Raw genomic sequence first — 57,671 nt, 5'->3', positions numbered from 1 at the left:
CCGGAACGTGGTGCGGGCCGGGTCGGCGTCTCACTCAACAAGAAGTACCCCTCGAAAGGCCCTTCAGTGACCAATAGTACCCGCCCCCGGCAGCTGCAGGAATCGCGAAAATCAAAGCAGCGGAACGCGACCCGAAGAGCTGCGCGTGCATGGCGTGCACTCGGTGCGTCTCCCATCCCAGTGAAGGCCGACGGCAGTAAAGCGCCCGCTGTGGGTTCGTGGAAGGAATATCAGGACACACCGGCTAGTGACGAGCAGATCGGCGAATGGTTCCGCTCGCAGCGTCGTGGCCTCGGAATTGTGACGGGTGTTGGCGGCATTGAGCTGCTGGAGTTTGAGGACGACGTCAGCTTCACGCGGTGGTGCCGAGACATGGTCCGTGCGGGGCTTGCCGACGAACTGCGTGCCACCTGCGGCGGCTATCTCGCCCGCACGCCTGGAAGGGGCTACCACCTCATCTATCGCACGGACCAGCCGCAAGGGAACCTTAAGCTCGCCAGAACTGAACCGGGCAAGGGTATTTCGCGCTACATGGAATGGACCGGCGAAAACGACTTCGTGGTCAAGACGTCCGAGGTGTTGATCGAGACCCGAGGCGTGGGCGGGTTCGTAGTGGTTGCGGGAGGGGCTGCGGCGGTTCATCCCGCTGGGCGACCGTACCGACGCATTCGACTGCCGGAGAGTTTTTTGGTTGAACGTATGCAAGTGACGGTGGTCGAAGATGACGGTACCGACGACACGTATGTATCGACGCGGCGCGACCTGTCGCCGGCTCCCGACCACCTCCACTTCGTCTCTGTGGAGGTGCGCGACGAGATGTTTGCGCTCGCGCGACAGCAGGACCGCCGTACCCTGACGGCCAAGAGCGAACGTCGCGTAGAGCTTGGCGGTTCGGTCGGGCAGGGGATGCTCGGTGTGCGCCCTGGCGATGCGTGGGCCGCGGTGACCACCTGGGACGAGATTCTTGAACCGCACGGTTGGCGACGTGACCACAGCACGGACCAGAGCGACCGGTGGACGCGACCCGGTAAGGCGTCGGGGACCAGCGCCACCACGAACTACGCCGGAAGCGGCCTGCTGTATGTGTTCTCGTCGTCCACGGAGTTCGAGACTGGCGACGACGAGACATACACCAAGTTCGGTGCGTACGCGGTCTTGAACCACGACGGCGATCACGAAGCTGCCGCTCGGCACCTGGTGGCGAGGGGTTTTGCAGACCCCATGCGCGCCGAGGCCGATGCACGTGAGCAACTCGTGGTGCAGAGGGCCATCGAACGCGAGATTTACCTGGACGCCGATGAGATGGCGCGCCGCAACCGCGCCTCTCGCGACATGCGCATCCCCATCACGCGGACGATGATCGAGGCCCTTGAATCGCCGCTACCCGACCCTGCGCAGTTAATTGAGGGCTTGGTCATCGGCGAAGGCGTGACGCTGTTGAGCGCGCAGAACAAGACCGGCAAGTCCACCGTTGGGCTGAACGTCGTGCGGGCGGTGCTACACGGCGAGCGCTTGTTTGGTGCCTACCCGACCCACCTACCCGACGACGGAGGCGTAGGAATCTGGAATGCCGAGGTGTCGGCCAGTACCTACGAACGTTGGCTACGCGAGCACGGAATTGACCCGGAACCCGCGAAGCGGCTCGCGATGCTGCACATGACCGGGTACACCGTCGACGTTCTTGCTCCGGCCTGGCACGAGCTCGCCGTGCGATGGCTCCGCGAGCACAACGTCAAGCTGTGGGTTCTTGACCCGCTGTCGAAAATCTTCCGTGGTGACGAGAACTCCGCAACCGAGGTCAACGCGTGGTGGATGGGCATCCGCGCGATCATGGCAGAAGCCGACGTACCTGCGGCGTTCGTCATCCACCACGCGGGGCACACCGACGACGACCGGCGAGCCAGAGCGCGCGGGTCCAGCGCGATTGAAGGCGACCCCGAAGTGGTGCTGTCGTACCGGCATGGCGGCAAGCCGGGAAACTTCCCGCCCGACAACAAGCGATACCTCAGCGGAGTCGGTCGTATAGACGGCATCCCGTCGGTCACGCTCGACTACGACCCGTCAACCCGTCGACTGTTCGTGGACGGTGACAGTCAAGGGTTCGCCGCCGACCGCCAAGTCCACGAGGACGAGGCAATCGCGTCGGCTGCATGGGCGCTACTTGACGGTGCCGAAGCCCACCACGACGACAGCGGGTTGTGGATCTCCAAGCAGCAGATTAAAGACGCCGACACCGGGCTTGGTGACCGAAAGGCGCTTGCGGCGATTGAGCGGTGCGTGGCACGTGGCTACCTGGCTGTGGAGCAGACCCCGAACGGCAAACCCGACAAGGTTCGGCGAGGTCCATGTACACGACTGGGACGCGTCGAGGTGTCGGTCGAGTCGGAGGAATGACCTGATGCGGCGGCACCAACAGGACCCATGCCCACCCATGCCGGACCTATGCCGCATGGGTGCTGCCACCCACCCATGCCGCCCCCCGTAGGGGGCGGCGGGGTGGTGGTGCCGGGGCCAGCACGGGCAGGTAGCCAGGCCCAGCATGGGCATGGGTTTGGCCAACACAAACAGAACGATGGAGAAAGAAATGAACGAGAACGATTCACACACTGAGGTTTCGGTGGAGTCAACGAACGCCACCGAGAGCGAGCGAGTGGAGAGCGAGCCGATCGTCGCGACGAGAGGGTTCGACGCCAACCGGAAACCCAAGGAAGTGGTGTGGGGCGACGGACGCCGACCCAACCCCGACCGAGTGTGCACCGCAAGGAAGACCAACGGCCAGCCGTGTACGCGCATCGCTATTGCGGGCGGCAACGTCTGCCCCGCGCACGGCGGTCTCGCGCCACACATCCAGGCCAAAGCGAGAGCTCGTCTTCAGTCCGCCGCCGATCGGATGGCCAAGGAACTGCTCGGCATCGCTACCGACGACGACGCCCCCGCAGCGGTGAAGCTCGCGGCCATCCGCGATGCGCTGGACCGTGCGGGCCTCAGCGCCAAGACGGCGATAGAGGTGGACGTAACCCCCAAGGGGTTCGAGCAGGTGTTAGACGTGGTGCTTGCGGGAGGCTCTCGCGCTGAGAGTCGTTCGCGACGAGGCGAACCCGACGACGCCGAGCACGACTGGATCAACGACGAACTCGGGGTGATTGACGTTGACGTCGTGGCCGACGACGACATCCCACCGGCACGCCCCACTACGCCCCGGCCACAGGTTGCTCCGTCGCCGGCCGAAACCACACGCCCCGGCTCCACCGGTTCGGGCCTCCTCCCGTTCGAGGAGGCATTGGAGCGGTTGCACACCACCGCGCCGCCACCACAGGCCCCAGCCCCGCGCCGCAATGGGTGCTCCTAGGTACCTGGAGTACGCACACGCAGCCAAACACCACGCGGTGTGCCCACGGGCACCCTGCGCCGTGCGTCAACGGGTCGCGGGGCTTCAAATATCAAGCGAGACAACGCTAGTCGAGTAGTGACCTGCATCACTGTGCCGTACTATGGGGTGCAGGGGGCGCGGTCAGGGCCGCACCCCTCGGACCACCTAGCAAGGGGGACAGGACAAGTGAGAGTCATCGGGTATGTGCGAGTCAGCACGAGGGACCAGGAGGACAGTGGCCTCGGCCTAGAGGCACAGCGCGAGAGCCTGGAGCAGTGGTGCGCCGCGCACGATCACGAACTGCTCACCGTCACGACCGACGTAGTCAGCGGAGCCAAGAGCGACGCGATGTTCGGGCGTCAGGTCGCCGTGGCCGCTGTGGAATCGGGCGTGGCTCAGGGTCTGCTGGTGCGTGCGCTGGATCGCGTCACCCGCGACCAGTTGGATGCGGCTCAAATCATGAAGCGCGCGAACGACTATGGATGGCGACTGCTGGACACCGAAGGTGCCGACAGCGGCGACCCGAGCCAGCGACTCGTCGCGGACGTGCGTCTGGCCGTTGCAGCCGAGGAGCGCCGCAAGATCGGCACCCGCACCCGCGAAGCCCTAGACGCCAAACGCCGTAAGGGCGAACCGGGACTAATCCCAACCAGCACGCAGCGGCGCATCCAGGTGCTGGCGCATCAGGGCCTTGGAGCTAAGGCCATAGCCACCCGGCTCACAACTGAGGGCGTGCCGACGGCCACAGGTGGCGACACCTGGAGCTACAGCACCGTGCGGCGCGTGCTCGCCCGACTCTCACAGGAGGTGGCCTGAACATGGCCTGGATCAAGACGTACGAGACCAAGGACCGCAAACGCGGCAAGGCCGTGAAGACCTACCGGGTGATCTGGAAGGAGACGCGGCGAGACGAGCGGGGACTGCCCATCCCGGCGAGCGAGGCCAACCCCACCGGACGCAAGCGCAGCACCAACCGACAGCGCACGTTCGGGGATCGCGAAGCGGCCGAACAGTTCCGCGACGAGCTGAACGCAGCCAAGCATCAACCGGGCGGGGTGGTCGTTCCGAGGGACCAGCTGTTCGCGCACGCAGCCGACGCGTGGCTCGCCAGCCGCACCGACTTGAAGCCACGAACGCGGGGCGAGTACGAGAACCTGCTCAGCCCGAAGAAGCGCGCCCGAAAGGACGCCAACGGCAACAGCACCGCGCACCTGTCCATCATCGCTACGTTCGGCGGTAAGGCGGTCGGCAGCATCACGCGCCAGCAGATCGCCGAGTGGGTGCAGGCCCTAACCGACGCCGGGAAGAAGCCGAGCACCGTGCGGCACGCGTACTTCGTCGTGAAGATGGTGTTGGAGCAGGCGGTGGTGGACGGCCTGCTGCGCGACAACCCCGCCGACCACGTGAAGCTGCCGAGCGAGCGCACCGCCGACAGTGGGACGCCTGGCGTGGTGGACGACCCCGACATGTTCCTCACGGCAGACCAGGTGTCGGCGCTCGTGGCGGCTACGCCCTGGCCGTACAACGTGCTGGTGCATGCGGCCGCATGGAGTGGACTACGCGCTGCCGAACTGGGCGGGTTGCAGGTAGGCGATGTGGAGCTGCCTACGCGGCAGGTCAACCCCAACGCGAGGCCCAAACCCGGGACGCTGCGAGTGGACCGCACGCTCAGCCCGCGCCCGACGGGCGGGTACGACACCCCCAAGACGCGGGGGAGCCGGCGACGAGTACCCCTGACGCCCGCGACCGTGGAGGTGTTGCGCGACTACCTGGCCCTGCACCCCCGCGCTGACGAACCCACCGCGCCGTTGTTCCCGGCGTTCCGACTGACCCCACCGAAGCAGACAGGGGTACGCGCCGCCGACGAACCCGAGACCGCGCAGGCCAAGGCCGCCCGCCAGGCAGACGCCCTGGCTGCGCTCACCGTGGAGGACGCCGAGCAGCGCCTAGACCTGGACTGGAGCAACCCGGTGCGGCACCAGAACTTCTACAAGGCGGTCTTCCGTCCAGCGGTTCTCCGCGTGGGCACGGTGCCGATCGGCCTGAAGTTCCACGCGCTGCGGCACACCTACGCCAGCCTGTGCGTGGCGGCGGGCATCCCTCCGTTGGAGATCGCCCGATTCATGGGGCACGCCAAGGTCACCACCACGCTCAGCGTGTACGCGCACCTCTTCGAGGACGACCACACCGACGCCATGTACGCCCTGGCCGCGATGGGGGCGCAGACGACCGGCGACAACGTGGTGCGGCTGCGCGGTTAGTCGCGTGGTGGTCCGCCCAGTGTCCAGGCGACCACGTGCGACAACTGAACTCGCATGAATCCGACATCGTGTCGCGTTGGTCCGTGGAAGATCACTGCGTCCTGAAGATGGATGAAACTGGTCAGTTGCTCCTGGTTGATGATCGCCGCGTCATCGCTCTCATCATCGTTCTCGCGAGCTTCGCGCATACGTTCAGCGGGGAACTCGAAGTTGGTGCGGGTCATGCTCTCCGCCACTTTGCGGAGGCCCTCATCCTCGATGTCCTGGGTGCCCTCTCGTTGGAGTTCCGCGAGAGCGAAGAAGAAGTCCTCGGCCGCGATCACTGTCCCGGCGATCGTTCCGGCCGCAGTGAACAGGGTGATTCCAAATCCCGCGCGAGCCCGGTTGGCGAGGGCCGCGAAGCCTTGAAGATGGATGTCGGGCGCGGCGAACCAATCCGCAGTGAGCTGTAGGTCGGTGTATAGGGGCTGCTTGCCGTACAGCGGTTCTTCGGGAGTGCTGTCATTGTCGCTCATGCGGTGATCATGTCAGAGCGGTCCGACACTACGCAGTAACCGCAATATCCCGGGTTCTACGAAGGGGCGCGGTGACCGTCCCAGCGCCAGTGTCCGCATCCAGGCTGGCAGTAGCCTCGGACGTGGGAGACGGTGCGACCAGGTGACAGCCCTGGGCTATGCAACCCGTTCGGCGTGGCAGTTGGCGCCGACGCCCGAGGTTGCCTAGACTAGTAGCCAGTGCATCCCGATGTGGCCGGTGAAACATTACGGCTTCAGTACCAGCATCGGGAAAGGCTCCCACGGGGCCTGTGCTCTAGTCGAACGGTCCCGGCCTCGCTGAAATCAGCTTGAGGCCGGGACCTACCGATTTACGGGGTTGCGAAGGCATCCCAATCGGTCGATTTTGTAAGCTCGAATGCGCCGTCCCTGTTGATGATGAGGCCGTTTGCCGCTGCGGAGCCCCGAGGCCACTCGAAAGCATCTTCAACTGTTTGCAGTTTCAGATCGCTGCCAAAGCTCGACACCAGAATGGCGGGTTTATGGTCTCGCTCTTTCCAGCAACGAGCTAGAAGGTCATTGACACAGTCATCTCGGAAGGAATATCCGACGATCAGCCAATGATCAGCGTTGATCAGATCGATTTCGGCGACGTCATAGGCAACGCTGAAAGGCGGGCGAAGAATGTGCTGGGCCTTGTCGTGCTGATTGGCCAAGACCACAAGTGGTTCGCCGTTGAAGGTATCTTCATCTCGGTACGCTTGCCAGATAGGGTTGTAGCGGACCGTATCGACGTTAAGTTTGACGGCCTGATCGTCGAATCGCCAGAAGGTTAGTGATCCGTGTAGATGGAGCAGACGTAGCCTGCGCTCATCGAGCGACATGAACTGTTCGGGCGAGGTACGAAGCACCCAGGTCGGGTACTTCTGGGTGCCGCCGCTGAAAGAGACTTTCAGCGCGTTTCGTCGTCCATCTGCCATGTCGTTAAGAATCCGCGGATACTTCTCGGTCACGGTCATGATCGCAGAGAGCATCAAAGTGTCGTAGTTGAGATTCGCAATTGTGACATGCTTGTCAAAGCGACTGAGGACGGTATCAAGAAGGTTTATGAGGGGCTCTCGTCGGCCCCAATCGGAGTACGTCCGTTCCATTATTATTTCAAGGGTATGTCCGATACCGCGTCGTTGAACTTCACTTACGAAGCTGCGGACCTTCAAGATCGCGTTTGCCATATCGGCATCGCCGTTCTTAGTTAGATCAGCGAAGGTAGCCAGATCGTCCAAAATGTCGCTCTGGCCACCGAATGCGCCGATCAGTATCTCGAAATCGCTAGCCGGATCGCCGGTAAGCTGGTGCTTTGCGACACTCTGCATGGCCTGAGCAACAGCGTCGCTGCCGGGGTACTGCGAGGTGAAGCGATCGATCATTTCTTCGCTGATGCTCCCCAGGGCAAGTTGATCGCTGAAAGCCACGCTGAGGCCATTGCCTACAAGCATGGCCAGATTGTGGCCGCCGGACATCTGTGGATGACCCACTTTCTCGCGTAACAGTGCTTGCGGCGATTCTACGGCGAGTGTGGGCTCGGGAGGCGAAGCTCGACACGCACGGGGTGGCATGGGGGTTGCATGCGGCCCCGAGGGGCTTCGTGCAAGACCCGCGAAATGCTGGTCTAACTGCGGTGATGGTGGAGCCGATGACGGGAATCGAACCCGCGTATTCAGCTTGGGAAGCTGATGTTCTGCCATTGAACTACATCGGCGTGCGAGTGCTGGACTCGCGAACGACAGCCTAGCAAACCCGTGGCCGGGCCGGTCGCCGGCACGCGCAGATGTCGCGGATCGTGGCGTCAGACGCAACGAGGTGCTACATCTGGGCGGGGCGGGGCTTGTTGGTGTGATCCGATTCGGTTGCGACGCAAGACCAACTCGCCGGAAGGGGTTGCGCATCGGACGACCGGCCGGTAGTCTCGAACGTAGTTTCGAGTAAAGCCATGATGACGGGGGATGAAATCATGGCTTCTACCGGGCCATCTGCACCACCACTTCTTCTCGACCAGTACAAGCGCCTGCATGCACTTATGGACGAGATCGCCGAGACGCAGTCCACGGATTGCTCCGACACCGACCTACTACAGGTCGCGATCGAGCACGAGCGTGCCGAACGACGGATGCTGTCGCTGTTCACCGATCACATCGTCGACATCGACGAGCGGTCGGCGTACCGGAAGATGGGGTGCCAGACCGTCTCCAACTTCCTGTGCCACGCGCTGAACCGGCGCGGCGAGGCGACCCGCCTGATGAACCGGGTCTGGGCCTTGGGCAGGTTCCCGGACATGCAGGGGGTGCCGCTCGAACCGCGCTTTCCCGAGACCGCCAAAGGTGTTGCCGACGGCGAGATCTCGGGACGCCACGTCGACGTCGTCATCGAGGTGATGCGCAAGATCCCCGCCGACGTGGACCCTGCCGACCGGGAAGCCGCCGAGGCAACGCTCGCGCACTACGCACGCGAGTACGACCCGTCGTCACTCCGTGACCTCGGCGCCCGCATCCTGGCCCACCTCGACCCCGACGGAACCATCACCGACGATCGCGACCGCGCCCGCAACCGTGGCCTCAAACTCGGGCCGCAAGACGCCCAACTGATGTCCCGGCTGACCGCAACGCTCGACCCCGTGACGCGCGCCATGTTCGACGTCGTCCTGTCGGTGTGGGCCGCTCCCGGGATGAACAATCCCGCCGATCCCGAGTCGCCCACCGGGAACCCCGCCGCCGCGGACCCCGACGCGCTGGCCGCCGCTGCCGGACGCGACGAGCGCTCAGCCGAGAAGCGGAACCACGACGCGTTGCGCGCCATGCTGCGCTTCGTGCTCGACGCCGGCGCGCTCGGGGGTTCGCACCACGGGCTGCCGCCACACCTTGTCGTGTCCATCACCGAATCGGCGCTACGCGACGCGGCCGGCGACCCGGCGCGGACCGCGACGGGGACCCTCCTACCCGTCAAGGACGCCGTCGACCTCGCCGCGGACGCGCAGCATCATCTCGCGGTGTTCCGGGACCACTCCAGCGAGGTGCTCTACCTCGGGCGGTCCAGGCGATTGGCCTCGCGCGCACAACGAATCGCGGCGGTCGCCCGCGACGGCGGCTGCACCTTCCCGGGATGCACGCGGCCGTCGTTCGACTGCGAGATCCACCATGTCGTCGAGTGGGACGCCCACCACGGCTCCACCGACCTCGACACCCTCGCGACCGCCTGCCCACCACACAACCGAGTGGTCGGCACCGGGGTGGATCAGTGGGCCACCACCATCGCCACCGATGGGGTCGACGCGGGCCGCGCCGTCTGGCACCCGCCCCGGTCGCACCCGTCGTCGACGCCGCGGATCAACCACGCCCATCGCACCGACGCCATCTTCGACCGGATGCGCGCTGATGTCCGGCGGCGGCGCAGTACAGCGGCACCGGAGAGCGGAGGGTCGGCGCCAACCGACACCGGCGCAGATCCTCCCTGACCATTCGATAACCTCGACACCGTGCTGCTCTCCGACCGCGACATCCGCGCCGAGATCGCTGACGGGCGCCTCGCCATCGATCCGTTCGATCCCGCCCTCGTCCAGCCCTCCAGCGTCGACGTCCGGCTCGACGGCCTGTTCCGGGTGTTCAACAACACCCGCTACACCCACATCGACCCCGCACAACGCCAAGACGAACTCACCTCGCTGGTCGAACCCGCCGACGGCGAGCCCTTTGTGCTGCACCCGGGCGAGTTCGTGCTGGGGTCCACCCTCGAGGTGTGCTCACTGCCCGACGACCTCGCCGGCCGACTCGAGGGCAAGTCGTCACTCGGTCGACTCGGCCTCCTCACGCATTCGACGGCGGGCTTCATCGACCCCGGTTTCTCCGGCCACATCACCCTCGAGTTGTCGAACGTCGCGAACCTGCCGATCACCCTCTGGCCCGGCATGAAGATCGGGCAGCTGTGCCTCATCCGCCTCAGCAGCCCGGCCGAGGAGCCGTACGGCAGCGCGTCGGTCGGATCGAAATACCAGGGACAACGCGGCCCCACCCCGTCGAAGGCGTACCTGAACTTCCAGAAGCACGACTGAGGGGTTTCGACTCTGCTCAACCGGCGGGTGGACGGACCGGGTGGGCGCGGCTCCGGAAGTTCACCCAGCCGATGACAACCCGCCACGACGAGGATGGTTACCGGTGGTTCCGCCTGGGTAACCGTTGCCCTCATGAAGCTCACGGTGATCGGATGCGGCTACCTCGGTGCCACTCACGCGGCCTGCATGGCCGAACTCGGGCACGACGTCGTCGGCATCGACGTCGATCCGTACAAGATCGAACGCCTCCAGGCCGGCGAGGTCCCGTTCTTCGAGCCGGGGCTCGCCGACATTCTGCGCCGCAACATCGACGCCGGACGACTCCGCTTCACGACCGACCACCTCGCGGCCGCCGACCACGCCTCGGTGCACTTCCTCGGCGTCGGGACCCCGCAGGAACCCCGCGGGCACCGGGCCGACCTCTCGCATGTGTACTCGGCGATCGACGCGCTCGTGCCGACGCTGCGGGGCGCCCACCTCATCATCGGCAAGTCGACCGTACCGGTCGGCACCTGCGCCGAACTCGCACAACGGATCTCGGTACTGTCGCACGCCGGGGCGGATGTCGAACTGTCGTGGAGTCCGGAGTTCCTGCGCGAGGGATTCGCCGTCGAAGACACGCTCCGGCCGGATCGGCTCGTCCTCGGTACCGGTTCGCTCGACCCGAGCGGCCTCAACACGGCCGCCGACGACCCCGACGCCGGGTCGTCGGCCGGGGAGGTCACCCGCGAGATCTACCGCGAGATCCTCGAGACCGGCGTGCCGTTGATCGAGACCGACTGGGCCACCGCCGAACTCGTGAAGGTCTCGGCGAACGCCTTTCTGGCCACCAAGATCTCGTTCATCAACGCGATCAGCGAACTGTGCGAGATCGCCGGCGCCGACATCAACACCCTCGCCGACGCGATCGGGCACGACCCGCGGATCGGACGCCGATTCCTCAACGCCGGTCTCGGTTTCGGCGGCGGTTGCCTGCCCAAGGACATCCGCGCCCTGACCGCGCGCGCCGACGACATGGGCGCCCCGCGGGCCGTCGGCTTCCTGCGGGAGGTCGACGCCATCAACATGCGTCGCCGGGGTGCGGCGGTGGAACTGGTCTTCGAGGCGCTCGGCGGCGAGGTCCTCGGGCGCAACGTCGCCGTCCTGGGCGCCGCCTTCAAACCGGAGAGCGACGACGTCCGTGACTCACCCGCGCTGACGGTGGCCAGCAGGCTGGCGCTCGAAGGGGCGTCGGTGACCGTCTTCGACCCGAAGGCGATGGACAACTCACGACGCGTCCACCCGAGCCTCGGCTACGCCACCTCGGCGCGCGACGCGTGCGACCGGGCCGACGTCGTCGTCATCGCCACCGAGTGGGCCGAGTTCGTGCACATGGCGCCCGAAGAACTCGAGGGCGTCGTCCGCGCCAAGCGCATCGTCGACGGTCGGCGCTGCCTCGACCCGCAGATGTGGCGCGACGCGGGTTGGGACTACCGCGCCCTGGGCGGCCCCGCTCCCACCCGCCCGGCGCCGCGAAACCACCCGTCCGAGCAGGTGAACGGATATGCGCCGGGGGCCACCGTCCGCTGAGTCGTGCTAGGTTGAGCTCGCGACTGTCCAGGAGGCACCTTCTCGCCGGTGGGGGACATGAGGCGAGGTGCACGTGAGGTGCAGGAATCAACCAGATGACCGACACGGTGGCCGATCCGGCCGTGACACCGACGTCTGCGCAGGCAGAGGTCACGGTCAGTGCTGCCGTCGTCGACGCCGTGCGCGCCGAACTCGCTGAGCGGGGGATCGCGCAGAACGCCGAGGTCGTGCTGTTCGATCTCGATCCGCGGGCGGGCGTCTCGGTGGGACGCCTGGACCCGACTCGAGGGACCGTCGCGGACTCCTACTCCGATTCCGGTCTCACCCTCGCCGTCCTGGATGAGGTGATTGCCGACCATCTCGTTCGGGTCGGGCGGGTGGCGGCACCGACCTCGCGCGAATGGCACGAGGAGGTCCTCGACCTCGTCACCCGCGGCCGCGAGCGGCTCCGCGAGTCCGACGGCACCTTCCTGATGGGCCGCGACCACATCCGGCTGTTCCGCATGGCGCGCCGCGACGTCGCCGAAGCCGGAGCCCCGCTGACCGCACGCGCCGAAGACCTCGCTCGCGCGGCGGTGTCCGGAGCCTCCGCCCCCGCGGTCGTGGTCGCCGATCGCGTGAGCGCATGGCCCGGCCTCCGGGACGCGATTGCGCGAGCCGTACCCGTGCCGGTCGTCGACGTCGATCCGTCGGGAAGCATCACTCGGCCCCCGGCGCACGGCGGACACGCGGCGGAACCGGAGGTACCGCACGCGATCGCAGTGTCCGGCGATGTGATCGAACCAGACGTGGGGGTGGCGACCCCGCCCGCCGAACAGGATGCGGTCCCGACCCGGTCGGATGACGGTTTCTCGGCTCCCGCCGAGATGGCTCCGCGTGGCGACGACCATACGCACGACACGCACGACACCCCCATCTTCGAGTCCGTCACTCAGTCGCCACCGGTGGTGGCCACGGCGTTCGGGGCGCTCGCCCCGTATGTTGCGGCCCCGGAAGTCCCTCGCGCCCAGCCGCTTCGGGACGACCAGCAGTTCGAGGAGCGCTCTCCAGCCGGTCACGATCTGCGCACGCCGACGAATCCGGTTGCCGAGCCGCCGCCGTCGGCCGAGTCTGCGCCACGGTGGACGTCGGCGCATACGCCCACGCCGCCCGTCCGGTCCGGCGATGGGGACGTGAACGTCGATCCGATGGCCGGGTATTCGGCGGACACAGGGTCGGCCATCGGGGCTCCACCGCACTCCGACGTGTCAGTAGCAGGGCCGCATTCGGCCGGCGCGAGCCGACGGCGGCGCGGAGGCAAGCGCGTTCTCGCCGCGGTGGCGCTGCTGTGCGCGGTGGCCGTGGTCGCGGTGGCCACGGCGTTGGCCGTCGGACACGATGAGGCGTCGCCGACCGTCGCCGCGCCGCTTCCCCAACGCACCACCGCCACTCCGGAACCCGAGTTCGCCGATCCCGCAATCTATGCCGAGGCCCGGCAACCGGCGCGCCGGTACACGACTCCTCCTCCGCCGGAGACGACGACGCCCTCCGCGGAGGAGCCTGCGCCCCGGCCTCGTCCCCGGTCGCGGACTCCGCGTCCGCCAGGCGGCGTGACGATCCCGCTTCCCGGTCTGCCGCCGATCGTCCTGCCCTGATGCACGAACCCGATGACCGTCCCCGAGCCGGGTCTCAGTCGCCGGGCCGGGGCGCCAGTGCGCGCGCCACGAAGTCGAGGACGTTCTCGTAGTTCGCCGATGCATCGACGTCGGGGTGATAGGCATGGGCGAGTTCGAGACTCACGGCGCCGTGAACGGCGGACCAGGTCTGCATGGCTTGTTCGACGGGGTCGGCGGACAAGATGACCCCGGCCACCTGGCCGTACCGGATGGTGTCGACGAGGACCTCGAATGCGTTTGCGGCCACGTCGATCTCGGGCGTGCACTGCGCTGAGAACATCAGCCCGTAGAGCACCGGATTGGCGAGTGCGAACTTCCGGTACGCCACACCGGCGTTGCGCAGACGAGTCGCCGGATCGTCATCCCTCGTCGCAATCGCCCGTCCGAATTCGGCGTAACCGTCGGTGACCAGGGCGTCCAGCAGGCCGTCCCGGCCGTCGAAGTGGTTGTAGACGCCCATCGGGGCGACCTTCGCCTCACCGGCCACGGCCCGAACCGTCAGACCGGCCGTGCCATCGCGCTCGAGGATCGTGCGACCTGCCCGGAGCAGCGCGGATCGGACGTCGGCGCCTGCTGTACGCGTGCGCGGCTTCGCGGGAGACATGTTGACAACCTACTGGAACGGTGTTCTTCTTGAATAGAACGGTGTTCTACAACTCTGGAACGTTGTTCTAACGAATCGCCGAAACCGCTTGCGCCACCCGACCAGGAGAAGATCGATGCCAGCCGAACGCACGCATGCTCGCTGGTGGGCGCTGGGCGCCCTCAGCTTCGCCGAACTACTCGTGATGATCGACAACACGATCGTCAACGTGGCCCTCCCGACGCTCGCCCGCGACCTCGGCGCCGGGATCTCGGGCCTGCAATGGATCGTCGACGCCTACACGCTCGTCTTCGCCGGCCTGCTGTTGACCGGCGGCTACCTCGGTGACCGGTTCGGGCACCGTCGGGTGCTCCTCACCGGCATCGGAGGTTTCATGCTGGTGTCGGTGCTGGCGGCGTCATCACAGAACCTCGGGCAGCTCATCGCCGGTCGCGCGGGGCTCGGAATCTTCGCGGCGCTGGTCTTCCCCGCCACGCTCGCGATCATCACGACCATCTTCGTCGATGCCAAGGAACGCGCGATGGCTGTCGGGATCTGGGCGGCGGTCTCCGGGGTGGCGGTGGCCATCGGACCGGTTCTCGGAGGCTGGCTCCTCGAACACTTCTCGTGGACATCGGTGTTCTGGGTCAACGTCCCGTTCGGAGTGGTGGCCCTCGCGATGATCCTGGCGGTCGTACCCGGCACGCGACCGGTGTCGGTGCCCCGGTTCGACGCGCTCGGGGTCGTGCTCTCGATCGCCGGCCTGGGCCTGCTCACCTTCACCCTGATCGAGGCTCCCCACGTCGGTTGGGCCACGGTGCGCACGGTGCTGGGTGTCGTTGTCGCGGTGGCCGTGCTGACGGTGTTCGTGGTCACGCAGCTGCGGATCGCGCACCCCATCCTCGACGTCCGGCTCTTCGCCAACCGGCGCTTCGCGACCGCGGCCGGGATGATCAGCGTGGCGTTCTTCGCGCTCTTCGGCTTCATCTTCCTGATCACCCAGTTCTTCCAGGCGGTGAAGGGATACGGGCCGCTGGCCGCGGGTGTCCGTACCCTTCCGTTCGCGATCGTGATGGCGGCGCTGTCGCCGGTCGCGATGGCACTGTCGCATCGTTTCGGGCCGAGGGTCGTCTCGGTGATCGGGGCCTTCCTGATGTCAAGCGGATTCGCACTCGTCGAGCTCTCCGCGCGGGACTCCGGGTATTGGGAACTCATCATCTGGGCGATGTCGCTGATGGCGGCGGGTCTCGCCTTCATCTCCGGTCCGTGCACCCAGCTCATCATGGACGCGCTGCGTCCGGAACAGGCCGGCGCGGGCAGTGCGGTCAACGACACGACACGCGAGATCGGCGGGACGCTCGGTGTCGCGGTCCTCGGGTCGATCCTGACATCGGCGTATGTCGCCGGGGTCGGGGACCGGCTGTCGGGCAGCGGGTTGCCGGCCGAGGCGGTCGACGCGGCGAAGCAATCGGTGATGGCCGGGGTCGGGGTGGCCGACCAGGCGCCGGGCGCGATCGGTGATGCGGTCCGGATCGCGGTGCAGGACGCCTTCATGGTCGGGTTGCACGACGCGGTCTGGGCCGCGGTCGCCGTCACGGCGGTCGCGGGCGTCGCGGCGGCATTCTTGTTGCGGGGGAGCGGGAACCCTTCGTGGCTCGTCGCTAACGCTCCTCGCACCTCAGGGAGCGGAGGGGTTGTCGCCAGCGCTCCTCACACCTCAGCTCAAGGGGCGGAAGCCTCAGAGGTCGAGGGTGAGGTTCCCGCCGGGACTGCGTGAGACGCAGGTCAGCATGGTCCCGGCCTCGCGCTCGGGTTCGGTCAGGATGTTGTCGCGGTGGTCGACCTCGCCGGACAGCGTCCTGACCTTGCAGGTGCCGCAGAATCCCTGCCGGCACGAGTACGGCACCGACGGCACCACCCGGCGGATCGCGGCGAGCGCCGATTCGTCTGCGGCGACCGGGATCTCCTGACCGGTCGAAGCCAGCGTCACCGTGAACTCGGAGCCGTTCTCCACCGGTGGCGGGCTGAACCGCTCGTAGTGCAGCTCGATGTCGGCGCGTGTCGCGAGATGACGGCGAAGCCCCTCCAGCATGGGAACCGGGCCGCAACAGTAGACGGCGAGGTCGGCGGGGGCGTCGACGGGACCGACCAGATCGGCCATGCTCGGCAGTCCGTGGACGTCGTCGGTCCGGATGGTGACGCGGTCGCCGAACGCGGCCACCTCGTTGAGGAACGGGATCGACTCGGCGGTGCGGCCGGTGTAGATCATCGACCAGTCCAGCCCGAAGCGCTCGGCCGTGGCGAGCATCGGCAGGATCGGGGTGATGCCGATTCCGGCCGCGACGAAGCGGATTCGGCGCGCAGGTGATCCGTGGCCGGGGACCGCGAATGGAAAGGCGTTGCGGGGACCCTTGATCGAGAAGACGTCGCCGATACGCAACGAGTCGTGGACCTCGACCGAACCGCCACCGCCGTCGGGAATCCGGCGCACCGCGATCCGGTAGTGCTCGCGATCTGCGGTGTCGCCGCACAGCGAGTACTCCCGCATGCGTCCCGACGGCAACAGCAGATCGATGTGCGCCCCGGCGTGCCAGTTCGGCAGCGCACCACCGTCCGCGGCGGCGAGGGTGAGCGCGATGACGTTCTCGTCGCGCGCGACCACCTCGCGTCCGACGATCCGGACCCGGGTGGTCCCGTCGCGCACCGCACCTCGGCGCAGCGGTGACAGCGGCCGCCAGACCGGCCACCACGCCCGGAACATCATGGTGCCGACGGTGAGCAGCGGGTCGTGCCGCCATCGGCCGTGCAGGTGGGGCGGTGGTTGCGTGAGCGTTGTCGAATGCGGATGCGCGCGTTGGTTCATGACCCTGCTCTCCCGTCCGCACTCACGCCGCGTTGCGCGCGGCCGGCGAGCTCGCGAGATACGCGACCGCCTGTGCGGTGCTGCCGATGTCCTCCGGCCGGAACCCGGGCCGGAAGTAGCTGAAGGTGGCGAAGACGATCGTCCGCATCTTCGGGAGCACGCCGGCCCGCACCCCACGGTGGTAATGCCAGGTCTTCTGGAAGTAGTTGTACGACAACGACCTGTCCTGGCCCATGATGAATCGGTAACCCCGCTGGATGAGGATCAACAGGATCGGCAGCACCACGAACATCGCCCGGCCGCGACGCAGATATCCGTCGCCGAAGTACGCGGCGACATCGTGTGCGACGGCCCGGTGCTCCACCTCCTCGGCGCCATGCCACATGAACAGGTCGGTCATCGTGGGGTGCGCCCCGACCCGGGTCCAGGTGTTGTTCAACGCGAAGTCGCCGAGGATGGCGGTGTAGTGCTCCAAAGCCGCGATGAGCCAGAGGCGTTCGACGAGGTGTTTGTCGCGGGCCGCCTGGGTGCCACCCTCCAGCGGGCCGAGCACCTTGCGGAAGATCCACTCCATCTGGAGCTGGTAGGGCCGCGGGTCGATGCCGTGGTGATCGAGGAACTCCCACAGGACGTGATCGTGGGCCTCGGCGTGCATCGCCTCCTGGCCGATGAATCCTCGCATGCGAGAGGCGAGTTCCTCGTCGTCGACCAGCGGCAGGGCCTCGTTGTAGGTCTGCACGAACCACCGCTCGCCCTCCGGGAGCAGGAGATTGAGCACGCTGATGAAGTTCGACGCGACCGGGTGGCCGGGTATCCAATGGAGCGGGACATCGTCCCAGTCGAATGCCACGTTGCGGGCGTGCAGTTCGACGGGGCCGGGATCGGCCGAAGCGTCGTCGTGTGCGTGATCCTCGGTGTGCGTCATGTGGTTCACCCCGTGACGTTCTGACGGGCGCCGATGCGCGACAGCCACGGCGCGAAGCGGTAGATCCGGTATCCCACCTTCGCCTCCACGGTCACCGGCACCACCGCCTTGTTGTGCTCGATGGCCGCGACGATCTCACTTGCGACCCGGTCCGGCGTGAACCCCCGGCGCTGGTAGAACCGGTCGAGCCGATCGCGGCGTGCTTGTTCGGTCTCGGCGTCGAGGCCGGCGATCGGCGTCGAGGAGACGATGTTGGTGTCGACGAGTCCGGGACAGATCGCGCTGACGCCGATGCGGTGTTCGGCGAGCTCGGCGCGGAGCGACTCGGAGAAAAGGAGTACCCCCGCTTTCGACGCCGAGTACAGGCCGAGGCTGCGTGACGGCGTGAACGCCGCGGCCGACGCGATGTTGACGATGTGCCCGCCGACCCCGCGCTCGACCATCTGCCGGCCGAACTCCCGGCTGCCGGTGACGACGCCGCGCAGGTTGACGTCGAGGAGCCGGTCGACCTGCTCGTCGGTGGCCGCCAACACCCCACCGGCCAAACCGATTCCGGCGTTGTTGACCACGATGTCGGGGATGCCGTGGGCCTCTCGGACGCGAGCGGCGAAGGTGGCGAACTCGGCGGTGTCCGAGACGTCGAGGAGGTAGGCGTGCGCGGCCGACCCCGCGGCCTTGCAGGCGCGGGCGGTCTCGTCGGCGGACGCGAGGTCGAGGTCGGCCAGGACGAGCTCGCACCCGCGTTCGGCCAGTGCCAGGGCCGTCTCGCGTCCGATGCCGCTGCCCGCACCGGTGATCACGACGAGTTTGCCCGCCAGGGGTTTCGGTTCGGTGAAAAGCCGGGCCCGCTCGATGACCGGGGCCGGGGCCCCACTGTTGGTCTGCACCGCAAGGAAATCCAGGACGAGATCGGTCAGATAGTCGGGGTGGGTGTAGGGCAGCCAATGTCCGGTCGGGGTGTCGCGGCGCCAGAGTTTCGCGACGTACGTCGGCGTGATGTCGTAGATGGCCGGCCGCAGCGCGATGTCGCGTTCGTTGACCACCTGGAGCACCGGCACCGTGGTGGTCCGCGGATCGGGCCGCAGGAGTTTGGCGCGGATGTTCGCGCGGTACAGGGCGAGGCCGCTCACCATGTCGCGGCGCAACGAGTCGGCGACGTCGACGTTCTCCGGTGGCGTGCCCTCGACCGCGCGCAGGAACTGTTTCCACACCGCCGGATTGCCCATCGCGCGCAACAACACGTTGGGGAGCACCGGAAGCTGGAACAGCCCTGTGTAGGCCGACGACATCGACTGCGCGAGCACATTGCGCAGGTGTCGAGGGGTGGGGCTGGCGACCTGATCGCGGACGAACTGACCGAGGTGGTCGAGGTTGGGGCCGGACACCGAGACGAACGAGGCGATGCGGGCGTTGGCGCGCGGGCGGCTGACGGCCTCCCATGTCTGCACCGATCCCCAGTCGTGTGCCACCACGTGTACGGCGTCGTCGGGACTCACCGACTCCGCGACCGCGTACAGGTCGTCGGCGAGCTCGTCGAGGCGATAGGCGGCGACCCGCCGGGGGCGGTCGCTCTCGCCGAAGCCGCGGCAGTCATAGGCGACCACGTGATACTGCTCCGCCAGCCGCGGCGCGATGTGGGTCCACAGGTGGTGGGTGTCCGGCCAGCCGTGCACCAGCAGCACCGTCGGTTTCGACGGATCGCCCAGCTCGTAGGTGGCCAGCCGGATCCCGTTGTTGCTGACGGTCCCCGGACGCCACTCGGGTCGTCGAATCGCCTGTTGAGCCATCTGTCACCTCGTTGTGTGTGCCCCGCCGATGGAGGTACACGTTACCAACGGTTACACAAATGTCCAGACCCCGGAAGAGCAGTGAGGGCCCGGTCGGATGACCGGGCCCTCACCTGGGACTACTCGCGGGAGTCCGCGGGATCACTGCCGATACGACGACAGGAAGTTGCCGATACGCTCGACGGCTTCGGTCAGATCCCGGGACCACGGCAGGGTGACGATGCGGAAGTGGTTGTGGTCGTCGAGGTTGAACCCTGTCCCCTGGACGACGAGGATCTTCTCCTGCAGCAACAGGTCCTGGACGAACAGTTCGTCGTTGTGGATCTCGTAGATCTCGGGATCGAGGCGGGGGAAGGCGTACAGCGCGCCCTTGGGCTTGACGCAGCTGACCCCGGGGATCTCGTTCAGCTTCTCCCAGGTCACGTTCCGCTGCTCGTACAACCGGCCGCCAGGGGAGACCAGGGCCTCGATGGACTGGTAACCGCCGAGGGCCACCTGGATCGCGTGCTGGCCCGGCACGTTGGCACACAGGCGCGTCGACGCCAGGATGCCCATGCCCTCGATGAAGCCGCGCGCGTGGTCCTTCGGTCCGGTCATCACGACCCACCCGGCTCGGTAACCGCAGACGCGGTACGCCTTCGACAGGCCGTTGAAGGTGAGGCACAACAGATCCGGCGCCAGCGAGGCCACGTTCACGTGCTCGGCGTCGTCGTAGATGATCTTGTCGTAGATCTCGTCGGCGAGGATCAGGAGCGAATGCTCGCGGGCGAGTTCGACGAGTTGCTCGAGGACCTCGCGGGAGTAGACCGCGCCGGTCGGGTTGTTCGGGTTGATGATGACGATCGCCTTGGTGCGGTCGGTGATCTTCGCGGCGATGTCGGCGACGTCGGGGTTCCACCCGTTCTCCTCGTCGCAGCGGTAGTGCACGGGCTGCCCGCCGGACAGCGAGGTCATCGCGGTCCACAGCGGGTAGTCGGGCGCCGGGATCAAGACCTCGTCGCCGTCGTTCAGCAGCGCCTGCATCGTCATCGTGATGAGCTCGGAGACGCCGTTGCCCAGGATGACGTCGTCGACGTCGAAGTACGGGAAGTCGGGGATGAGCTCGTAGCGGGTCACCACGGCACGACGCGCGGAGAGCACACCAGCGGACTCGGAGTAGCCCTGCGCGTAGGGGAGGGCGTGGATCATGTCGCGCATGATCACGTCGGGGGCCTCGAAACCGAACAGCGCCGGGTTGCCGATGTTCAGCTTGAGGATTCGATGGCCCTCCGCCTCGAGCCGCTGCGCGTGCGCGTGGACGGGACCGCGGATCTCGTAGCACACGTTCTGCAGCTTGAGCGACTGCTCGAGCGGCTTGAGGTTCTGGTTGAGGTGCGAAACATGGGGCCTACTCACGGGTACATTGTCGCAGCCGGTGGCAAATGCGTTTCTGGCGCGTGCCGGGGTGCCTGTTTCCCGGCACGCTGGTCGTCGGCTAGTAGTCGACCGCGTCCCTGATGAGCGGACACGTCATGCAGTGCCCGCCGCCCCGGCCGCGCCCGAGTTCGGCCCCGACGATGGTGATGACCTCGACGCCGGCCTTGCGCAGCAGGGTGTTGGTGGTCGTGTTCCGGTCGTAGGTGATCACCACCCCGGGCTCGAGGGCGACGGCGTTGTTGCCGCTGTCCCACTGCTGTCGCTCGGACTGGTACACGTCGCCGCCGGTCTCGATCACGCGTAGCGAGTCCAGGTCGAGCGAGCGTGCGACGGTGTCCACGAACGAGCCGGTCCCGTGGTCGATGACGTCGACGCCCGGTGCCGCGTCCGACGGCAGCAGCGAGAAGGTGTGCACCGCGTCGATGATCCGGGGGTAGAGCGTGACGATGTCGCGGTCGGCGAAGGTGAACACCGTGTCGAGGTGCATGGCCGCCCGCAACTTCGGCATGCCCGCGACCACCACCCGATCGGCTGCGCCCTTCTCGAACAGGGTCTTGGCGACCTGGGTGATCGCCTGACGCGAGGTCCGCTCGCTCATGCCCATCAGGACGACGCCGTTGCCGACCGGCATGATGTCCCCGCCCTCGAAGGTGGCACGGCCCCAGTTCTGTTCGGGATCGCCCCACCAGACCGTGGAGTCGACGAAATCGGGGTGATACAGGTAGATCGCCTTGTAGATCAGGGTCTCCTCGCGCCGCGCCGGCCAGTACAGCGGGTTGAGCGTGACCCCGCCGTACAACCAGCAGGTGGTGTCGCGGGTGTAGAGGGTGTTCGGCAGCGGCGGGAGAAGATACTCACGTGCGCCGACCTGCTCGCTGGCGAGCTTGAGATAGCCGGAACGGAAATCGTCGGGCAGATCATCGGTGGCCAGCCCGCCGATCAGGACCTCGGCGAGTGCTCGCGGAGTGAGCGACTCGAGGTAGCTCCGCGTGCTGTCGACGAGGCCCAGGCCGACGCGGTTGGCGACGATCGTCCGGTCCAGCAGCCAGTCACGAGCTCCCGGTAGCTCGAGCGTCGCCGCCAGGACGGCGTGGAGTTCGAGCACCTCGACGCCCCGCTGGGTCATCTTGTTGACGAAGTCGGCGTGGTCGCGCTGGGCGTTCTCGACCCACATGACGTCGTCGAAGAGCAGGTCGTCGCTGTTGGTCCGGTCGCCAGCGCGCCGATTCCGAGCACGGCGCCGACGACGAGGATTCCGCAGAGCGCGGCCTCGGCCGGTCGGAAGATCCGCGCACCGTTCTCGCGGCGCGCCATCACGTACAGGATGGCCCCGGGCGCATAGATGATGCAGGACAGGATCAGGAACTCCGGACCGGCCGCGAAGACGAGGAACACCGTGTACACGGTCGCGAGGACGGCGATCGCGAGCGCGCGACGTGCCTGCGTCCCGGACCCTCGTTCGGGGAACGCCACCTTCACCGCGAAGGCCGCCGCGAGGAAATAGGGGATGAGCGACAGGCTCGTGCACAGGTCGAGGAGGAAGTCGAGCGAGTCCTCGGCGAACAGCACGACGATGATCAGCGTCTGAACCATCAACGAGGTCAGTGCGAGTGCCGCGATGGGGGCGCCGGCGCCGTTCTGTCGGGACAGGAAGCGCGGCATGTCCTTGTCCTGGGCCGGGATGAACAACACCTCGGCGGCCATCAGGGTCCACGCGAGGTAGGCGCCGAGGACCGAGATGACGACCCCGAAACTGATGAACGCCGTCCCCCAGCTGCCCACGATCTCGGCCAGCAGCGGAGCCATGGACGGTTGCCGGAGCGCCGCGATCTCGGCCTGCGGGAGTATCCCGTAGGAGAGCAGGGTGACCGAGGCGAACACGCACAGCACGCTGACGAAGCCGAGGATGGTCGCACGGCCGACGTCCTCGCGTCGTCGCGCGTAGCGGGAGTACACGCTCGCGCCCTCGATCCCCAGGAACACGAACACGGTGATGATCATCGTGTTGCGTACCTGGTCGAAGATGGCTCCCGCGGTGACGTCCTCGGTGCCCCAGAAGTTGTCCGTGAAGACGCCGACCTCGATGGCGACGGCCGCGACCGCGATAACACCAGGATCGGCACGATCTTGGCGACGGTGACGATCCGGTTGATCGCGGCGGCATCCTTGACGCCGCGGGCGATCAGGGCGGCGAAGACCCAGATCCCGACGGTCGAGAGCAGTGCGGCGATCACGGTGTCACCCTCACCGAGCGCGGGCCAGGCCTTGCCGATGGTGCTCATGATGAACACCCAGTAGAAGGCGTTGCCCGCACAGGCGCTCGCCCAGTATCCGAACGCCGAGTTGAAGCCGACGTAATCCCCGAAACCGGCCTTGGCATAGGCGAATACGCCCGAGTCGAGCTCTGGTCGGCGAATCGCCAACCGCTGGAAGACGAGTGCCAGGGTCAGCATCCCGACGCCGGCGATGGTCCAGGCGATGATGGCCGCGAAAACGCCTGCGGACGAGCCGAATCGGGCAGGCAGGGAGAACACCCCGGCACCGATCATCGAGCCGACCACCATCGCGGTCAGGGTCGGCACACTCATGCCGGGTGACTGTTTGACCGCGTTGTCCTCGACTGCCGAGTTCGCCTCCCGCCGGTCGGATTCAGTGAACTGTTGCCTTGGCTCACGATGTCACAGTCGACGGCTCCCGGCAGGATGTCGAGACACGACATGTCGATCGGGTGGTCGCGTCCGGACGGCCCGCCCGATGCAGAACGGGCCCCGACCGAATGGTCGGAGCCCGTTCTGCGGTACTGCGATCTACTTGTGGCCGGGCCGCTTCTTGCCGGCCGCGATGCCGAAGCCCTTGGCCTTCGACGCCCCGGTCTCGGCGACCGTGCGAGCGGCGGACGAACCGTTGCTCGACGCCGCAGGCGCCGCCTCTGTGTCGGCGTCGTCTGCGTCGCCCGCGGTCTCGACCTCGGCCGTCTCCGCGTCGTCGGCCTCTGTTACCGGAGCCTCGGCGGCCGGGGCCTCGTTCACAGGCGCTTCGGTCGCTGCGGCCTCGGCTGGTGCCTCCTCGGCCTGCGGGGCCTCGGGTTCTGGCTCAGCCGCTTCCGGAGTCGGAGCAGCTGCCGGTGCGGCCTTGCTCGCGCCGCCCGGTCGCTTCTTGCCCGCGGCCATGCCGAAGCCCTTGGCCTTGGCCGGCTTCTCCTCGGTCAGCACGGCGGCCGAGCCGCCCTGCGATGCCTCGGCGGCTGGCGTCTCAGCAGCCGGAGCCTCGGCAGCGGGTGCCTCGGCGGTCTCGGCCGGTGCGACGTCCGCCTCGGGAGCGGGGGCGTCCGCAGCCTCGGCAGGTGCCGCGGCCGGCTTGGCCGCGGCCTTGCCGATACCGCCGGGCCGCTTCTTGCCCGCGGACATCCCGAAGCCCTTGGCCTTGCCGGGCTTCTCTTCCGTTGCCGCAGCAACGGGTGATTCCGTCGCCGATCCCGCGGTCGCCGACTCCGCTGTCGTCGTTCCCGCTGTCGCCGAGGCCGATTCCGTGTCCACGGTGGGGGCGGCGTCCGGGGCCGATTCGCTTTCGTCGACCTTGCTCTCGGCGGGCGCGGTCACCCCGGCGGCGGGGGCCGCCGCGTTGGTGGTCTTCTGACCCGGGCGCTTGGCCTTGCCCATGCCGAAGCCCTTGGATGCGGGCTTCTTCTCGGCCTGCGGCGTCTCGGTGGTGGCCTCGGCGACCTCCTCCTTGACCGCCTCGGACGACTCGGTCTCGGCCGGCACCGGCTCGGCGGTACCACCGGCGGGCTTGCTCGCGGCACCGGGACGCTTGGCGCCGCCCTTCATGCCGAAGCCCTTGGCTGCGGGCTTCTTCTCGGCGGGTGCCTCGGCTGCGGTCTCGGCTGCGGTCTCGGCGGCTGCCGACTCCGGGGCGGCCGACGCCGCTGCGGCGCCGGGCTTTTTGCCGCCCTTCATGCCGAAGCCCTTCGATGCCGGCTTCTTCTCGGCGGGTGCCTTCTCGGCAGGTGCTTCTGGTGCCGCGGTCTTGGCCGCCGCGCCCGGCTTCTTGCCGCCCTTCATGCCCAGGCCGACCTTCGGCTTCGGCGCGGCCTCGGTGGCCGCGGCCGACGCAGTCGCCGCCGCGGGCACCTTCTCGGGCTCGGGTTCCGGCTCCGGTTCGGCGAGGGTGGGACGCGGTCCGAGGAACCGGCCGCCGAGTTTGACCTCGGTCCGGTCGCGCTTCACCGATTCGAGCAGCAACTGCGCGACGTCGACGACCTCGACCTTGCCCTCGGACTCGGTACCGCTCGTCCGGGCGGTCACGCCGTCGGTGAGCATGACGCGGCAGAACGGACAGCCGGTCGCGACCTTCTTGACCTGATCGCCGGTGGTGTCGCCGAGGGTGTCCAGCGCCTCGTCGACCCGGTCGATGTTGATCCGCTTGCCGATCTGCTCTTCCATCCACATCCGGGCGCCGCCGGCACCACAGCACATGGACCGTTCGCCGTGACGCGGCATCTCGGTCAGCGTCGAACCGGCCGCACCCATCAACTCACGCGGGGCGTCGTAGACCTTGTTGTGGCGGCCCAGGTAGCACGGGTCGTGGTAGGTGACGCCCTCGCCGAGCGGTGCGACGGGGACGAGCCGCTTCTCGCGCACGAGACGGTTCAGCAGCTGCGTGTGGTGGACGACCTCGTATTTCGCGCCCAGCTGCGGGTACTCGTTGCCCAGCGCATTGAAGCAGTGCGCACAGGTGACGACGACCTTCTTGCGCTGCTCGGGCGCGGTCGCGAAGACCTCGCCGAGCATCTCGATGTTCTGCTGCGCGAGCATCTGGAAGAGGAACTCGTTGCCGGCGCGTCGTGCGGAGTCACCGGTACAGGTCTCGCCCTCGCCGAGGACCATGAAGTTCACCGCGGCCATGTCGAGGAGCTCGGCGACGGCCTTGGTGGTCTTCTTCGCGCGGTCTTCGTAAGCACCGGCACAGCCGACCCAGAACAGGTACTCGAAGCCCTCGAACGACTCGACGTCCTTGCCGAAGACCGGGATCTCGATGTCCATCTCGTCGATCCAGGCGGTGCGCGCGGAGGCGTTCTGGCCCCACGGGTTGCCCTTGTTCTCGAGGTTCTTGAACATGCCGGCCAGCTCGGTCGGGAAGTCCGACTCGATCAGGACCTGGTAGCGGCGCATGTCGAGGATGTGGTCGACGTGCTCGATGTCAACGGGGCACTGCTCGACGCAGGCACCGCAGGTGGTGCAGCTCCACAGGGTCTCGGTGTCGATGACGGCACCGAGCGCCTCGGGATCGAACTCACCCTCCACGGCTTCGACGACCTGACCGCCGCCGAGATCGCCCTTGGACTCGCCGACGAGCTTGCGGGCCGCCTCGGCACGCGCCGATTCCGGGATCGCGTTGAGCTTGTCCTCGAGGACGTTGCCGTCGGCATCGACGAGGCCGACCTCGTCGCCGCCCATGTCCTTGCGGCCACCGGCGAGCAGGTACGGGGCCTTGGCGTTGCCGTGGTCGCGCAGCGACATGATGAGCAGCTTCGGGCTCAGCGGCTTGCCGGTGTTCCACGCCGGACACTGCGACTGGCAGCGGCCACACTCGGTACACGTGGTGAAGTCGAGCCAGCCCTTCCAGGAGAAGTCCTCGATCTTGCCGGCGCCGAACGCGTCGACATCGGGATCGGCGGTCTCCATGTCGAGGACCTTGCCCTGGCTCATCATCGGCTTCGCGGCACCGAGGGCGACGCCGCCGTCCTGCTCGCGCTTGAAGTAGATGTTGGGGAAAGCCGAGAAACGGTGCCAGGCAACGCCCCAGCTGATGTTCATGCCGACCATGGCCAGCCAGACCATGCCGCTCATGAGCTTGATGACGGCGAAGATCGACACCAGCGTCGGGGACGCCGGGAGGATCTTGGCGACCTGCATCGTGAAGAAATCGGAGTAGGCGTTCGCGTGGCCGTAGGTCGCGATCTTCGACGCCTTGACCAGGATCATCCCCAGGCCTTCGAGCAGCACGATGGCCTCGACGAAGTAGGCCGGTCCGAAGCGCGAACCACCGAAGCGCGACAGCCGCTCGGGGACGCGCGGGTGGTTGAGCTGGCGGATCACGATCAGCACGATGATGCCGACGACGGTGGCGATCCCGAGCAGCTCGTCCCAGAGGTGCCACGCGAAGGTGTCACCGAAGACGGGCCAGTGGAACTCCGGGTTGATGGACTGTCCGTAGGCCTCGAACCACAGCAGGAATCCGCCGAGGAAGCCGACCATCACGAGCCAGTGCGCCCAGCCGACGGTGCGGAACTTCACCATGCGCGTGTGGACGATGAATTCCTTCATCATCGTCAGGAAGCGCGGGAGGATGGGCCAGAAGCGGGAGCTGTCGACCTTGTGCCCGAGCTTGATGGTGCGGAAGATCCGCACCATGCCACCGAGGAACAGGTACCAGCAGAGGAGGCTGATCACCGCGGCTGTCGTGCCGATGGCAATCGTCGTGGTAGTCACGGGCGCGTACCGGCCTTTCGTCTAGGTCGTCCGCCCCCGGTCGCGGAACGCGAGGCTGGGTACCACGGGGCGGTGTACTACAGGTAACCGTAATTCGTTGCGCCACCGGCGCGCTGCCAAGGCTGGCCTAATTACGCTGGTCTACCTCATATCAGATGATACTCGCGAGTAACTTACTGTCGAGTCAGGGTGTCCGAAGCCACGTCCGGGCCACGGCCGCTCGGAGACGTCACCGCGTTCGCGCGACCTTCTCGAGTTCCTCGAGCGCCGTATCGAGGTGCGTGAGCAGGCGTTGCAGGCTCGGGAGCTGGGCCCGGGCGCCGATCAGCCCGAAGTTGATGTGCTCGGCGGTGCTGGTCACCGTGATGTTGAGCGCGAGACCCTGCGTCGGGATGGAGACCGGGTACACCCCGTCGAGGCGGGCGCCGTTCCAGTACAGGTGCTTCGACGGCCCGGGGACGTTGCTGATGATGATGTTGAACTGCGGGGGGACGTACTGGACGAAGCCGGGCACGGTCGCGAAGGCGAGCGGCGCGAAATTCGCCGCTCCCAGCGCGAGCGCCTGCAGCGGACGAAGGCCCCGGACCACCGACTTGCTGTGGCGCGCCGACTCGACGAGTTTGTCCAGGCGGCGTTCGGGATCCGGCTCATCGGTCGCGAGACTCACCAGGATGGCGGTCACCGCGTTGCCGTCGTCATCGCCGTCGGTGTGCATCGACACCGGCACCGCCGCGATGAGCGGGGCGTCGGGCAGGGCGTCCTGGTCGATGAGGTACGACCGCAGGGCTCCTGAACACATCGCGACGATCACGTCGTTGAGGGTGATGTTCCGGGCATCGGCCACTGCCCGAAGACGGTCGATCTCCCACTGCTGCGAGGCGAATCGGCGGGCGCTCCCGATCGCGACGTCGAGAATCGTGCGCGGGGCCCGTCCAAGTGGGGCGACGAACTCCGGGTCGCGGAGGCCGGCCACCGCGACCTTCGCGGCCGCGGGCCCGAGGCCGGCGACCTGGCCTGCCACGTTCGCCAGGCCGGACACCCGGCTGCGCAGACTCGGCGAGGGGCGCGGGGGTCGACGCTCGACCAGCGCCGGGTCCCAGGGTGCAGTACCCGACCGGTCGTCGGGGTCGTCGGACAAGGTCCGCTGGAGCAGGCGCAACGCGGAGACGCCGTCGACGACGGAGTGGTGGATCTTGCTGTAGAGCGCCACCCGGCCGTCGTCGAGACCCTCGATGACGTGGATCTCCCACATCGGTCGGAACCGGTCCATCAGGGCCCCATGGTTGAGGGAGACGTATCGCAGCAGCTCGCGGACGCGGCCGGGGCGGGGGAGCACAGTCCGGCGGACGTGGTAGTCGAAGTCGATCTCGTCGTCGAAGGACCACGCCACGTTGCCCAGCAGGGTCACCGGTACCGCCGGCCGCTTGCGGAAGGTCGGATGGACTTCGGTGCAGCCGCAGAACGCCTCGATGATCTCTTCGGCGAGTTCGCTCGACGACTGGCCCTCGCGCGGTACGAACAGTTGGAGTCCGCCCACGTGCATGGGCTGCTCCCGCGTCTCGGCGAGGAGGAACATCGACGAGGTGACCGGCATGTACGGCATCGCACCATCACTTTCACACCACGAAATGGATGCGCGCACAGGCTGAGCGCGACCGAGGTCCCCTCAGTATCACGGGGCGACTGCCGGGTCGGGGCTCGAATGGGCATGTTGGGAGTCGGTCCCCCTACGTTGTAGGGGTGAGGTCAGGTGCTCGTCTCGTCGTACCGGTGCTGCTGGTGCTGGTCGAACTGTGGATCACCCTGGCCGTCACCTGGATGTACTTCTCGTCGGTCGGCAGGATCGACGACGCGACGGCGCCGGCCCGCCGGTCCACGCTGCTGGTGCTGGGTTCCCTCGTCTACGACGACGGCTCGCCCGGCGACTACGTGCGAGGCCGGCTCGACACGGCGCTGGAGCTGTACCGGTCCGGGGGAGTGGACCGGATCATCAACTCGGGCAACGGTTCCGAGGAGGCCGGAAACGAACCCGCGGTGATGCGAAGCTATCTCGAGGAACGTGGTGCCCACCCGCGGGCGATCGTCGACGACCCGGCCGGCCTCGACACCGCGGCGAGCTGCCGACGCGCCCGCGAGGTGTTCGGCGTCGACGAGGTGGTCATCGTGACGCAGAATTTCCACCTGCGCCGTGCCATCGCGTTGTGCCGCGACCAGGGCGTCGACGCGCGCGGTGTCGCGGCCCGATGTGACTGTCCCGCCTGGACTCTCGCCCGGAACCACGTCCGCGAGACGGTGTTCGCCGGGCCGCGGGCGGTGCTGACGGCGGTCACATCTCCCGCTCCCTGAGGAGCGAGCTTGCGAGCGTCACGAAGGGTCACCACCAGCCCAGCGACCGCTGGAGATCGGCTTCGACGGCGGGGATCAGGCTGCGGACGAAGGTCGCCGAGAGATGGTGGAAGTCGTGCCACACCAGGATGTTCCCGACGACCGCGGGGCAGTACTCGTCGTCGCACATGGCGTCGGTGTAGTCGAGGAAGCTCATGTTGGGGAACTCGCCGGCGAGCGCGGCGGCGGGGTCGGCCGGCGCCATCGCCTGTGCTCGGGGCACGCCGCACACCTCGGGTTTGCGTCCGCTGGCGAGACACTCCGGCGGCTTGAGTTGTCCGGTCGCCCAGGGGTTGTCGCGGACCGCGACGACCCGCTGCCCGCGGTCGCGGAACTCGGCGAAGATCTCTTCGTAGTCCTTGGGGACGTAGTCGCCGTCGCCCGACTCGACGGGCCGGGTGCTGTTGGTGAACACGACATCCGGCTTGTCGACGGCGAGCCGCTCCATGACGCGACGCGACCAGTCGTTGCACTGGTAGTACTTCTGGCCGAACCACGTGAACACGTGCTCGGTCGTGAGGGCGCACCCGACCTTGAGGTAGGTGGTCACGCGGAAGTCGTGGCGCTTGCCGATGGCGTCGAGCGCGGTGATCCACTGTTCCGCATGCGAACCGCCGACCAGCGCGATGGTTCGGGTGGCGTTCACGTTGCCGTAGTACCCGACCTTGATGGACGGGTCCTTCCAGCCGCTGATGATCGAGTCGTAGGAGGTGATCGGCCAGTCCATGTCGACGACTTGGGGACTCGGTTGTGCGGTCACGTTCGGTACCGGAGCGCCGTCGAGGAATGCCCGCGCACCCGGGTACAGCCGTGGGTCGAGGTTCTGGGTGTCGAGGGTGGCGTTGGCGGCGTCGCGCTGCCAGGTCACCGCGGCGGCGCCGGCTGCGACGCTGATAACGACCAGTACCGCGACGAGGGCGCGCCGGTAGCCTCTGGTCTTCTCGAACGGCGGCCGCGCGACCACGCCATCGGCATCGGGCGGCACCGGGGACTGCTTCCGCTTCGCCGACCCGGCACGCAGCGGCGCCTCGACGTACTTCGTGGTCAGCCAGGCGAGCAGCACGGACACGGCCAGAATGGCGGAGCCCTCGAACCACGAGACGTCGTCCTGATAGCGCCACGCCAGGTAGAAGATGAGCAGCGGCCAGTGCCACAGGTACAGCGCGTAGGCGATCGAGCCCAGCCACACCAGCCGGGGATGGGCGAGACCGCGGCTCACCCCGGATCGGATCGAGGTCTGGCCGGACGCCGTCTTCTGATCGACGGGGGCCTGATCGATGGGGGCGGTCTGGGACGAGCCGACCCAGATGAGGATCAGCGTCGCTCCCACGGGGACGAGCGCCCACGCCGCGGGGTATTCCTGGACGCCGGCGATCCACCAGCCACACGTCACGATGAGGCCCAGGGCCACGAGTCCCAGTAGGTCACGCACCCGCTGCGACAGCGCGATCCGCGGCATCCACACCGCGAGGAGTCCGCCCACGAGCGGTTCCCACAGACGGGCCACGGTGTCGTAGTAGGTGAAGGGCTGGTTGATCCCGTGGCGGTAGTTGGCCCACGCGAAGGAGCCCAGTGCGACGACGCCGAGCGCGATCCCGACGACTCCACGGACCACCTTGGGGTCGGCGAAGAATGCGGATCGCCGGCCGAGGGCACGCAGCACCGCGCCCAGTGCCAGCGCGCAGACGAGGGTGAGGACGAAGAACTGGCCCTGCATCGACATGGACCAGAGATGCTGCATCGGGCTGTTCGCGGAGTCGGCGGCCGCGTAGTCCTGCGACTCGAACGCGAGGTGCCAGTTCTGGTAGTACAGGGCACTGGCCTGCAGTTCGGCCCCGAGCGGTCCCCAACGCGTCGTCGGCATGATCAGCGCGATCAGTCCGGCGGTGACCGCGAGGACCAGCAGCAGAGCGGGCAGCAACCGGCGCAGGAGCCGGGAGAATCGCGGCCACGGATTGATCGCCGCGCCCCAGGAACTCGTCGTGGGCTGGGTCGCCAGGACGTGCTTGAGCAGAGACGCGACGAAGAAGTAACCGGACAGGGTCAGGAAGACGTCGACGCCGCCGGACACCCGGCCGAACCAGACATGGAAGATCGCGACCAGCGCGATCGCGATGCCGCGCAGCCCGTCGAGGTCCAGCCGGTACCCGGACGTGTTGCCGGTCGCGGCGTCCTCGTTCGGGGTTGCGACGGGTGTCGCATCGGTCAGGGGCGTACGCACAGAGGGCGATGGTACTTGCCCGCACCTGAGGGAAGCCTGGCACGAGCGGGGTGTCGTCGGACCTCACAGCAGACTCGTGGATTCACCTGCTGCGTCGGAGTCCGCGACTGTGTCGGCGAGGCGTCGTAACATCCCCGCATGCTGCTCTTGTCGATGGGCGTCTCGGTGGACGGCTTCATCTCCGACCGCGACGGCAACTTCAACTGGTCGGTCCCCTCTGACGATCTGTTCGCCTTCCACACCGAACGGGTCGGCGAACTCGGTGCCTTCGTGTGCGGGCGACGGCTCTACGAGACGATGCTGGTCTGGGAGACCGACCCGCGGATGCGTGAGAACGACGCGGATGCCGCGTTCGCCGACATCTGGTCGGCGCTGCCCAAGGTGGTCTTCAGCCGCACCCTCACGTCGGTCGAGGGCAACGCGCGGTTGGCGCAGGGATCGCTGGCCGACGAGCTCACCGCGGTGCTGGACTCGACCGACGGTGACGTGGAGATCGGCGGCGCCGACTTGGCCCGGCAGGCAATCGAACTCGGATTCGTCGACGAGTTCCGCATCTTCCGCTACCCGGTCATCGTCGGTGGCGGTACCCCGTTGCTGCCGCCGGTCGCCGACACGATCCGGCTGTCGCTCGCCGAGACCCGGACCTACGGCGGACAGGTGATCTACGAGCGGTACCGCCGGGTTCGCGACGACGCGTAGCGTCCCCACCCGAGCCGGCGCCGACGCGCCGATTCGTTCTCGGTGCGTCTAACCCTTCAGCCACACCGATCGCCCCGGCACGCTGTCGAGCAGTCATTCCACGGCGACAACCAGGGGAGATCCACTCATGACAGCACGACGATCGGTCGCGATCATCGGGGCCGGGCTGGCCGGGACCAGCGCGGCACTCGGATTCGTCGACGCCGGATTCGACGTCACGCTCTACAGCGACCGGGACCGCGAGTCGCTGCGCGACAAGGTGCCGCCGACCGGGGTCGGGGTGCTCTTCGGAAAGCCGCGCGAGTGGGACGCCGAGATCTCGACGACCTGTACGAGGTCGGCAACACGACGGGTATCAGCGCTCGTCTGTACTCGGGTGCAGGCGACGAGCGCGCCGCGGTCCTCGAGTTCAATCCGGACTACGGCTACGTCGCACAGGCTGTCGACCTGCGCCTGCGTGCCGACGACCGCCTGGCCCGGTTCCTGGACCGCGGTGGACGATTCGAGGTGGGGCAGATCGGGCTCGACCGCCTCGACGCGATCGCCGCCGACGCCGACATCACCCTCGTCGCGACCGGCAAGGGCGGTTTGTCGACGCTCTTCCCGGTCGACGAATCACGTAGTCACTACCGGGAACCGCAGCGTCGTCTGCTGCAGGTCACCCTGACCGGCGTCGACCACGGCCCCGAATCCTTCGCTTACCGCAGCAGCGCGGGCGGCGAGCACTCGCTGTTCAACCTCGATGCCCAGAACGGGGAGATCTTCGTCGGACCGTTCCTGCACAAAGATGCCGGGCCGACGTGGTCGTTCATCGTCTTCGCCAAGTCCGACGGAGCGTGGGCGGCCCGGCTCGATGACGTCCACGACGCGGTGTCCGCCCGGCAGACGATCTCCGGCATCTTCGCGGAGTACTTCCCGGAGGACGCACCGGTCGTCGACCAGCTCGAGGTCATCGAGTCCGATCCGGTCTCGTGGCTCAAGGGCGCGGTCACCCCGACTGTCCGGCAGGCTGTCGCGACCACCGCGGGTGGACATCCGGTCGCGGCGATCGGTGACACCGCGATCGCCGTCGACCCGGTCGCGGGCCAGGGGGCAGCCAACACGCTGTTCCAGGTCGCCGAACTCGTCAAGGCCGCACGGGACCACGAGGGTGAGTTCACCGCCGAGTGGCTGTCGGCGGAGTTCGAGAAGCACTGGGAGCGACGCGGACGGGCCGCGGTCGAGGTCACCCGGCTCTACCTGGGCGACCCCGACTACGCGACCCACCTGGAGTTGTCGTTTCCGGCTGCCGCCGTCAGTCCCGCCATCGCGTCGGCCCTGTTCGGTCTCCTCTCCGAACCGAATCCGCTGCTCGGTCTGCGGACCCGCGAGGACGTGGAGGGCTTCATCGCCGCGGTGGCCGGAGAGCCGCACGACGAGGTCCTCGCCCGCTTCGCGCCGGCCGGACAATTCAGCAGCGCCGCCCCGGAGGCCGTGAGCGCCTGACTCTCGCTCCCTCCGGCGCCATGTGATACGAACAACATCGTCGTTCGAGCCGGTGCCGGAGGGGGCAGATGTGAAGTCGGGGTGGACGTTGGCCGACGCGCCTCCGCAAACCGGACGGGTCGCGGTGGTGACCGGGGCGAACTCGGGGATCGGGCGCGAGATCGCGCTCGGGCTGGCGACTCTGGGCGCGCGCGTGGTGCTGGCGTGCCGTAACCCGCAGACGTCGGCCGAGGCTCGCGACGACATCGTGGGCAAGGTCCCCGGGGCAGAGTTGGAGCTCGTCGATCTCGACCTTGCGAGTCTCAATTCCGTCCATGACGCCGCCGCCGAGATCCGGCGGCGTCATCCTCGGCTCGATCTGCTGGTCAACAACGCCGGGGTCATGCGGGCGCGGCGCGAACTGACCCCCGATGGTTTCGAGATGGACTTCGGCACGAATTATCTCGGTCACTACGCACTCACCGGGCTCCTGACCGATCGCCTGCTCGCCGCGGACTCGGCACGCGTGGTCACCGTGGGCAGCCATGTCCACCGGGCGGGCTCGATCGACTTCGCCGATCTGCCGATGGACCGCAGTTTCAGTACCGCCGCAGCGTATGCGCGTGCGAAGCTCGCCCAGATGCTGTTCGCAATGGAACTCGACCGCCGGATGAGAAGTGCTGAGGTGTCTGCGATCTCGCTGGCGGCCCACCCCGGAGGCACCCGGACCGGGGTGATGCGTGAGCAGAGCCGGTTCCTCCAGTGGGCCTACCACGCGCCGTCGCTGCGCTGGCTCACCGACCGGTTCATCATGGACCCGCCCGACGGTGCCCTGCCGGTTCTTCGTGCCGCCACCGATCCGAAGGCTCAGGGCGGCGACTACTACGGTCCGGTCGGCAGTCTCGGGCTCGTTGGTCCGCCCGTACTGGTCGAGCCGTCGGTGAAGGCCAACGACCGCGACGTCGCCGCACGGCTGTGGGACATCGGTGCCGAGCTCACCGGGGTGACCATCGACCTCGGTTGACTTCTTGTCAGAGCTTGAACCGACCCCCATTGCTCCCTGAGGTGCGAGGAGCGAAGCGACCATTATTCTTGCTCCCTGAGGTGCGAGGAGTGCTAGCGACGAGCCACGAAGGGTCGCAACACGTTCCGTCAGATCGCGAACCGCCCGGCGAACGACCGCAGCGGGAGGTCGGCGCTCGTCACTATGCCCGGCGCGGCCGCGACGACGGACGTGATCGAGTTGAGGGCCGGGAGTCCGGTGACGGTCATGCCGATGGATGCGAAGTTCTCCGGCTTGCTGAGGTCGAAGCCCTTACGCGGGAAGATCATGTGCTTGGAGTAGATGTTCGGGTCGCCGGTGACCTGGGTGATGTAGCAGGCCTGGATGTTCCACGACGGATCGGTGTGCGGTGTCATCTGCCATTCGAGGTGGGATTCGACGCGCGCCACACCGTCGACCATGCCCTGGTATTTGATGTAGCTGCCGCCCAGCGAACCCTCCGGGAGCTGATACCAGCCGAGGTCGACGTCCTTGGTGCAGGCGCCCAGCTCGTAGGAGAACGCCACCTCGTCGAGTTCGAGGTCGAAGGCGTCGGCCATCAGGTAGACGGAGTCCGCGAACACCGCGGTGTACTTGTACAGCGAGTCGGGGATGCTCGGATCGTCCACGGGCAGGCCGTAACCCACCGCCTTCCAGGTGTCCACGGAGTGGTGGCAGGAAACGTCGACGGACTCGATGACCGTCACGTTCTCGATGTCGGCCACATCGGCGGTGTGCACGATGCCGAGGATCTGCGCGAGACCGGGGTTCATGCCGGTGCCGTAGAAGGTCGCGCCGCCGCGCTCGCAGGCCTCGGCGATCACCTCGCTGACCTTGCGTCCGGAGTGGTGGGGGTGATTGGTGTCGCGATGGAATCCGGTGATCCAGTCCGCCGTGGTCACGACGTTGATTCCGGCCTCGAGAACCTGGACGTAGAGGTCCTCGTCGGGGAAGACGCCGTGGAAGGTGAGGACATCCGGACGGGCGGCGATGATCTCCTCGACCGTGCCGGTTGCGGTCACACCGACCGGATCGAGGCCGACGATCTCGCCGGCGTCGCGACCGATCTTGTCGGGCGTATAGCAGTGCAGGCCAACCAGTTCGAGATCTGGATGCGACTGGATGCGCCCGATCATCTCGGTGCCGAGATTGCCGGTGGCGACTTGGAAGACCCGGACTTGTTCGGTGGTGGTCATGACAGATCCTCTCGGGCTGAACGTATGTCAGGATTGCGTGGCGGCGCGTAGCGCCTCGAGCTCGGAACGGCGGATGCGGACGAAGTCATCGCCTTGTGGCAGCACCGCTCCACTCGACGACGACGGATCGGCATCGTCGGGCCCGCCGTCGGGGTAGAACTGTCGCGCCCACTTGCGAAGTGCCGTGAAGCCCTCGAACTCCTTGCGGGACAGTGCGGGTGGATCGGAGTAGCGCTGGTGTGCCCAGATGTCGATGTCAGCGGCGAACTGCTCGATGACGAGATCGGCCATGACGGTGCCGTAGCGGGTGATCTCGCCGGTCTCCTCGCCCGGTTTGCGGCCGATCCACACGGTGAACCGGACGTCGGAGGTGTGCTCGTCGACCGGGGTGACCGCCGGCATCGTGCGATTGTCGACCATGCCCCAGCTCTTCGTGACCGAACAGCCCAATCCGGCATTGATGGATTCGACTCCGCTGGTGGCGTTCTCGAGCGTCGCGCCCTCGTCGAAGGCGATCGTGAAGTCGACGTGGGACACCGGGCCGTCGAAGTCGTGCCGGGTGAACTCCGGCATGAACGGGGTCTTGTGGACGAACTTGAAGTGGGCGAAGTCGACGCCGTTCTCCATGATGTACTGCGGATGGATCTCGAGTCCCGGCCGGAACAGGGTGGCCGCGGGGACCGGCGGATAGTAGTCGGCCGCGGTGCTGTCGTCGCCGAAGTCACCGAAGATGTCGGGAACATCGAAATATGGAGGGCGACCGTCGGTGTCGTGCCAGATCCAGACGGCCTCGTTGCGTTCGAGGACGGGGTAGCTGCGGATGCGGCGTCCCCGGTTCGGGTGTTTCTCGTACGGGATGCACACGTTGCGCCCCTCGCGGTTCCACTCCCAGCCGTGGAACGGACACACCAGGTTCTCGCCCTCGACGTGGCCGCCGTGACCGAGATGGGCGCCGAGGTGCTCGCAGTAGGCATCGAATACGGACACCTGGCCCGACCGCGACCGCCAGGCGACCATCTCGCGCCCGAAGTACTTCGTCGTGTGGACCGCCCCGACCGGGATCTCCGAGCACCAGGCGACCTGGAACCAACCGGTGGGTGTCATCGACAGCGGCGTTCTCGCCATGCGGCAACCGTAGGTCCCGCGCGACGAGAATGCAAGAGGGCTCTATGAAAAAGGGCGTGCCTGGTCAGCTGGCGGTTTCGGCGAGCTCCGGACTCGGTGACGCGGAATGCATGACCCGATGGATCTCGGCCGTGAAGTCCTCGGCGGCCTCGATGTTCGACGCGTGACCGGTGTCGAGGACGACCAGGCGATCGAGGTAGCCGCGAACCGACAGGGCATGCGCGATGCGCTGGGTCATCGCGTGGGGGAGAAGGAGGTCGTGCCGCCCGCCGATGACCGTGGTCGGCACGGTTATGGCGTCGGCGCCGGCGGGTCCCATCGCCAACTGGAGAAGGGCCACGGCGGACTTCGCGCGGGAGCTGGGCGAGCACGAGCGGGTCATCGCGAGGACGAACGCGGCGTGATCGACGGTCGCCGATCGGCCGTTCAGGATGCGATGCCGGATGACGCTCCGCGTGAACCGATCTCCCGGGAACGGAACCGGTATGGACAGCGCCATCTGCAGCAGCCACAGCGGCGCCTTGATCGGGCCGTTGACGAGCGGCAGGACCCGGCTCTCGGTGGCGACCCCGCCCCAGGTGGTGTTGGCGAGAACCATTGCGGTGGCTCGTGACTCGGCCTGACCGCGATGCCGGTGAGCCCAGGCCTGCAGGGTGATGCCGCCCATGCTGTGCCCGACGAACACGGCTGTGGCTGCTTCCGGGAGCGTCTGGGAGACCACGGTGGACAGGTCATCGGCCAAGACGTCGGTGTCGAACGCGCGACGGCCCCAGGTGCTCTCGCCGTGGCCGCGCTGGTCGTAGGCGATGACGTGGTAGCGCTCGGCCATCGCATTGATCTGCGGATTCCAGTACTCGACACAACACGACCAACCATGCACGAGAACGAGTACGGGAGCGTCCGCGGGTCCGTGATGGACGACGCGCAGCCGCGCGCCGTCGTCGGTCACCGCCCATGAGGTCCGTTCGGGTTCGCGGCTGTTGAACAGCGTGTCCTTGTAGACGCGGTTGCGGAGTCGGCGACGCGCCTCGGCCGGCAGCAGGCCGGACAGGGCGTGGCGGGCGGCTCCGATGCCGGTCGCTGCATTCATGTCGTCCCCCTCGGGCCACCGGTGACTTGTGTCACATCGGCTGCACAACGATACAAACTCTTGCTGTCTGTATCTACCGCTTCGGGTAACGGTTTGTGCCAAATGTCGGGTTGTGTCCGAACGGGCCGGCTGCCTCGTCGGACGATGGTCGTCCGCACTTCGTCGCGATCGACCCGACGGACGGGTAGCCGAGCGAACGATCGCCAAACATCGCGCCGGTCAGCGCATTGCCGCTACGCCATGACCGCGGTCAGCAGCGGCTACGATCGGCAGCCATGGTTCCCGGCGAATCCCGCACCTCCGACGTCCGCGTGGACGACGGATCCCCCGACGGCGGTACGGGCAGCGTCACCCGGCGGGTGAACAGGCGCGGCCAGGCGACGCGCGAGGCGATGCTCGACGCCGCGCTCGCCTCGTTGGCCACCGGCGACCCCGCCTCCGTGTCGGGCAATCGGATCGCCAAGGACATCGGCGCGACGTGGGGCGCGGTCAAGTATCAATTCGACGACATCGACGGTCTGTGGGCGGCGGTGCTGCATCGGACCGCGGAGCACCGCGGCGACCTCCCGATGAGTGTGAAACCCGATGCGCCGCTGGCGGAGCGGGTCGCGGCCATCGTCGACCTCATGTACGACGGACTGACCGCGCCCGAATCCCGTGCGATCGAGACCCTGCGGGCGGCTCTGCCGCGCGATCCGGACGAGTTGCGTCGGATGTTTCCCAAGACCGCCGCCGAGTTCGCGTCGTGGGGGCCGTCGTGGATCGATTCGTGCCAGCGCGCTTTCGCCGACCTCGACGTCGATCCGGAGCGGGTACGTGAGGTCGCGGCGTTCCTGCCCGGGGCCATGCGGGGCCTGGTGTCGGAGAAGCAGCTCGGCACCTTCCAGGATCAGCAGTTGGCCCGACGTGGCCTGGCGAGGGCCATCGTCGCGCTGCTCGCGGGCTGAGGAACCGCCCCGACGGGCCGAAATCCGCGCTCGGGGGCATCGCCGACCAGTGGATTGCGCATGACCGGTGCCGGTTTCGCTCGCCGTCCCGCGGGCTATTCCACGAGGCGGCCTGTGGCGGACGCGGACCGCCTCGACGCCAGGACGCGACAGAAGGGGACGGTGATGCTGCTGCCGACCGGGCTGACGGCCGGATCGACCACGCTGCGCGCGGTTCTCGCGTGCGGACTGTGTCTGCTCCTCCTCGTCGGGTGCGCCCGGCAGCCCGGCGGCGTGACGGCCGAGCTGTCGCATTCGTCCGGCGACGTGGTGAGCTCGGTCGCCTCCGGTGAGGAGGGGCTGCGCCTGTGGGCCGAGGACCGCGCACCGCGACAGTATGTGCGCGTCCTCTTCGACGACCTCATCGAGCAGTCACTGTCCGCCTTCGGGGCGGTCGTCAACCTCGACATCGACAACGTGGCCGATGAACCGATGCGGGCGGGCGTCGAGGACGCCATGGGCGAGGCCACCCGGGTCCTCGTCGCGGCCCGCTCGGTGACGCTGCTCGACCGCGAGGACCCGCGGGTCGCGGAGTCGCTCGACGCGTTGACCAAGGTCGGCGAGCGGCTGCAGCGGATCGTCGACGACCCCCGTTCCGCAGCCGGCGGGAGGGGATGAACCGGTGAAGACGATCTTCGGCGTCGCGCTCGGCATCCTGACCGCCATCGGCGGCTTCCTCGACATCGGCGACATCGTCACCAACGCGGTGGTCGGCTCGCGATTCGGCTTCAGCCTGGTGTGGGTCGTCGTGGTCGGCGTCATCGGCATCTGTCTTTTCGCCGAGATGTCCGGGCGGGTCGCCGCGGTGAGCGGACGCAGTACCTTCGCGATCATCCGGGAACGACTCGGCCCGCGGATGGGTGCGGCCAACCTCGTCGCCTCGCTGTTCGTCACCGGACTCACCCTCACCGCCGAGATCGGCGGAATCGCACTGGCGCTGCAACTGGCCAGCGGGGTCGCGCCGCTGCTGTGGGTGCCGGTCGCCGCGTTCGGTGTGTGGATAATCCTGTGGCGGGCCAACTTCAAGATCATGGAGAACGTGACCGGCCTGCTCGGCCTGTGCCTGGCCGTGTTCGGCGTGGTCTTCTTCCTGTTGCAACCGCCCTGGGGTGAGGTGTGGAGTCAGATGACGGCGCCCTCGATCCCGTCACAGGAGTCGGTACCCACCTACTGGTACTACGCCATCGCGCTGTTCGGTGCGGCGATGACACCGTACGAGGTCTTCTTCTTCTCCTCGGGCGGTATCGAGGAGGGTTGGCGGCGTAAGGATCTCGCCCGAGAGCGATGGAATGTGCTGGTCGGATTCCCCCTCGGCGGCCTTGGTTCGATCGCGATAGCCGGCGCCGCAGCGCTCTACCTGATGCCCGCCGACATCTCGGTGGACTCGCTGTCGCAGGTCGTCTTACCCGTGGCGCAGGCCGGCGGACAGCTTGCGCTCGCCTTCGCGATCATCGGGCTGGTCGCGGCGACGACCGGCGCGGCCCTCGAGACGGCGCTGTCGACCGGCTACTCCATCGCCCAGTACGCCGGATGGCCCTGGGGCGCAGCCAAGAAGCCGTTCCAAGCGGCACGGTTCCACCTCGTGATCATCGTGTTCCTCCTCGGGGGAGTGCTGATCCTGCTGACCGGCGTCGATCCGATCATGGTCACCGAGTATTCGGTCGTGTTCTCCGCGGTCGCCCTGCCGTTGACCTATCTACCGATCCTCGTGGTGGCGAATGATCGAGAATACATGGGAGACAGAGTGAACGGGCGAGTGATGAACTTCTTCGGAACCATCTACCTGGGCATCATCGTGGTCGCCTCGGTGGCTGCGATACCACTGCTGATCGTGACGGGGGCGGGGCGGTGAGTGCGCGGGACGACGACCGCGGGTTGTCGCGCCGGGCCACGATCGATCTCCGACTCCATCTGCTGGACAGGCAGATCCATGATCGGGATGGGGTGCCGCTCGGCGTCGTCGACGACGTCGAGATCGAGATGCCGGAGGATGGTCCGCCGCGGGTCTCCGCCCTGCTCACCGGCCGCGCGCTCTTCTACCGACTCATCGGCGGCGGGCCGCACATCAGCGAACTCGACCGCATCCCCTTCGACCGCGTGCGCGACATCGATGTGCGCGTCGCGATCGACGACGCGCAGGAGGAACTCGAACTCGCGTGGCCGGAACGATGGTGCCGGGATCACATCGTCGCGCGCATCCCCGGGAGCGGGAAGCGATGATTGCCAGCGACCTGTTGAGCTGCACCGTCCGAGGATCGGACGGCGATCACGTCGGCCACGTGATCGACCTGCGCTTCGAGGTGGAGGACGACGCACTGAGGCTGGTCGGGTTGCTCGTCAACCGCCGGAATCGCGTGTCCTTCCTCGGGTACGAACGCCAGGGGGTCGTTCGGCCATGGGCGCTGAACCGGTTCTTCGCGTGGTTGCACCGCGGCACCGTGCTCATCCCATGGGACGACGTGGAGACCGTCGAGGACGGGACGGTCTACCTCCGGGACGGCTTCCATCGCCTCGACGCCTCGCTCGACACCGCCGGCGACCGCGGCTCGTCCTGAGAGTCCGGGACGCACAGACGACGGTTTGGTCAGCACGGTCGACGGGTAGACCGGGAGCAGCCGACGCCGCGGTCCGCCCGGCGTGAATCCGCTGTGGTGAGAAGAGTCGTCGCTGATGTCCCGGGGACCCGATGATGACGTGCAGGAAAGCGCAGGCCAAGTGACCACGACGCCGCGTCTGGCGCGAGCAGGACTCCTCGACACCGGCCGCATCCTGGCCGGTGTGCTCGCCCCGGTGATCGCCGAAGGTGTTGTGGCGCGGCGCAAGTCGATGGTCCGCCTCGGTGGGCGATGGGACACCCACGGTCGCGCGGCGCGGGTGCTGAACGGTCTGCGGTCCAGATACGACGCCGACGCGCTGGCCCTCACCTTCCCGCGTTCGATGGTGCTCGCGTTGCGACCTCCGGCGGTGACCGCGACCCTCGACGGCACGCCGGACCCGTTCACCCCGGCGTCGAAGGAGAAGGTCGCGGCCCTGTCGCGCTTCCAGCCGACGGGAGTGCTCATCTCGGACAACCGGCATCGCCGAGCCCGTCGTGAACTGAACGAACTGGCGCTGCAGACCTCCTCCGACGTGCATTCCCTGCACCGACGATGCGGACAGATCGTCGAATCCGAGATCGCGGAGCTGCTCGCGACCCTCGCCGACGGCCGTCTGACCTGGGACGCCTACGCCGTCGCGCACTGGCGCATGGTGCGCCGCTTCGTCTTCGGTGACGCGGCCCGCGACGACGAGAAGGTGACCGACCTGCTGACGGCGCTGCGTCGAGATGCCAACTGGGGCCCGGTCTTCCCGTACCGGACCACCACCTACACCAACTTCCGGCGGCGTCTCGACCACCTGGTGGCCGCCGCGCCCGACGACTCGCTCGCCGGGGTCACGAGGGACGCACTGGACAGTCCGGGCTCGCTGGACCCGACCGGCCAGATCCCGCACTGGCTGTTCGCATTCGACGCGGTCGCGGTGGCCGTCCACCGATCGCTCGCGCTGTTGGCCGCCCACCCCGCGACCGCTGCGGCGGCGCGGAGCGAGATCGCCGACGGGGATCCCGGCGAGGCGCGCCTGCTGCCGACACTCCGTGCGACCGTTTTGGAATCGCTTCGCTTGTGGCCGACGACCCTCGCCATCCTGCGCCAGGCGAGCAGGGATGTCCCGTGGGACGGCGGCGCGGTCTCCGAGGGTGCGACCACGATCGTGATCGCGGAGTTCTTCCAGCGCGACGACGACGCGATGGACTTCGCCCAGCGTTTCACCCCCGAGGCCTGGACCGACGGTCGAGCGCAGAGACTCGCCGGTGTCGTCCCCTTCAGCGACGGCCCGGGCGAATGCCCGGGACGCAACGTGGTCCTGATGTTCAGCACGGCGGTGCTGGCGGCGATCTGCCGGGATCACGAACTCGACGACAACGTGCTCGCGCCACGTGTGCGCGGCGGCGACGTCGAGATGCCACGCGCCTTCGACCATTTCGATCTCACCGTCTCGCTCCGAGCCGCGCCCTGACATCCCGGGTCACGCAGGGTTGACGAGAGCCTGTCCTGGGTATGAACAGCGCACCGATCAGCGGTTGACGTCGGACGCCCGGACGCCGAGACAAGGACAGGGCGGTCCACGGACCGCGATGCCCAATGGTGGGTTTCGGTGCGGCACGATAGGAGACGACCGATGGGGTCTCACTGCAGGACGACGCGCGATCACGACGAGATCCGAGAGTGGGCGACCACCCACCGGGGTGTGCCCGCCCGCGTTCGCGACATCCGGAGCGTCGGCGGAACAGGAATGCTCCGCATCGACTTCGACGGTGCGGTCGACGGCGACCTCGAGCACATCACCTGGGACGAGTGGTTCCAGAACTTCGAGCGCGCCGAACTGGCTCTCGTCTACGAAGCGGAGAAGTCCGACGCCAGCAGGACCTTCGCGAAAGTCGTGCCTGCGCCGGACTTCTGAACCGACTCAGACCCGCCGGGCCGCGTACCGGGCGCCCTCGAGCGTCATGCCGTTGACCGAGTAGAGCACGTGCAGGGCATTCGGGCCGCCGACCGGCGCGCCGTCGCAGATGGTGTCGCCGGGGATGCAGTAGCGAACGGTGCGGCTGCGGTACGGTGCGGCCACCTTGACCGGGGGAGCGCCGATGTCGTCGATGAAGCGATCCGACGGCGCGCCGTAGAGCACGATCGCGGCGACGTTGCGCGCCATGTTCGCCGGCAGCGGCGGCGGCACGAACCGGTCGTAGGCGGCGTACCGGGCGGGCAGGTCCAGCCCGGCGTGGACGGCGTAGCCGGCGACGACGGCGCCCTGGGAGTAGCCGCCGAGGACGACCTTGGTGTCCGGGCACTTCGCGGCCAGGTACTTGATGCGGTTCTGGGTGGTGCGGACGCCGTCGGCCACCGTGCGCGCGAACTTCAGCCGGTTGTTGAACTGGTCGCTGGCCGGGTACTTGACGCCGTAGGCGCTGACGGACTTGCCCGGCAGCTGCGAGCGAACGGCCTCGACGAAGGAGATCCCGGTGAGGCCCAGCGGCGGAGAGGTCTCCACGGTTCCGCGTGCGAACACGACCTCGACGTCGGAGCACGATGGTGCGGCCTGCGCCGTGGGCGTGCCGACGGCCACCGCCCCCGTGATCGCCGCGATGACACAGAGGACGGAGACACTGAACCGTTTGATCACCAGGCCAATGGTAGAGATCACCTCGCGCGGGGATAAGGGCCTGATCGTCCCAAAGATTGAGCCGATCCAGGGCCATCCGAGAGTCGGTTCGGCACGAACAACCGGGTTGAACGTATGAGAGGTTTGTAGAATCACGGGGTTCGCCGGGCTGATCCGGCGCATCGAATCGAGGTTGAGTGCCGGTGGCAACAGACGTCCATTTCAAGATCGCCGAGCTGGCGCGGCAGATGCATGCCGTTCCCGAGTCCACGGAGGACACGTCGGCCGAGGTGCTGCCCTCGGTCACCGCCGGTGCCGTCGAGTACGTCCCCGGTGCGCAGTACGCCGGCGTTCTCGTGGTCGATCAGAAGAACAACTTCGACACGCTGGCGCCCACCGACCCGCTGATGAACCTGGCCGACCGAATCCAGAAGGAAACGGGTGAGGGTCCGTGCCTGCAAGCGGCCTGGGATCACCACACCGTGCTCGTGAACGACATCGCCCGCGACGAGCGATTCCCCGCCTTCTCCGCTCGCATCCTCGACGAGAGTCCGCTGCGGTCCAGCCTGTCGTTCAAGCTGTTCACCGACAAGGGGACCATCGGCGCGCTCAACATGTTCGCCGATACGCCCGACGCCTTCGGCGACGAGTCCCTGGAAGTCGGCCTGTTGTTCGCGACCCACGCCGCCCTGGCATTGCGTGCCGCGCGGCAGCAACAACACTTCCGTAGTGCGTTGGCCAGCCGGGACATCATCGGTCAGGCCAAGGGCATGATCATGTACCGCTTCCGCATCGATGCGGTCGCCGCCTTCGCTCTGCTCCGACGCCTGTCCCAGGACACCAACACGCCGCTGGCCAAGGTCGCCGAACAGCTCATCGAGAGGGAACTGGCCGAGCCCACCGACGGGAGCGCGGAGTCGCTCTCCTGACCGGGCAGATCGGCGTCGGGGGCTGCTAGATTCCCCGGGTGAACCTCGAGCAACTGGGGCCCGGAGCCCGTCGGCGTCTCGGCTATGCCTGATTCGCCGGAATCGTCGTCGTCTACCTGGCCATCATCCAGCTCGGGGGCCTGGCGATCGCGCGTCTCGCCGACGACAGCGAGCCGGTCGCCACCGCGGGCGTGGTCTTCGGGATGATCCTCCCGCTCGGGGCGGCGCTCGTGTTCACGATCCTCGTCATCGTCATCCTGGGATGGCAGAGGCCCGTGCTGCGCGACGACCGGCCTGTCCGGCGCTGGGTCTGGATCGTCCCGGCGGTTTTCGTCGTGGCCATCCTGGTCGGCATCGATTACAGCTCGCTGGCCCAGAAGGACCTCCTATTCATCCTGACCCTGTTGATCGCGACGCAGTTCGTCGGCTGGGGCGAGGAGGCGATGTTCCGGGGCATCGGTGTCACCACATTGCGCGATCACGGGCTCAGCGAGGGCAAGGTCGCCTTCTGGTCCAGTGCCGTGTTCGGAGCGGTGCATCTGACGAACGCGATCACCCACGGCGTGAGCGCGATTCGCAGGCCATCGCCGTCAGTTTCGCCGGATACTTCTTCTACCTGATCCGGCGGGTGTCGGGCGGCAACGTCCTCAACTCGGTGATCCACGGGCTCTTCGACTTCACGATCATCACCGGCACCGTCATCCTCGTCGACCAGACGGCGTATGTCGGTGCGTTCGCGCCGATCCTGGTCTACGTCGTGCTCGGCATCGTGCTGTTCCTGGCCCGCCATCACATCGAGCCGGTGGACACGTCCGCCACCACACCGACCGCTCCCCCCGCTGGTTGAGCCGGCTCCGAGCGTAGCGAGGCGCCGTGTCGAAGCCACTTGGTGACCACCGGCGCGGCGACTACGTTGGCCACATGCGCAGCCGGCACGTGAGTGTGGTCATCAACGCCGAACCCGCGAGGGTCTACGACTTCGCGGCCGAACCCGACAACCTGCCGCGGTGGGCCGCAGGGCTGGCGAAGTCGGAGGTGGTCCGGCGGGGTGACGAGTTGCTCGTGGAATCGCCGATGGGCACCGTCACCGTCCGCTTCGTCCCGCGCAACGCGCTCGGCGTCGTCGACCACGAGGTGGTGCTCCCCACCGGCGACACCGTGCTCAATCCGCTTCGGGTGTTGGCGCATCCAGAGGGCGCCGAAGTCGTGTTCACCATCCGGCAGCTGGCCATGTCCGACGACGAGTTCGACCGCGACACCGAGATGGTGGAAAAGGACCTCGCACAGCTGAAGTCGCTGCTGGAGACGGCCGGTTCGGCCTAGTGTCCGGCCGGGCCGACCCGGCCGGCGTCACTTTCGCTGCAGTGTGAAGTCCGCGGAGTCCGCGTGCCGCAACGCTTCCCACGCCGCCGAGCTGCTGCCGAGTGCGTCGAGCAGATAGGCGGCGACGGCGTCGGCGACCAGGCCGACCCGGTCCGCGTCCTCATCGGTCGTCTCGCGTACCGCCTCGCCGGCGATGCCGCCGAGAGTGTGTTCGCCGTCCGGAATCCACAGCAAGTCCGTCGCGCCGGGGGAGAGGTGGAAGGCGTCGGTCAGCCATTCCGGGCCACGCGTCGACAGGGCCGAGTCGTCCTTGCCGCCGGCGACGACGAGTGCCGGGGTGGACATCCTCGAGAAGTCCGGCCGCATGAACGGCAGGTGTTCGCGCGCATACTCGCTCAGGCTGTCGCCGGTCTCCGCCGTCGCGATCAGTGCGCCCGCTCGCACGGCGGGATGTGCGAGATCCGGGCCGACGTCTCCGTCCGGCCCGACCACACGCGCGCCGAGGAGCGTGCCGACGGTCTGGCCGCCCCACGAGTGGCCGGCCGCGGCGAGCAGGCCGATGTCGACGCGAGCGCGGAGGTCGCCACCGGCCGCGACGAGTATCTCGTCGAGGTGATCGATCACCGCGTGCGCGTCTTGCACTCGCGTACTCCAGATGGATGCGAACCGCGGGTCGTCGAACCCGATACCGTATCGCCGGGAATCGAGGTGCGTCGGCTGCACGACGACGAAACCCGAAGCGGCCCATCGATCGACAAGCGGTGCATAACCGTCCATCGACCAGGCGTTGCCGTGGGAGAACACGAGGACCGGGAGGTGCTCGCCGGTGACCGGGGCGGTGACCTTCACCGTCAGCGGGAACGGTCGGTCCGAGGTGGGGACGACGATGGGCTTGACGGCGACGATCTGACCGGCGAGCGATTCCGTGGACATGAGAGTTCCTTCGGGACGGGGAGCGGGACGCGATAACCTGGACGGAACGATGTTCCGCCAAACTAGCGGAACAATGTTCCGCGAGCAAGGGGTGAACGGTGTCCGCAGGACGAACCGCACGTCAAGTGCAGGCCGAACGGAGTCGCGCGGCCCTTCTCGAGGCGGCGGCCGCGGCCTTCGTCGACGCGGGCGTGCAGGCCCCGGTGCGCGACATCGCCGCGCGCGCCGGGGTCGGCGTCGGCACTGTGTACCGGCACTTCCCGACCCGGGCGGAACTGGTCACCGCGGTGTACCGGCATCAGGTCGACGAGTGTGCGGCACTGGCGGAACAGCTGCTGGCCGAACAGGTCCCGCCGCGCGCGGCGCTGTGCCGGTGGACGTCGGCGTTCACCGACTTCCTCGTCACCAAGCACGGCTTGAGCGACGCGCTCAGCTCCGACGATCCGAGCCTGGTCGATCTGCACGCGCTCATCTTCGACACCCTCGTGCCGGCATTCGCCTCGCTGCTCGAGCCGGCCCAGGCGACGGGAGAGGTCAGCGAGGACATCTGCGCGCTGACCTTCCTACGCGCGATCGGCAACCTGTGCATCATCGGACCCGGGTACACCGACGCCGACGCCAGGGCGATGGTCGGTCTGTTGCTGATCGGCTCCGGTGCATCGTCGGCAGGAGAGGAGGGCGCGGGGCGATGAGATCCGTCATACGTCGCGGTCAGCCTTCGAGAACGGAACGCGACTTCGAGGAGACCCAATGACGCACCGTCGGCTGTTCTTCATCCACGGCGCGGGCGGGTACGCCGACGACGGCCCGCTCGCCGAGGCGCTGGCCGCGGCACTCGACGCGTCGCTGGACATGCCTCGTTTCTCTGACGACGACATGTCGATCGAGGCGTGGGCCCGTCCGATCCGGGAGCGTCTCGAGGGGCTGGACGCCGACGATCACGTCGTCGCGCACTCGTTCGGGGCGACGGTGCTGATGCATGTTTTCGCCGACGCCGATGTCGCCTCGAGAAGTGCTGTGCTTCTTGCGATGCCGAACTGGGGACCGGACGGTTGGGATGTTCCGCAGTACGTGTTCCCCGGTACCGGCTCTCTGCTCCCTTCGTTCCACCATTGCGTCGACGACGACGTGGTGCCCGTTGAGCACCTGGACCTGAACGCGGCGTTCCTTCCGTCGGCGCCGCTGCATCGTCATCCGGTGGGCGGTCACCAGTTCGACGGGCTCGCCGACGTCGTCGCCGCCGAGCTCATCACCGCCGAGAACCGATGAGCGAGAACAGCGCGGCCGACGCCGACGCCCGAGGAGTGCCGGCCGCGTCGGCGGCGGGGCGGTGGCTGATCGTCGCCGCGGTGCTCGGTTCGGGTGTCGCCTTCATCGACGGCACCGTCGTCAACGTCGCACTGCCGGCCATCGCGCGCGACCTCGATACCGGTCTACGCGGTCAGCAGTGGGTACTCGACGGGTATCTGCTCACGCTGAGCGCGTTGTTGTTGATCGGTGGGGTCGCCGGCGACCGGTATGGGCGCCGGCTCGTCTTCGCCGGAGGTCTCGCCGTGTTCGCGGTGGCCACGGTCGCGTGCGGGCTGTCGCCGACCGTCGAACTCCTCGTCGCCGCACGGATCGTGCAGGGGATCGCCGCGGCCGCGGTCGTGCCGGGCAGTCTGGCGTTGATCAACGCCGAGATCCGGCCATCCGATCGGGGCGCCGCGGTCGGTCTGTGGGCCGGGATGTCCGGCGCGACCACGGCTCTGGGCCCGTTCCTCGGTGGCTGGCTCGTCGACGCGGCGTCGTGGCGGTGGACATTCCTGCTCAGTGTGCCGCTCGCCCTGGGAGCGTTGTGGATCGCGATCCGGCATGTCCCCGAATCGCGAGGCGCGCCGTCGAACGCCCGGCTGGACGTGGCGGGCGCCCTGGCGATGACCGTCGGGCTCGCGGGCGTCATCTACGCCCTGATCGAGGGGCCGTCGAACGGGTGGAACGGGGTAACGGTTGCGGCGGGGGTGGTCGGAGTCGTCGCGCTGGTGGGCTTCGTGGTGATCGAGTCGCGGGTGCCGGCGCCGCTGCTACCGCTGGGGCTGTTCCGGTCGTCGCAGTTCACCGGCGCCAATCTGACAACGCTGCTGGTCTATGCGGCGCTGGGCGGTGCGCTGTTCCTGCTGGCCCTGCAGTTGCAGCAGAGCCTCGGTTACTCGGCGTTCGAGGCCGGCGCGGCGATGTTCCCGAGCACGTTCATCATGCTGTTCGGGTCGCCGGTGGTCGGCAAGCTGGCGCAGCGGACCGGGCCACGGCTGCCGATGACGGTCGGCCCGCTCATCGCGGCCGGTGGTTTCGCGCTGATGTCCCGCGTCGAGCCGGGCTCGGGCTACGTCGACTCCGTGCTGCCCGGGGTGCTGCTGTTCGGCCTCGGCATGACGGTGACGGTCGCGCCGCTCACCTCAGCGGCGCTCGCCGCCGTCGACGACGCGCTCGCCGGTACCGCGTCGGGCGTGAACAACGCGGTGGCGCGGCTCGCGGGGTTGCTTGCGGTGGCGGTGCTGCCCGCCGTGGCGGGGATCGATGCGGGCCCCGGCGATCCGCTCGGCGACGGCTTCCGGACGGCCATGTACATCTGCGCGGCGTGCTGCGCGGTCGGCGGGCTGGTGGCGGCGTGCACGATCCGCTCGAGCACTGATGTGCGGCCGCAGGTCCGTGCGGGTGTGGACACCGCCTGTCAGGATGCGGCTACCCGGGCAGGTTAGGCCCGGCGTTCGCCCGTGCCGGCCGCGATGGCCCAGAGCACCAGGACGGGCTGGAAGAACAGTCGCGTCAGGCGCTTCTCGTCGGTGTCGAGTCCGAAGGCGTCGATGTGCTCGACGTACTGGTTGATGTTGCCGGGGAAGATGACCACGAAGAACGCGGCCACGATCCACGACACCACCTTGCGGTGGCGGGGCAGCGCGATCAACGCGGCGCCCAGGGCGATCTCGACGCCGCCGGAGGCCAGCACCACGAAGTCCTTGCTGAACGGCACCCAGTCGGGGACCTGTGCCTGGAACTCCTCGCGCTGGGCGGTGAGGTGGCCGACGCCGGCAATCACCAGCACCGCTCCCAGGGCGATCCGGGCGATGGCCCGGCCCAGCGGCTGACGAGTGGTGGTCGGCGTGACGATCGACATGTGGGCTCCTCGGGTGGGTGTCGGTTCGGTTCTACCGCACTTCGTGGCGGGCGGGGTTTCGGACGGTCAGCGCCGGAGAGTTCGGGTCGGGATGAGTCTTGATGACTATTTGTGGCACAGAAGTACTTACTTGTGATTGAGTGTTGTGACTGCGACCACAACGGTGTGGTCGCTCGTTGTATGCAGAGGACCGCCCATGACCCCCGATGTCGCACCCGCACACCGACTCTCCGTGTCCTGGCTGCAAGCTGTGCCGGGTGCGCTGCGCGGGGCGGCCGGTGTCGTCGTGACCACCGCGGCGTTCTTCGTCGCGGTCGCGGTTCTGGTGATCGCCCAGATCGTCGTCCTCGCTACCCGCGCCGCGGTCGACCTCACCTGAGGTTCGCGACCGGTCAGGAATCGAGAAGCGTCCGGCCGGGTCGGCGTCTTAGCGTCGAAGCATGACGAACATCAACGCACTCACACTCGACGTCACTGACATCGCTACAGCACAAGCGTTCTACGACAAGGCCTTCGGACTCGGCGACCGACTGCGGTTCCGCGCGGGAGACTCGCCGACCTCGGGTTTCCGCGGTTTCGTGGTCTCTCTCGTGGTCGCCGATCCGACGGTTGCCGACTCCTTCCTGCTGCCGGCGATCGAGGCCGGCGCCACGGTGCTCAAACCCGCCAAGAAGTCCTTCTGGGGATACGGCGGTGTCGTCCAGGCGCCCGACGGCGCGATCTGGAAGGTCGCCAGTTCGTCGAAGAAGCCGACCGGCGCGCCGGAGCGGGAGGTCGACGATCTGGTCCTGCTGCTCGGCGTCGACGACGTCGCGGCGACCAAGGGGTTCTATGTGAGCCGCGGATTCACCGTGGCCAAGAGCTTCGGCCGTAAGTATGTCGAGTTCGAGAGTGCCCCGAACTCGATCAAGCTGGCACTCTACGGCCGCAAGGCCGCGGCCAAGGATGCGGGTGTCCACCCGGACGGTTCGGGTTCCCACCGGCTGATGATCGGCGGCGACGCCGGCGAGCTGACCGATCCGGACGGCTTCGCGTGGGACGACTGAGGGTGTGAAAAGCGCAGTAACGCCTCCCCTGGAGGCGGACCTAGGAGCATCAGCCTGGCCGGTGAGCAGGTTGGTCGACACGTGCCTCGCAGTCAGATACGGGCTTATGAACCGGTTACCGCGATGCGTTGAAGCACCTCCTCGGCGTGTTGCAAGGCATCTTCGGCCGTGGCGTATTCGCCGATATCTGCTCGCAGAGTTCGAAACCCCCTCCCGGATACATCTCGGCGGACGTTGAACACGAAATCCCCAGATCGGTTCTTACGCTTTATTGTGGCCTCCCAGCGGGTTCCCGAGAGCTGGGTGCCTCGCCACTGAGGGGTGGCTTGGGGTGCTGGTGACCAACTAACCACTGGCCGGGCGTGTTCTAGGTCGTGACGAAAATCGCGTGCCGACGGGGTTCGTCTCGTCGGGTCTTTGTGTAACGCCTTCGTTACGGCTCTTCGCAGCGATTTATGAACGTATGGTTGCCAGTAATCGGTCTTTATATGATGTGCGTCGGGGTTGTCCATCTTGCCGCGGACGTGTCGATCGCCGTTCAGGAGGCGATAGGTTGTCGCGCCCAATCCGTACACGTCCCCTAAGGGGTCTGTAATGCTGCCCTGATCGCGAGACTCAGGCGGCAGGTGGGGAGTGTAGGGTATTGGGGTTTCTTCGATTTCTCCTGCGCGACAGGCCAAGCCGAAATCGCTGACTTTCGCCACGTATTTATCATCGAGGAGGAGGTTTGCAGGTTTGATATCCCGGTGGAGTAGTCCAACCGAGTGGATGTGCTCAACCCCTCGACACGCCGCCTCCACAATCAGCAGTGTGTCGAGCACGGGTGCCGGTTCTCGACCGTACTTGGCGGCCACACTGCCTTGCGGCAGGTATTCCATGCGGATCACCGGTACGTCCTCGATGAGGTCAGTTGAGAAGATCTCAACAACATTATTGTGCTTTCCAAGGCGCATTGCTTGGGCTTCGGCATGCTCTGTGACTAAAAAATTGTACTCCGCAAGGTACTTTACTGCACAATAGTCGCCGAGGCCTTTGTCGTATTCGAGATAAACCTTGCCGAAGTGTCCTTGCCCGAGCAGTCTTTCTCTCTCGAACTGTGTCACAGTTCCGAGGAGAGTTGAGACAGGCCAAGTGCGACGATCTCTCGGTGGGTTTTCGGTAGACCGTCGATGCAAGGGAATGTGTCCAAAAGTGCGTCCAGTTCGTCCTTCTTGACGTTGAACCGCTTAGCTAGAGAGACGCTTTTGATTGCCTGGGTTGGAATTCGCATTGATCCTAGGGTGGCTAGTATTACGCCGTCGACTTCGATTCGTTGACTAAGCGAGTCGCTGAAGGTCCCGCCACCGACCCTGAGGATCGCTGCGCGTGAGGGTGTGTGTAAACGTAGTAGTTCTTCAACCTCTCGGAAGATCCACGCTAGTTGAGCTTCACGCTCATCAACTGGCGCAGGCGACTTGCTGCGCTCGATGATTGTTGCATTAGCGCGATGGTCCCCCTCGAGGAGCGCCCAGTCGAACCCGCCCTTGTTCCCTTTGAAAGCAATCGCTTTCATCTGTCCTCAACTCTCGCGGTTTGTGGACGGTCCAGTGTCTCAGCTGCATTTCGGCCGATGGTTCAATACAGAGCCTGGGCGTCCGGTAGACGTGTCAGAGGTTATCGGACGTCAGGCGGTTCGGACGCCAGGCGTGCGGCAGCGTTGAGCATCTCGGGCGGTGGTCTCCATAGTTGCATCGCAAGTCACCCGTTACTGCTCTGTGCTTGAGTGTCGTTGCGGTTGGTCGCTGTCTGGGAGTCTGGAGATGGTACCGCTCGGGACACTGCGCAACCCTTGCATCAGCCTTGACCACTCTCGTGAACTGTCGGCCGCACCCCGTTCGCTCCTGGCATAAATCGCCCGGGAACAAGATTCCTGCCACCTTGGTTGAGTCGGTCAGACTTAACTCTGGAGGTTTCATGTCGCAGACATATTCACTGCCGGTTCTCTTCGTTCCCGACGTCGTCGTCCTGCCCGGCATGGTCGTGCCCATTCCGCTCGACGATGCCGCACAGGCCACGGTCGACGCCGCCCGGGCGAGCGAGACCGGGAAACTGCTGGTCGCCCCACGTCTGGACGACCGGTATCCGACCTACGGTGTCATCGCGTCGATCGTGCAGGTCGGCCGTATCCCGGGCGGCGGCATGGCAGCCGTCGTCAAGGGTGAGCAGCGCGCGCAGATCGGGACCGGGACACCCGGTCACGGTGCGGCGCTGTGGGTCGAGGTGACCGAGGTCGACGCCGTTGACGCCACCGACGAAGAACGTGAACTCGCCGGCGAGTACAAGAAGCTCGTGCTGGCGATGCTGCAGCGCCGCGAGGCATGGCAGCTCATCGACGCCGTCAACAAGATGTCCGATCCGGCGGATCTCGCCGACACCTCGGGCTATGCGTCGTGGCTGTCCGACGAACAGAAGCGTGAGCTGCTCGAGACGCCGGTGACCGCGGCGCGGTTGCGGCTGCTCATCGAGTGGACCGGCGATCATCTGGCCGAGTCCGAGGTGACCGAGAAGATCGCCGAGGACGTCCGCGCGGGCATGGACAAGCAGCAGAAGGAATTCCTGCTTCGCCAGCAGCTCGCCGCCATCCGCAAGGAGCTCGGCGAGGACGAACCCGAGGGCGCCGACGACTACCGCGGCCGCGTCGAGGAAGCCGACCTGCCCGAGAAGGTGCGCGAGGCCGCGCTCCGCGAGGTGGGCAAGCTCGAGCGTGCCAGCGACCAGTCGCCGGAGACCGGATGGATCCGCACCTGGCTCGACACCGTCCTCGACCTGCCGTGGAACACCCGGACCGAAGACTCGACCGACGTCAAGGGCGCGCGCGAGATCCTCGACGCCGACCACCACGGCCTCGACGACGTGAAGGACCGCATCGTCGAATATCTCGCGGTGCGTGCTCGTCGCGCCGAACGCGGCCTGCAGGTCGTCGGCGGACGCGGGTCGGGCGCCGTGATGGTGCTCGCCGGTCCTCCCGGGGTCGGCAAGACATCGCTCGGTGAGAGCGTCGCCCGGGCGCTGGGCCGCAAGTTCGTGCGCGTCGCCCTCGGCGGTGTGCGCGACGAGTCGGAGATCCGCGGCCACCGGCGTACCTACGTCGGCGCGCTGCCCGGCCGGATCGTACGGGCGATCGGTGAGGCGGGATCGATGAATCCCGTTGTGCTGCTGGACGAGATCGACAAGGTGGGCTCGGACTACCGGGGCGACCCGGCCGCCGCGCTGCTCGAGGTCCTCGACCCCGCGCAGAACCACACCTTCCGCGATCACTACCTCGATCTCGATCTCGACCTGTCCGATGTGCTGTTCCTCGCGACCGCCAACGTCATCGAGAACATCCCGTCGGCCCTGCTCGACCGTATGGAGCTGGTCACGCTCGACGGGTACACCGAGGACGACAAGGTCGCCATCGCCCGCGATTACCTGCTGCCCCGGCAGGCGGAGCGGGCGGCGCTGACACCCGACGAGGTGACCGTCACCGATGCGGCGCTGCGGGAGATCGCGGCCAACTACACCCGCGAACCCGGTGTGCGGCAGTTCGAACGGCTGCTGGCGAAGGCGCTTCGCAAGGCCGCGACCAACCTCGCGGTCGAATCGGGAGACGGGGGAACCGCGACGGCGCCCGTCATCATCGACGAGCCCGATCTGCGCGACTACCTGGGGCGTCCGCGCTTCACGCCGGAATCGGCGGAGCGGACGGCGGTCCCCGGTGTCGCAACCGGTCTCGCGGTCACGGGCATGGGCGGCGACGTCCTGTTCATCGAGGTGAACGCCACCGAGGGTGAGCCGGGTCTGAAGTTGACCGGCCAGCTCGGCGACGTGATGAAGGAGTCGGCGCAGATCGCACTGTCGTACGTGCGGGCGCACGCCGAGCAGCTCGGCGTCGACCCGAAAGCGCTCGACAAGACCATCCACGTGCACGTTCCGGCCGGGGCCGTGCCGAAGGACGGTCCGAGCGCCGGCGTCACCATGGTCACCGCGCTGGTGTCGATGGCGACGGGACGTCAGGTGCGCAGCGATGTCGGGATGACCGGCGAGGTCACGCTCAACGGGCGGGTCCTGCCGATCGGTGGGGTCAAGCAGAAACTGCTTGCCGCACAACGCAATGGGCTGAAGACCATCTTCATCCCGCAGCGCAACGAGCCCGACCTCGACGACGTGCCGGCCGAGGTGCTCGACGCCCTCGACGTGCGGCCGATGACCGATGTCGCCGAGATCGTCGCGCAGGCGCTGGAAGTCGCCGTCGACGCGCAGGTCTCCGCGGCCTGATCCCGCGCGCTGTAGCCCAGGCCCAGCCAACACCCCGGTGGTACGTGGACGATCACGTTCCGCCGGGGTGTTGGCGTCTGTCAGAAGGGTGGCGGGTCGTCGGGCGTGTCGGGTTGATGGCTGGCTGCCTCGGCTCGGGCAAGTCGATCCGCTTCGCGTTGTGCCTTGTTGCGGGCACGTTCTTCTCGCCGCTTCGCGTGTTTCGCGGCGGTGCGTTCGGTGATCGTGCGCGGTTGTCGGCCTTGCTGTTGTCTGCCTTGCCGTTCGGGCACGATGATCCGCGGTGTCGGTGGGGCTTTCGCGGCTTGTTCGAATCGGATGCGACGCAGGTTGGGGAAGAGGTCTTCGAGGGTTTCGGCCTCGCCGGGGATCACAAAGCCCTCGGGCGTGACGTATTCGGTGACCAGGCGGCCCTCGTCGTCGCGGTACTGCACATCGATCCAGTCACCGTGGGTCTTGTGCAGATGACCGGGACGGCATTTGGCGTTGAGGTTCTCACTCGAGGTCGCACCCCCGCGGGCGGGTCGGGCGTGGTCGTACTCGGCGACGTGATCGACGTCGCCGGTGAATGCCGAACGCGTGCAACCCGGCTCGGTGCAGTAGCCGTCGCGCACCCGCACGAACTCCGCGCACGCACTCGTCGGACGATACGGGTCACCAGGCAGGGCAGCCGGGTAGACCACCACCATCTCCGACGACGGCGGCTCCGTCGACGGTGTGGCCGAAGTCGGGGGCGTCGACGCGTCACCCGCGCCGCCGGCGTCGGTGTTGGTGTTGGTGTCGGCGTCATCTGTAGCCTGCTGTGGCGCGGCGATGTTCGCCGTCCGCGTGGGCTCGTCGTCGTATCCGCCCTCGCCGGCGACGACCTGCGACGGTGGTGTGCGGACCGGGGTGACCGGTCTGATGGTCGCGTCGGGCCGGGCGGCGAGGTCGCGCACATGCTCGTCGGAGATCACTCCGTGCCCGTCGACCCAGCCGGGTCCGGACCCGCCGGCCAGGGTGTCGGCGTCGGTCACCACGTGAATCACGATCTCGGTACTCGCCGCCGAACCTCCAGGATCGACAGG

General features: G+C 67.3%; 48 protein-coding genes, 1 tRNA gene and 3 pseudogenes. 30 read left to right on the top strand and 22 right to left on the bottom strand.

The window, feature by feature from the left end:
- The first annotated feature begins 180 nt into the window (after window positions 1–180).
- The 4 genes from B1818_RS22010 to B1818_RS21995 all read left to right on the top strand — a co-directional run bounded on the left by B1818_RS22010 (window position 181) and on the right by B1818_RS21995 (window position 5,631).
- Window positions 181–2,394 carry an AAA family ATPase gene (locus tag B1818_RS22010; RefSeq protein ID WP_139363077.1) on the top strand — a complete coding sequence of 738 codons (2,214 nt, stop codon included), beginning with the start codon at window positions 181–183 and terminating at the stop codon, window positions 2,392–2,394.
- Between the two features lie 190 nt (window positions 2,395–2,584).
- Window positions 2,585–3,349 carry a hypothetical protein gene (locus B1818_RS22005; protein ID WP_078114018.1) on the top strand — a complete coding sequence of 255 codons (765 nt, stop codon included), beginning with the start codon at window positions 2,585–2,587 and terminating at the stop codon, window positions 3,347–3,349.
- A 207-nt stretch (window positions 3,350–3,556) separates the two neighbouring features.
- Complete coding sequence (locus B1818_RS22000) at window positions 3,557–4,186, top strand: recombinase family protein (RefSeq protein ID WP_078114017.1); 630 nt, start codon at window positions 3,557–3,559, stop codon at window positions 4,184–4,186.
- A gap of 2 nt (window positions 4,187–4,188) precedes the next feature.
- On the top strand, window positions 4,189–5,631 hold the full coding sequence (locus tag B1818_RS21995) for a tyrosine-type recombinase/integrase (RefSeq protein WP_078114016.1): 1,443 nt from the start codon (window positions 4,189–4,191) through the stop codon (window positions 5,629–5,631).
- On the opposite strand, the gene B1818_RS21990 is transcribed toward B1818_RS21995, so the two are convergent.
- From B1818_RS21990 to B1818_RS21980, 3 genes are all read right to left on the bottom strand, one after another.
- A complete protein-coding gene (locus tag B1818_RS21990; protein WP_078114015.1) occupies window positions 5,628–6,146 on the bottom strand; it encodes a hypothetical protein in 519 nt (172 codons plus the stop codon). The genes B1818_RS21995 and B1818_RS21990 overlap by 4 nt on opposite strands.
- 350 nt (window positions 6,147–6,496) lie before the next feature.
- On the bottom strand, window positions 6,497–7,621 hold the full coding sequence (locus tag B1818_RS21985; RefSeq protein WP_176455975.1) for an SIR2 family protein: 1,125 nt from the start codon (window positions 7,619–7,621) through the stop codon (window positions 6,497–6,499).
- 189 nt (window positions 7,622–7,810) lie between these two features.
- A tRNA-Gly gene (locus tag B1818_RS21980) sits at window positions 7,811–7,884 on the bottom strand.
- Window positions 7,885–8,136: 252 nt separating this feature from the next.
- Here B1818_RS21980 and B1818_RS21975 point away from each other — a divergent pair.
- The 4 genes from B1818_RS21975 to B1818_RS21960 all read left to right on the top strand — a co-directional run bounded on the left by B1818_RS21975 (window position 8,137) and on the right by B1818_RS21960 (window position 13,430).
- Window positions 8,137–9,633 carry an HNH endonuclease signature motif containing protein gene (locus B1818_RS21975; RefSeq protein ID WP_078114013.1) on the top strand — a complete coding sequence of 499 codons (1,497 nt, stop codon included), beginning with the start codon at window positions 8,137–8,139 and terminating at the stop codon, window positions 9,631–9,633.
- A 21-nt stretch (window positions 9,634–9,654) separates the two neighbouring features.
- A complete protein-coding gene (dcd, locus tag B1818_RS21970; protein ID WP_058249633.1) occupies window positions 9,655–10,227 on the top strand; it encodes a dCTP deaminase in 573 nt (190 codons plus the stop codon).
- Window positions 10,228–10,359: 132 nt separating this feature from the next.
- Window positions 10,360–11,796 carry a UDP-glucose/GDP-mannose dehydrogenase family protein gene (locus B1818_RS21965; protein WP_065631630.1) on the top strand — a complete coding sequence of 479 codons (1,437 nt, stop codon included), beginning with the start codon at window positions 10,360–10,362 and terminating at the stop codon, window positions 11,794–11,796.
- A 95-nt stretch (window positions 11,797–11,891) separates the two neighbouring features.
- Complete coding sequence (locus B1818_RS21960; protein ID WP_078114012.1) at window positions 11,892–13,430, top strand: hypothetical protein; 1,539 nt, start codon at window positions 11,892–11,894, stop codon at window positions 13,428–13,430.
- 34 nt (window positions 13,431–13,464) lie between these two features.
- On the opposite strand, the gene B1818_RS21955 is transcribed toward B1818_RS21960, so the two are convergent.
- The gene (locus tag B1818_RS21955; protein WP_058249636.1) at window positions 13,465–14,055 is read right to left on the bottom strand and encodes a TetR/AcrR family transcriptional regulator; all 591 of its coding nucleotides are present in this window, start codon (window positions 14,053–14,055) and stop codon (window positions 13,465–13,467) included.
- Window positions 14,056–14,170: 115 nt separating this feature from the next.
- Between B1818_RS21955 and B1818_RS21950 the strand changes: the two genes are divergently transcribed.
- Entirely contained in the window at window positions 14,171–15,811 is a 1,641-nt protein-coding gene (locus B1818_RS21950; protein WP_078114011.1) for an MFS transporter, read from the top strand.
- Here the strand turns inward: B1818_RS21950 and B1818_RS21945 are convergent.
- From B1818_RS21945 to B1818_RS21910, 8 genes and pseudogenes are all read right to left on the bottom strand, one after another.
- Window positions 15,773–16,897: a PDR/VanB family oxidoreductase gene (locus tag B1818_RS21945; RefSeq protein ID WP_078114010.1), complete on the bottom strand. Its 1,125-nt coding sequence runs from the start codon at window positions 16,895–16,897 to the stop codon at window positions 15,773–15,775. The two genes, B1818_RS21950 and B1818_RS21945, sit on opposite strands and share 39 nt — an antisense overlap.
- 22 nt (window positions 16,898–16,919) lie before the next feature.
- The gene (locus tag B1818_RS21940; RefSeq protein WP_058249928.1) at window positions 16,920–17,822 is read right to left on the bottom strand and encodes a metal-dependent hydrolase; all 903 of its coding nucleotides are present in this window, start codon (window positions 17,820–17,822) and stop codon (window positions 16,920–16,922) included.
- A 5-nt stretch (window positions 17,823–17,827) separates the two neighbouring features.
- A complete protein-coding gene (locus B1818_RS21935) occupies window positions 17,828–19,609 on the bottom strand; it encodes an SDR family oxidoreductase (protein WP_078114009.1) in 1,782 nt (593 codons plus the stop codon).
- A 141-nt stretch (window positions 19,610–19,750) separates the two neighbouring features.
- On the bottom strand, window positions 19,751–21,004 hold the full coding sequence (locus B1818_RS21930) for a pyridoxal phosphate-dependent aminotransferase (protein WP_004022424.1): 1,254 nt from the start codon (window positions 21,002–21,004) through the stop codon (window positions 19,751–19,753).
- Between the two features lie 79 nt (window positions 21,005–21,083).
- Window positions 21,084–22,232, bottom strand: a pseudogene (locus tag B1818_RS24595) (arginine deiminase); the annotation flags it as partial.
- Window positions 22,148–23,574: pseudogene (locus B1818_RS24590) on the bottom strand (basic amino acid/polyamine antiporter). The pseudogenes B1818_RS24595 and B1818_RS24590, both read right to left, overlap by 85 nt.
- Window positions 23,575–23,832: 258 nt before the next feature.
- On the bottom strand, window positions 23,833–27,516 hold the full coding sequence (locus tag B1818_RS21915; RefSeq protein ID WP_078114007.1) for a (Fe-S)-binding protein: 3,684 nt from the start codon (window positions 27,514–27,516) through the stop codon (window positions 23,833–23,835).
- 229 nt (window positions 27,517–27,745) lie between these two features.
- Entirely contained in the window at window positions 27,746–29,119 is a 1,374-nt protein-coding gene (locus tag B1818_RS21910; RefSeq protein ID WP_058249642.1) for a wax ester/triacylglycerol synthase family O-acyltransferase, read from the bottom strand.
- Window positions 29,120–29,334: 215 nt separating this feature from the next.
- Between B1818_RS21910 and B1818_RS21905 the strand changes: the two genes are divergently transcribed.
- On the top strand, window positions 29,335–29,862 hold the full coding sequence (locus B1818_RS21905) for a vancomycin high temperature exclusion protein (protein WP_078114032.1): 528 nt from the start codon (window positions 29,335–29,337) through the stop codon (window positions 29,860–29,862).
- Window positions 29,863–29,890: 28 nt separating this feature from the next.
- On the opposite strand, the gene B1818_RS21900 is transcribed toward B1818_RS21905, so the two are convergent.
- Complete coding sequence (locus B1818_RS21900; RefSeq protein WP_078114006.1) at window positions 29,891–32,122, bottom strand: acyltransferase family protein; 2,232 nt, start codon at window positions 32,120–32,122, stop codon at window positions 29,891–29,893.
- A 138-nt stretch (window positions 32,123–32,260) separates the two neighbouring features.
- On the opposite strand from B1818_RS21900, the gene B1818_RS21895 reads away from it, so the two are divergent.
- The 3 genes and pseudogenes from B1818_RS21895 to B1818_RS21885 all read left to right on the top strand — a co-directional run bounded on the left by B1818_RS21895 (window position 32,261) and on the right by B1818_RS21885 (window position 35,309).
- Window positions 32,261–32,821 (top strand): dihydrofolate reductase family protein, encoded by a 561-nt coding sequence (locus tag B1818_RS21895; protein ID WP_078114005.1) that lies wholly within the window; start codon window positions 32,261–32,263, stop codon window positions 32,819–32,821.
- Between the two features lie 127 nt (window positions 32,822–32,948).
- Window positions 32,949–34,306 (top strand): annotated as a pseudogene (locus B1818_RS21890) (styrene monooxygenase/indole monooxygenase family protein).
- Between the two features lie 70 nt (window positions 34,307–34,376).
- Window positions 34,377–35,309 carry an oxidoreductase gene (locus tag B1818_RS21885; protein ID WP_078114004.1) on the top strand — a complete coding sequence of 311 codons (933 nt, stop codon included), beginning with the start codon at window positions 34,377–34,379 and terminating at the stop codon, window positions 35,307–35,309.
- A 128-nt stretch (window positions 35,310–35,437) separates the two neighbouring features.
- On the opposite strand, the gene B1818_RS21880 is transcribed toward B1818_RS21885, so the two are convergent.
- The 3 genes from B1818_RS21880 to B1818_RS21870 form a co-directional block, all read right to left on the bottom strand.
- Window positions 35,438–36,523, bottom strand: a complete 1,086-nt coding sequence (locus tag B1818_RS21880) for a dihydrodipicolinate reductase (protein ID WP_078114003.1) — start codon at window positions 36,521–36,523, stop codon at window positions 35,438–35,440.
- Window positions 36,524–36,550: 27 nt separating this feature from the next.
- Window positions 36,551–37,648, bottom strand: a complete 1,098-nt coding sequence (locus tag B1818_RS21875; RefSeq protein ID WP_078114002.1) for a Rieske 2Fe-2S domain-containing protein — start codon at window positions 37,646–37,648, stop codon at window positions 36,551–36,553.
- A gap of 64 nt (window positions 37,649–37,712) precedes the next feature.
- Window positions 37,713–38,738 (bottom strand): alpha/beta fold hydrolase, encoded by a 1,026-nt coding sequence (locus B1818_RS21870; protein WP_065632439.1) that lies wholly within the window; start codon window positions 38,736–38,738, stop codon window positions 37,713–37,715.
- A gap of 392 nt (window positions 38,739–39,130) precedes the next feature.
- Here B1818_RS21870 and B1818_RS21865 point away from each other — a divergent pair, with 392 nt between their 5' ends.
- From B1818_RS21865 to B1818_RS21835, 7 genes are all read left to right on the top strand, one after another.
- Window positions 39,131–39,685, top strand: a complete 555-nt coding sequence (locus B1818_RS21865; protein WP_223258919.1) for a TetR/AcrR family transcriptional regulator — start codon at window positions 39,131–39,133, stop codon at window positions 39,683–39,685.
- Window positions 39,686–39,799: 114 nt separating this feature from the next.
- Window positions 39,800–40,342, top strand: coding sequence for a hypothetical protein (locus B1818_RS21860; RefSeq protein ID WP_139363076.1), 543 nt, complete (start codon window positions 39,800–39,802; stop codon window positions 40,340–40,342).
- A 4-nt stretch (window positions 40,343–40,346) separates the two neighbouring features.
- Window positions 40,347–41,576 carry an Nramp family divalent metal transporter gene (locus tag B1818_RS21855; RefSeq protein WP_078114000.1) on the top strand — a complete coding sequence of 410 codons (1,230 nt, stop codon included), beginning with the start codon at window positions 40,347–40,349 and terminating at the stop codon, window positions 41,574–41,576.
- Window positions 41,573–41,944, top strand: a complete 372-nt coding sequence (locus B1818_RS21850; RefSeq protein ID WP_065632443.1) for a PRC-barrel domain-containing protein — start codon at window positions 41,573–41,575, stop codon at window positions 41,942–41,944. The genes B1818_RS21855 and B1818_RS21850 overlap by 4 nt, the downstream gene beginning before the upstream one ends.
- On the top strand, window positions 41,941–42,279 hold the full coding sequence (locus B1818_RS21845) for a PRC-barrel domain-containing protein (protein ID WP_065632444.1): 339 nt from the start codon (window positions 41,941–41,943) through the stop codon (window positions 42,277–42,279). The genes B1818_RS21850 and B1818_RS21845 overlap by 4 nt, the downstream gene beginning before the upstream one ends.
- A 160-nt stretch (window positions 42,280–42,439) precedes the next feature.
- Window positions 42,440–43,780, top strand: coding sequence for a cytochrome P450 (locus B1818_RS21840; RefSeq protein ID WP_254859828.1), 1,341 nt, complete (start codon window positions 42,440–42,442; stop codon window positions 43,778–43,780).
- A 162-nt stretch (window positions 43,781–43,942) separates the two neighbouring features.
- Entirely contained in the window at window positions 43,943–44,224 is a 282-nt protein-coding gene (locus B1818_RS21835; RefSeq protein ID WP_065632445.1) for a hypothetical protein, read from the top strand.
- A 6-nt stretch (window positions 44,225–44,230) separates the two neighbouring features.
- Here B1818_RS21835 and B1818_RS21830 read toward each other — a convergent pair whose 3' ends face one another.
- Window positions 44,231–44,953 carry a cutinase family protein gene (locus tag B1818_RS21830; RefSeq protein WP_078114030.1) on the bottom strand — a complete coding sequence of 241 codons (723 nt, stop codon included), beginning with the start codon at window positions 44,951–44,953 and terminating at the stop codon, window positions 44,231–44,233.
- A 173-nt stretch (window positions 44,954–45,126) separates the two neighbouring features.
- On the opposite strand from B1818_RS21830, the gene B1818_RS21825 reads away from it, so the two are divergent.
- The 4 genes from B1818_RS21825 to B1818_RS21815 all read left to right on the top strand — a co-directional run bounded on the left by B1818_RS21825 (window position 45,127) and on the right by B1818_RS21815 (window position 47,175).
- Window positions 45,127–45,852: a GAF and ANTAR domain-containing protein gene (locus B1818_RS21825; RefSeq protein WP_137809529.1), complete on the top strand. Its 726-nt coding sequence runs from the start codon at window positions 45,127–45,129 to the stop codon at window positions 45,850–45,852.
- A 203-nt stretch (window positions 45,853–46,055) separates the two neighbouring features.
- A complete protein-coding gene (locus tag B1818_RS24585; protein ID WP_254859820.1) occupies window positions 46,056–46,472 on the top strand; it encodes a CPBP family intramembrane glutamic endopeptidase in 417 nt (138 codons plus the stop codon).
- Window positions 46,473–46,480: 8 nt separating this feature from the next.
- Window positions 46,481–46,699 (top strand): hypothetical protein, encoded by a 219-nt coding sequence (locus tag B1818_RS24580; protein WP_254859818.1) that lies wholly within the window; start codon window positions 46,481–46,483, stop codon window positions 46,697–46,699.
- Window positions 46,700–46,773: 74 nt separating this feature from the next.
- The gene (locus B1818_RS21815; protein WP_139104721.1) at window positions 46,774–47,175 is read left to right on the top strand and encodes an SRPBCC family protein; all 402 of its coding nucleotides are present in this window, start codon (window positions 46,774–46,776) and stop codon (window positions 47,173–47,175) included.
- Between the two features lie 27 nt (window positions 47,176–47,202).
- Here the strand turns inward: B1818_RS21815 and B1818_RS21810 are convergent, their stop codons facing one another.
- Window positions 47,203–48,108: a chlorophyllase gene (locus B1818_RS21810; protein ID WP_078113998.1), complete on the bottom strand. Its 906-nt coding sequence runs from the start codon at window positions 48,106–48,108 to the stop codon at window positions 47,203–47,205.
- 98 nt (window positions 48,109–48,206) lie between these two features.
- Here B1818_RS21810 and B1818_RS21805 point away from each other — a divergent pair, with 98 nt between their 5' ends.
- Genes B1818_RS21805 through B1818_RS21795 form a run of 3 tightly spaced genes read left to right on the top strand, consistent with a single transcriptional unit; the run spans window position 48,207 to window position 50,846 of the window.
- Complete coding sequence (locus B1818_RS21805; RefSeq protein WP_078113997.1) at window positions 48,207–48,800, top strand: TetR/AcrR family transcriptional regulator; 594 nt, start codon at window positions 48,207–48,209, stop codon at window positions 48,798–48,800.
- A gap of 58 nt (window positions 48,801–48,858) precedes the next feature.
- Window positions 48,859–49,377 (top strand): alpha/beta fold hydrolase, encoded by a 519-nt coding sequence (locus B1818_RS21800; RefSeq protein ID WP_078113996.1) that lies wholly within the window; start codon window positions 48,859–48,861, stop codon window positions 49,375–49,377.
- A complete protein-coding gene (locus B1818_RS21795; protein ID WP_078113995.1) occupies window positions 49,374–50,846 on the top strand; it encodes an MFS transporter in 1,473 nt (490 codons plus the stop codon). Before B1818_RS21800 ends, B1818_RS21795 begins: the two co-directional genes overlap by 4 nt.
- On the opposite strand, the gene B1818_RS21790 is transcribed toward B1818_RS21795, so the two are convergent.
- Complete coding sequence (locus tag B1818_RS21790) at window positions 50,843–51,262, bottom strand: MauE/DoxX family redox-associated membrane protein (RefSeq protein ID WP_058249658.1); 420 nt, start codon at window positions 51,260–51,262, stop codon at window positions 50,843–50,845. The genes B1818_RS21795 and B1818_RS21790 overlap by 4 nt on opposite strands.
- 196 nt (window positions 51,263–51,458) lie before the next feature.
- Between B1818_RS21790 and B1818_RS21785 the strand changes: the two genes are divergently transcribed.
- Both B1818_RS21785 and B1818_RS21780 read left to right on the top strand, forming a co-directional pair.
- A complete protein-coding gene (locus B1818_RS21785) occupies window positions 51,459–51,641 on the top strand; it encodes a hypothetical protein (RefSeq protein WP_078113994.1) in 183 nt (60 codons plus the stop codon).
- A 61-nt stretch (window positions 51,642–51,702) separates the two neighbouring features.
- Entirely contained in the window at window positions 51,703–52,308 is a 606-nt protein-coding gene (locus B1818_RS21780; RefSeq protein ID WP_078113993.1) for a glyoxalase, read from the top strand.
- A gap of 104 nt (window positions 52,309–52,412) precedes the next feature.
- Here the strand turns inward: B1818_RS21780 and B1818_RS21775 are convergent, their stop codons facing one another.
- Both B1818_RS21775 and B1818_RS24050 read right to left on the bottom strand, forming a co-directional pair.
- Window positions 52,413–53,411: a serine/threonine-protein kinase gene (locus B1818_RS21775; RefSeq protein WP_176455974.1), complete on the bottom strand. Its 999-nt coding sequence runs from the start codon at window positions 53,409–53,411 to the stop codon at window positions 52,413–52,415.
- Window positions 53,408–53,860, bottom strand: a complete 453-nt coding sequence (locus B1818_RS24050) for a hypothetical protein (RefSeq protein ID WP_139363075.1) — start codon at window positions 53,858–53,860, stop codon at window positions 53,408–53,410. The genes B1818_RS21775 and B1818_RS24050 overlap by 4 nt, the downstream gene beginning before the upstream one ends.
- A 401-nt stretch (window positions 53,861–54,261) precedes the next feature.
- Between B1818_RS24050 and lon the strand changes: the two genes are divergently transcribed.
- On the top strand, window positions 54,262–56,604 hold the full coding sequence (gene lon / locus B1818_RS21770) for an endopeptidase La (RefSeq protein WP_078113991.1): 2,343 nt from the start codon (window positions 54,262–54,264) through the stop codon (window positions 56,602–56,604).
- Window positions 56,605–56,684: 80 nt separating this feature from the next.
- Here the strand turns inward: lon and B1818_RS21765 are convergent.
- Window positions 56,685–57,671, bottom strand: a 987-nt coding sequence (locus B1818_RS21765) for an HNH endonuclease signature motif containing protein (RefSeq protein ID WP_139363074.1), incomplete at its 5' end; no start/stop codon positions are given.

Source organism: Gordonia sp. IITR100, from assembly GCF_002009645.1.
GTDB classification, from domain to species: Bacteria; Actinomycetota; Actinomycetes; order Mycobacteriales; family Mycobacteriaceae; genus Gordonia; species Gordonia hongkongensis.
Note: the sequence above shows the minus strand (reverse complement) of the source record. Positions and strands in the feature narration are given on the sequence as shown.

Excerpts from the sequence above, each read along its gene's own strand:
- B1818_RS22005 (WP_078114018.1), top strand. The coding sequence starts at position 2,585 with ATGAACGAGAACGATTCACACACTGAGGTTTCGGTGGAGTCAACGAAC.
- B1818_RS21995 (WP_078114016.1), top strand. The coding sequence starts at position 4,189 with ATGGCCTGGATCAAGACGTACGAGACCAAGGACCGCAAACGCGGCAAG.
- B1818_RS21990 (WP_078114015.1), bottom strand. The coding sequence starts at position 6,146 with ATGAGCGACAATGACAGCACTCCCGAAGAACCGCTGTACGGCAAGCAG.
- B1818_RS21985 (WP_176455975.1), bottom strand. The coding sequence starts at position 7,621 with ATGCTTGTAGGCAATGGCCTCAGCGTGGCTTTCAGCGATCAACTTGCC.
- B1818_RS21975 (WP_078114013.1), top strand. The coding sequence starts at position 8,137 with ATGGCTTCTACCGGGCCATCTGCACCACCACTTCTTCTCGACCAGTAC.
- B1818_RS21965 (WP_065631630.1), top strand. The coding sequence starts at position 10,360 with ATGAAGCTCACGGTGATCGGATGCGGCTACCTCGGTGCCACTCACGCG.
- B1818_RS21960 (WP_078114012.1), top strand. The coding sequence starts at position 11,892 with ATGACCGACACGGTGGCCGATCCGGCCGTGACACCGACGTCTGCGCAG.
- B1818_RS21955 (WP_058249636.1), bottom strand. The coding sequence starts at position 14,055 with ATGTCTCCCGCGAAGCCGCGCACGCGTACAGCAGGCGCCGACGTCCGA.
- B1818_RS21950 (WP_078114011.1), top strand. The coding sequence starts at position 14,171 with ATGCCAGCCGAACGCACGCATGCTCGCTGGTGGGCGCTGGGCGCCCTC.
- B1818_RS21945 (WP_078114010.1), bottom strand. The coding sequence starts at position 16,897 with ATGAACCAACGCGCGCATCCGCATTCGACAACGCTCACGCAACCACCG.
- B1818_RS21940 (WP_058249928.1), bottom strand. The coding sequence starts at position 17,822 with ATGACGCACACCGAGGATCACGCACACGACGACGCTTCGGCCGATCCC.
- B1818_RS21935 (WP_078114009.1), bottom strand. The coding sequence starts at position 19,609 with ATGGCTCAACAGGCGATTCGACGACCCGAGTGGCGTCCGGGGACCGTC.
- B1818_RS21910 (WP_058249642.1), bottom strand. The coding sequence starts at position 29,119 with ATGCCGTACATGCCGGTCACCTCGTCGATGTTCCTCCTCGCCGAGACG.
- B1818_RS21905 (WP_078114032.1), top strand. The coding sequence starts at position 29,335 with ATGTACTTCTCGTCGGTCGGCAGGATCGACGACGCGACGGCGCCGGCC.
- B1818_RS21895 (WP_078114005.1), top strand. The coding sequence starts at position 32,261 with ATGCTGCTCTTGTCGATGGGCGTCTCGGTGGACGGCTTCATCTCCGAC.
- B1818_RS21880 (WP_078114003.1), bottom strand. The coding sequence starts at position 36,523 with ATGACCACCACCGAACAAGTCCGGGTCTTCCAAGTCGCCACCGGCAAT.
- B1818_RS21875 (WP_078114002.1), bottom strand. The coding sequence starts at position 37,648 with ATGGCGAGAACGCCGCTGTCGATGACACCCACCGGTTGGTTCCAGGTC.
- B1818_RS21870 (WP_065632439.1), bottom strand. The coding sequence starts at position 38,738 with ATGAATGCAGCGACCGGCATCGGAGCCGCCCGCCACGCCCTGTCCGGC.
- B1818_RS21865 (WP_223258919.1), top strand. The coding sequence starts at position 39,131 with ATGCTCGACGCCGCGCTCGCCTCGTTGGCCACCGGCGACCCCGCCTCC.
- B1818_RS21845 (WP_065632444.1), top strand. The coding sequence starts at position 41,941 with ATGATTGCCAGCGACCTGTTGAGCTGCACCGTCCGAGGATCGGACGGC.
- B1818_RS21835 (WP_065632445.1), top strand. The coding sequence starts at position 43,943 with ATGGGGTCTCACTGCAGGACGACGCGCGATCACGACGAGATCCGAGAG.
- B1818_RS24585 (WP_254859820.1), top strand. The coding sequence starts at position 46,056 with ATGATCCTCCCGCTCGGGGCGGCGCTCGTGTTCACGATCCTCGTCATC.
- B1818_RS21815 (WP_139104721.1), top strand. The coding sequence starts at position 46,774 with ATGCGCAGCCGGCACGTGAGTGTGGTCATCAACGCCGAACCCGCGAGG.
- B1818_RS21810 (WP_078113998.1), bottom strand. The coding sequence starts at position 48,108 with ATGTCCACGGAATCGCTCGCCGGTCAGATCGTCGCCGTCAAGCCCATC.
- B1818_RS21800 (WP_078113996.1), top strand. The coding sequence starts at position 48,859 with ATGACGCACCGTCGGCTGTTCTTCATCCACGGCGCGGGCGGGTACGCC.
- B1818_RS21795 (WP_078113995.1), top strand. The coding sequence starts at position 49,374 with ATGAGCGAGAACAGCGCGGCCGACGCCGACGCCCGAGGAGTGCCGGCC.
- B1818_RS21790 (WP_058249658.1), bottom strand. The coding sequence starts at position 51,262 with ATGTCGATCGTCACGCCGACCACCACTCGTCAGCCGCTGGGCCGGGCC.
- B1818_RS21785 (WP_078113994.1), top strand. The coding sequence starts at position 51,459 with ATGACCCCCGATGTCGCACCCGCACACCGACTCTCCGTGTCCTGGCTG.
- B1818_RS21780 (WP_078113993.1), top strand. The coding sequence starts at position 51,703 with ATGACGAACATCAACGCACTCACACTCGACGTCACTGACATCGCTACA.
- B1818_RS24050 (WP_139363075.1), bottom strand. The coding sequence starts at position 53,860 with ATGAAAGCGATTGCTTTCAAAGGGAACAAGGGCGGGTTCGACTGGGCG.
- lon (WP_078113991.1), top strand. The coding sequence starts at position 54,262 with ATGTCGCAGACATATTCACTGCCGGTTCTCTTCGTTCCCGACGTCGTC.